Here is a 46,857-nt window from a genome sequence, read left to right on the forward strand (position 1 = left end):
CAACTACTTTCTGTGCCATGTATTCGCACCTCCATAAATGTGGTAAATGGCGAGGCAAGAATTATTTTACCTCTCCCACTGAATCCATACTGCGGATTCTTTTTGACCTGAATTAGTCCTCCACCTTGATTACCTGACTTACAGGCAATGTAGTGGGGGTTTCACGACCAAACATTGAGACAAGAAGGTCTACAGTGCGGTCGTCGAGATTGATATTCTGAACGACGCCGATAAATCCGTCCATAGCAGTACCTGATATACGAACGCTGTCGCCGACCTTGAAGTTGACGGAAACTGTATCTGTTTCAACTCCGAAGAGCTTCTGCACCTCTTCTTCCGAAAGGGGGGTAGGCTCTGAAGCCGGACCGACGAAGCCCGTGCAGCCTCTGGTATTTCTCACGACGTACCATGAATCGTCATTCATTATCATTTTAACGAGAACGTAACCCGGATAGGTTTTGCGTTCTACTTCCTTTGTTTTGCCGTCTGTGATCTCAGTAGCTTTTTCGGTAGGAACTCTGACCTCTTGGATAAGTTCATGAAGCTTGCGGTTTTCTACGACCTTTTCAATATTCTGAGCTACCTTGTTTTCATAGCCGGAATATGTGTGGATAACATACCACTTAGCTGCTTCTGACATAATAATCCTCCTGATCTCCTGTTAATTAGCCTGCACTGTAGATTGAACGCAGTGCTGCGAGGAAGCCCTGATCTATCAAACCGACGAGTATTGCTGAAGCGACTATAACGCTGACAACAACAGAAGTGTTGTTAATAACGGTCTTCTTTGTCGGCCAGACCACCTTTTTGAATTCGACCTTGAGATCCTTGAACCACTTGACAATCTTGTTGTCCTGTTTTTTCTCGGACTTCTTTTCCGAAGTTGTATTCTTAGCCATAAAAAATACTCCTTCCGATCACTTTGTTTCCTTATGAAGAGTATGCTTTCTGCAGAACTTGCAATGCTTCATCATTTCGATTCTGTCAGGGTCATTCTTCTTGTTTTTCTTGGAAACATAGTTGCGCTGCTTGCACTCTGTACAAGCTAAAGTAACCTTTACTCTCATATCGGCACCTCCTGAATTATTACTTCCTTTGTTACCAAAGGTAGGTTGTTTGCCTCCCTCGCACGGGGACAAAAAAATAAACCCCCAACGAGGTACTGATATTATAACACATATAAATATAAAAGTCAAGCCCTTTTTGCAAGAAAGTTTTTAGTTTGTAGTTTTTAATGGTTAACAGGGGGTGATATTATCCGCCCCGTACCTTACGCAGCACATAAATGAACCCGATTGCTATAATATTGTTATTTCACAGGAGGGCGAGGACGCCCGTCCATGCAAGGTTGCAATGATATTTTCAATTCGTCCGCGTGAGCGGACACCATAATTACACATTGCGAATTATGCATTACGCATTGGCGGGACGCAGTCCGCACAGTGCTATTGACTTTCATTCAGCTAAGGTATATAATAAATATGTATATGCTTTCGGAAGCTGCACAGAATAGCTTCGGAGGTGTATACATTGTCAGATGAACGCAAAGGCGGTGCAGCCGCCGATGATATGCTCGACGAAGCTGAGCTTATCCGTGAGAGCGGACAAGCTGTAACAAGGAACTCAAAGCACCTGATACACTGTCTCTCAGTGATAGGGCAGATAGAGGGGCACTATGTTCTCGCCGAGCAGAACAAGACCACAAAATACGAGCATATAATCCCGGCTCTCGTCGCTATCGAACAGGACAGGAGCGTTGAGGGACTGCTCATCATACTCAATACCGCCGGCGGCGACGTGGAAGCCGGTCTTGCCCTTGCAGAGCTTATCGCAGGCATGAAAACTCCCACGGTATCGCTGGTAGTCGGCGGCGGACATTCCATAGGCGTTCCCCTTGCGGTAAGCGCTAAACGCTCGTTTATAGTACCCACGGCTTCCATGACCATCCACCCTGTCCGCATGAACGGAACAGTCCTCGGAGTACCGCAGACTCTCTCCTACTTTGACAAAATGCAGGACAGGATAGTCCGGTTCGTCACGAAAAACAGCAATATCACCGAGAAGGACTTCCGCACTCTCCTTATGAACACGGAAGAGCTGGTCCTTGACGTGGGGAGCGTTGTGGAGGGTGAAAAAGCCGTAAATCTGGGACTTATCGACAGCATCGGAAGTCTCGGAGACGCTATGGACTGTCTGTACTATATGATAGAAAATACAGAAAAAAGATATGCGGACTGACCGCAGCTGTGCCGTTACGCGCTTTTTTGCGCAAAAAATATGTTATCATTACGGCACGGCTACATAGAACAAAACGGAGGCATATATGGCAGATACTAAGAAAAAAACAGCGGCTTCAAAGTCAAAGAAGCCGGAAGCTCCCAAAAGGGAGCCTATAAAAAGCCCTGCAAAGGCCGCACCGCAGAACGAGAGCAATCAGCTCTGGTCGATACTTCTATTTGCGCTGGGCGTACTCACAGCACTCATAACATTCATACGGGGCGACAGAGGCTGGCTGGCGCTGCATAAATTCATGCGCGGCAGCTTCGGCATAGCTGCATTCCTTATCCCCGTGATACTCATATACACCGCAGTAAAGCTGGGCAGTGAGCAGACCAAGAAGGACCTCAGCGGCAGAGTCGTGTGGTGTATCGCCATGATATTCCTTGCCAGCGCCGCATTCCAGATATTTGCCGTTGGGCGCATTCCCGGAAGCCGTATCGGCGGTCACATAAAATGCCTCTACAGCGAGGGCGCAGAGCTGAAAAGCGGCGGCGTAGCCAGTATGGTGATAGCAGGTCCTCTGCTGAAATACTTCGGCAAGCTTGGCGCAAGGCTCATTTCCCTCATACTATTCTTCGTGTTCGGTATGCTTCTTTCCGGCAGAGGTCTGCTGGAATTCCTGAAGCTCCTTGCCGCTCCATTCGTTTTCATAGGCAGATGCTTCAACGGACTTCAGAATATGCTGGTTGGCGGAGAATTTGTAGACGCCTTTGACGACGACCTTGACGACGACAAGGAGAAAAAGGACTTTGACGCAGACCTTGAAGCGATAAATATAGCAAATACCCGTAAATCAAGACAGAAGCCCTCGGAAAAGGCTGCTCAGAACAAAAAGGACGTTGAGGCTCTCCCCGACGGTTTTTTCCTTGACATTCCCCTGCCTACCGACCACCTGATAGTTCATGACGGCTATGGAGACGATGATGACGGTCATTCCATAGACATAGATATAGAGCCGCAATCTGTACCGGATACGGCAGCAGAGAAAAAATCCGCTCCTGTCATCGAGGAAAACGAATCAGATGACACGGAAGAGATGACTGATGAGGCACTTGAACAGCTTATCAGCAAGGCTGCCGACGGCAAGCCCGATACTCCGGAGGAGGAATACATCGAAGAAGAAGAGCCTGAGGAGGAAAAGCCCATATACATACTGCCTCCTATAGATATCCTCACCCGCCCCGAAATACGCTCGAACCGCGCCGAAGCCGTTGAGGAAATGCGTGAAAAGGCAGAGGTCATCAAAAACACCCTTTCAAGCTTCGGAGTCGAGGTAAGGATAAAGGACATTTTCCGCGGTCCTTCAATAACACGTTACGAGATACAGCCGGGACCCGGTATAAAGGTATCGAAGATAAAAGGTCTTGAGGACGATATCGCTCTCAGTCTTGCGGCGCAGGGCGTCCGTATCGAAGCTCCCGTTCCCGGCAAGGCTGCTGTAGGAATAGAGATACCGAACTCCACCAAGGACACCGTAACTCTCCGTGAGATCATCGCCTCTCCCGAATTCAGGGACTCAAAAAGCAAGCTGACATTTGCAGTCGGCAAGGACATAACCGGCAATATCATACTCGGCGATATCTCCAAAATGCCCCATGTTATAATCGCAGGTACAACGGGCTCAGGCAAGTCGGTCTGCACCCGCTCCATCATAATGAGCATACTCTACAACGCTACTCCTGACGAGGTAAAGCTCATACTCATAGACCCGAAGATAGTTGAATTCAAGATATTCGAGAATATCCCGCATCTGCTCATACCTATCGTCACCGACTGCAAACGCGCGGCAGGTGCGCTGTGCTGGGCAGTAAACGAAATGATGCGCCGATACAATCTATTCGCGGAGGCAGGCGCAAACGATCTGCGCTCCTACAACGAGCTGGCAGCTGTTGACGGAGACCTTGCTCCCATGCCGCAGATAGTCGTATTCATCGACGAGCTGGCTGATATGATGCTCGTTGCGGGAAAAGATGTGGAGGACTACATCTGCCGCCTCGCCCAGATGGGACGTGCCGCAGGTATGCACCTTGTAGTAGCGACCCAGCGTCCTACCACCGACGTTATCACAGGTCTTATAAAGGCTAATATACCGAGCCGTATCGCACTTTCCGTAAAGTCGCAGATAGACTCGCGCACGATAATAGATATGGCAGGTGCAGACAAGCTCCTCGGAAACGGCGATATGCTGTATATGCCTATCGGCGCAGGCAAGCCCGTCCGCGTACAGGGCTGCTTCTCCTCAAATGAGGATATCGCTGAGACTGTACGTTATATCAAGGCACAGACAGAAGCAAGATACGATCCGAATATCGCCAAGGACGTGGAAATGTATTCAACTCAGTCACAGAACGGCTCCTCAGGAGCTGACAGCGGAGCTGTCACAGGCGGCGGAAGTGACGAGGATATAGTGGAAGCCGCAATAAAGGTAGCTGTCGATGCAGGTCAGCTCTCTACATCGATGCTTCAGAGAAAGCTGAAGCTCGGCTACGCAAGAGCGGCAAGAATAATGGACGAACTTGAAGAACGCGGAGTTATCGGGCAGAGCGAGGGCGCTAAGCCGAGAAAGGTGCTCATGTCGAAAATGCAGTATGACGAGTGGAGACTCCGCAGAATGGATGAATAGATCATAATTTTGCTTCGCAAAATTATGATCTAGTTTAGAGTTGAGAATTTAGAGTTGACAGTTGTGGTGTATCGCCTGCGGCGATATAATTTAAATAATATGAGCACAGCGAACTCATTAACTCTTAACTCTCCACTCTCAATTCTCAACTAAATCAAAATTTAGCAAAGCTAAATTTTGATTTACAGGAGGTGATACCATGTATGAAGGCTTTCTGCCTACCACAAAAAAGGAAATGGACGAGCTCGGAATAGAACAGTTCGATTTCATATACATAACAGGCGACGCCTATGTTGACCACCCAAGCTTCGGCGCGGCTATCGTCACAAGGCTCATCGAAAGCATGGGCTTCACCGTTGGTATCATCTCTCAGCCTGACTGGCATACCGACCGCGACTTCCGGCGCTTCGGCGCTCCTAAATACGCGTTCTTTGTGACCGCAGGAAACATCGACTCAATGGTGGCACACTATACCGCCGCAAAACGCAAGCGCTCCGACGACGCCTATACCGCAGGGGGAGTCGCGGGCAAGCGCCCTGACCGCGCAGTTATAGTGTACTGTCAGAAGCTCCGTGAATACTTCGGTGACATACCAATAGCAATAGGCGGTCTCGAAGCCTCACTGCGCCGTTTTGCGCATTACGACTACTGGGACGACGCTGTGCGTCCCTCGGTCCTTCTTGACAGCGGTGCCGACCTGCTTATGTACGGAATGGGCGAGCATCAGGTGCAGGAGCTCTGCACAAGACTGGCCAACGGCGAAAATATACGGGATATCCATGATATCCGGGGTACCTGTTATCTGACGGAGCCTGTGAATACGCCTATCGGAGCGGCTCAGTGCCCCTCCTTTGAACAGGTGCGCGACAACAAGCTTGAATACGCAAAGGCAGTAAAGATACAGTACGACTGGCAGGACGAGGTCTACGGCAAGACCGTAATACAGCGCCACGGCAAACTCATGCTGGTGCAGCTGCCCCCTGCCTACAGCCTCACTACCGAGGAGCTGGACCATATATACTCTTTTCCCTATACCCGTGCCATACACCCCTCCTATGAGGCTCTGGGCGGTGTTCCTGGTATCGAGGAAGTACGCTTTTCCATAACTCACAACCGCGGCTGCTTCGGCTACTGCAATTTCTGCTCGATAGCTCTTCATCAGGGCAGGCGTATAACCGTCCGCAGCGTTGAATCTGTTCTCGCGGAAGCGGAGAGGATAACCAAAATGCCCGATTTCAAGGGCTACATACACGACGTAGGCGGTCCTACGGCGGACTTCAGACGTCCCTCCTGCGACAAGCAGCTTTCAAAGGGACTATGCATGGGCAAAAAGTGCCTTGCGCCAACTCCGTGTCCGGCGCTGAAGGTCGACCATACGGAATATCTTTCCATGCTGAGGAAGATACGGAAGGTCAAGGGCGTGAAGAAGGTATTTATCCGCTCTGGCATACGCTACGACTATCTCATAGAGGACAAGGACGACGAGTTCATGAAAGAACTCATAATGCACCACATAAGCGGTCAGCTGAAGGTCGCTCCGGAACACTGCTCGGCGGTAGTCCTTGACAAAATGGGAAAGCCCCATATTGAAGCCTACAAGCGCTTTCAGAAGCGCTTTTACGAAATAACCAAGGGCATGGGAAAGGAGCAGTATCTCGTTCCCTATCTTATGTCCTCCCATCCGGGAAGCACCCTGAACTCGGCGATAGACCTTGCCATTTTCCTCAAGGAAAACAAGATACGCCCCGAACAGGTACAGGACTTCTACCCTACTCCGGGCACTATATCCACAGCTATGTTCTATACGGAGCTCGACCCCTATACACTTGAAAAGGTCTATGTTCCGAAGTCTCCTAAGGAAAAGGCTATGCAGAGGGCTCTGCTGCAATATTTCCGTCCGCAGAACAGAGAGATAGTCCTTGAAGCTCTCAAAGCGGCAGGCAGGCGCGACCTCATAGGTTCGTCGCCGAAATGCCTCATAGAAGGCGACTCACGCGGACAGGGCAATACTCCCCGGAAGGGCGGTGAAAAGTCTTGGCAAAATACTTCAAAGACACAGAAAGCTTCGTTCAGGCAGCCGGAGAAAAATACCGGCTCACCCCGTACCAGAAACAGCTTCTCCGGGAACTCGCCGAAAAACGGGAAGAAGAACAGAAACAGCGGAAAAAGAAAGCACTGAAAAATACAGTCTGCCTGCTTATCGCTGCAGTATTGTTCCTCGCAGGCTGGTGGTTCTTCCATAAGCCGCCCAAGCCTTTTCCAAATGAGGACAAGCTTGTAATGCACTTCATTGACGTGGGACAGGGAGACTGCACATTTATCGCCGCTAACGGCATGACTATGCTGGTGGACTGCGGCGAATACGAAGTATCATCTGTTGTTACAGATTACCTCCGAAGCATGGGCGTTACCAAGCTCGATTACCTCATAGCGACTCACCCGCATTCCGACCACATGGGCGGTATGGCTCGTATCATCAACGTCTTTGATATAGGCGAGGTGATAATCCCACATATCCCGGACGAACAGCTCCCGACAGCGGTATTCTTCGACAAATTCCTTGAAAGCTGCGAAAAAAGAGGTCTTGCCATTACAGAGGCAAAGACCGGAATGGTGCTCGAACTGGGCAGGGCGAGCGCGGAGATAGTTTCACCTGACGATATCATATTTGAGGACCTTAACAATTACTCAGTCAGTCTGCTCATAAAACACGGCAGCAACAGCTTTCTGCTCACAGGCGACTGCGAAGCGGAAGCCGAATACGCAATGCTTGAAAGCGACAGGCTGCAGAAGGTCACTCTTTACAAGGCAGGTCATCACGGAAGCTCACGTTCCTCAACAGAGGAGCTTCTCGATATGATACGCCCACAGTCAGCCGTTATATCATGCGGTGCGGAAAATCCCTACGGTCACCCATCTGACGTGACTCTGAAAAGGCTGGAGAAGTATACCGACAAGATCTACCGCACCGATATCTGCGGAAATATAGTTTTTGAATCCGACGGCACAAAGCTCTCGGTACACACGGAAAGGGACGCTCAATGACAGTCATAGACAGATTTGAAGGCGGATATGCCGTTCTCGTAAGCGAAAGCGGCAGTATAACTATCCCGAAGGAACAGCTCCCGCCGGAAGCCGCTGAGGGAGATGTGCTGATATATCAAAACGATTCCTACCTGATAAACAAAGAAGCGACCGCAAAAAAGCGCCGTCAGACACGGTCAAGACTGCGGAAGCTCATAAAGGGAGACAAGCAATGACCGATATCATTATAATAGGCGGAGGCGCGGCAGGCTGCTTCGCGGCAGTAACCGCTGCAAGATACGGAAAAACGGTGCTGCTCTTCGAGAAAAACGAGAAGCTGGGCAGAAAGCTCCGTATTACCGGCAAGGGACGCTGCAACGTCACCAATAACAGCCCCGCAGAGGAACACATGAAGAATATCCCGGTAAATCCGCAGTTCATGTACAGCTCCTTCTCCTGTTTTGACGCTGAGAGTACAATGAGCTTCTTTGAGGAGCTGGGCGTGCCGCTGAAAACAGAACGCGGAAACAGAGTGTTCCCGGTCAGCGATAACGCCAATGATATTGCTGACGCTCTTGCGAGGGAAATGAAAAAGCTGGGCGTGAAGGTCATAAACAAGCGGGTATCAGGGGTACTCACGGATAACGGCGCTGTCTGCGGAGTTACCGCAGGAGGCGAGGAATACCGCTCACAGTCAGTGCTCATAGCCTGCGGTGGCAAGTCCTATCCGGCAACCGGCTCAACTGGCGACGGCTATACTCTTGCAGAGGCACTCGGACACACTGTAACTGAGCTCAAGCCAAGCCTTGTTCCCCTCGTTTCACCGGATAAGTTCTGTGCGGAGATGATGGGGCTTTCCCTCCGCAACGTCACTATAGACCTTATGGACGGAAACAAGTCCATATACAGCGAAATGGGCGAAATGCTCTTCACACACTTCGGAGTTTCGGGACCTCTCGTGCTCAGCGCAAGCTCACATATACGTGATATGCAGCCCAACAGGTACAGGCTTATGATCGACCTGAAACCGGCTCTGTCTGTCGAGCAGCTCGACGCAAGGATACAGCGCGATTTCGCTGAGAACCTCAACCGTGACTTTCAGAACGGCATCAGGAAGCTGCTTCCCGCGAAGCTGATACCGGTAGCGGTAAGGCTGTCGGGGATAGCTCCCGAACGAAAGATAAACGGCATAACCAAAGAGGAAAGGCGCAGATTCGGGGAGCTGATAAAGCATTTCCCCGTAAGGATATCCGGCTTCCGTCCCATAGACGAAGCCATAATCACAAGCGGCGGCATCTCGGTAAAGGAGATAAATCCGAAAACTATGGAGTCAAAGCTGGTCAGCGGTCTGTACTTCGCAGGAGAAGTCATAGACGTTGACGCCTATACCGGCGGATTCAACCTGCAGATAGCTTTTTCCACCGCTTATACGGCGGCTGTTAATATGTAATTATACTATCATGACAAAGAGGGATTAAAATGGGATGTTTAGGTAATTTATTATGGCTGATATTCGGCGGATTATTCGCCGGTCTCAGCTGGTTCTTCATAGGACTGCTCTGGTGTCTGACCATAGTCGGCATACCAATAGGCAGGCAGTGCTTCAAAATGGCAAAGCTTTCATTTGCGCCATTCGGCAAGGAAGTGGAATACGGCGGCGGTCCGGTAAGTCTCATAGTCAACATACTATGGCTGATATTCGGAGGACTTGAAATGGCAGCAGGGTTCGCCGCGATAGGAGCTGTGCTGTGTATCACAATAATCGGAATGCCCTTCGGCGTACAGATGTTCAAGCTGGCAAAGCTGGCTCTAATGCCCTTCGGCGCAAAGGTGAAATGACTTATATGAAAAAGGACTTTTCGCGGACATTTTTTCGCTATGTGTTTGAATTCACAGCCGCAGGCTTCGCAGGCTGGATATATGAAGTGGCTACGGTATGGATAATGTACCGTTATTTCGACAACAGAGGTATGCTGCATCTGCCGGTGATACCAATATATTCCTTCGGAGCCTTTATACTGCTGGCTCTGCTGCGCAGAAAGAGAAATCCCCTCTTTATATTCATTATTGCCACTGTTGTCACAACAGTATTCGAGCTTGCAGCCTCATATCTTCTGGAATTCATATTCCATGAGCAGTTCTGGACATACAATAACTGGTACTTTTCCATACTCGACAGGTCGAGCCTGATATCAAGCTCTATCTTCGGAATAATGGCTGTGGGATACTTTTACCTGCTTCACCCCCTTTCAAAGAAGCTGAGCGAAAATCTGCCCGAAACGGTGTGTTTCGGCACAGGGCTTTTCCTGTCCGCAGCTCTGCTCACAGACGCAGTGATATCTATTGCGGAACATCTGAAAAAGTAATGGAAGTATAACTTTTTGGGTGGTCGAAGACAGGCTGACGTTCGCAATACCGGACAAAATGTTATTTATACAAGCAAATCAGGGCAAGCGCCCTTAAATAAAGGAGTTAAAAACAATGAAAACTGTAAACATCGCAATCGACGGACCTGCAGGCGCAGGAAAAAGCACTATAGCGAAAATGGTATCAAAGCAGCTTGGCTATATCTATGTTGACACAGGCGCTCTGTACCGCACTATCGCTCTATATATAACCGAGAACAAAATTCCCGACAAGGATATCGAGAAGTCTCTCGGCAAAGCTGAGGTTTCACTGAAGTTCATCGATGGAGCACAGAGAGTATTTCTCGGCAAAAGGGACGTTTCCGACCTTATAAGGACTCCGGAGATATCCATGGCGGCTTCACGCACATCTGCCATACCTGCCGTAAGAGCATACCTCTTTGACACTCAGCAGAAAATAGCCCGTGAAAACAACGTAATAATGGACGGAAGAGATATCGGCACGGTAGTTCTCCCCAACGCAGATGTAAAGATATTCCTTACCGCTTCCGCAGAGGAAAGAGCCAACCGCCGCTACAAGGAGCTCCTTGAAAAGCCGGACTGCCCCACATATCAGGAGATACTTGACGATATCATCAAGCGTGACTATCAGGATATGCACCGCAAGACAGCTCCGCTGAAACAGGCTGAGGACGCCGTGCTCGTTGATACCACAAAGCTGAACTTAGAGGAATCCGCAGAGGCTATCGTGAAGATAATCAGCGAAAAGATAGAGAAATAAGCACCGGCACTTAAAGAACCCTGCATCATAAGGAGAAGATAATGTATTACTTAGTAAAATTCGTCGTGCGGCTTTATTTCAGACTTATGTACAAGCTGCGCATTGAGGGAAAAGACAACATTCCCGATGATTCGACCGTAATTTATGCCTGCAATCACCGCAGCAACGCTGATCCGCCGCTTCTCGGCTGCGCGGCGAAGGGAAAATTCGCATTCATGGCAAAGGAGGAGCTCTTCAGGAACAAGCTCTTCGCATGGCTGATTCGCTCCCTCGGAGCTTTCCCCGTTGCACGCGGCAAGGGCGATACCGCAGTTATCGACACTGCTGTTGAAAGGCTCGGTTCAAACCGCAGCCTCATGATATTCCCTGAGGGTACACGTTCAAAGGACGGCAAGGTGGGCAGGGGTCATACAGGAGCCGCTCTCATCGCCGCAAGGGCAGGCAAGCCTGTGATACCCGTGGGCATATGCTACGGTGAAAAGCTGAGGTTCCGTACTCCCCTTACCGTAAAATTCGGCAAGCCCATTGATCCTGCGGAATACTGCGAGACAGGCGATAATCCCAATCCTCGTCAGCTCGTCAAGCTCAAAAACCGCTATATGGCGGACATAAAGCTGCTTGTTGAGGGAGAGCCGGAGACTTCTGCGGATACAAAGGAGGAGAGCGCTGATGAGTAAGGTCACTGTCGCAAAATCCGCAGGCTTCTGCTTCGGAGTTGACAGAGCTGTGAAAATGGTCTACGGAGAGCTGGAAAAGAATACAAATGTCGCTACTCTCGGTCCTATTATCCACAATCAGGACGTTGTGAACGATATGAAGGCAAAGGGCGCAAGGATAATAGAATCCGTTGATGAGCTGAGCCCCGACGAGACCGTGGTTATCCGCTCCCACGGCGTAGGCAGGGAGATATACGACCAGATACAGGCAAAAGGCAACCGTATGCTGGACGCGACCTGTCCATTTGTGTCCCGTATACATAAAATAGTGGCGGAAAAGTCCGCGGAAGGCTACTTTATTCTTATCGCAGGCGACAGAGATCACCCTGAAGTCCAGGGCATAGTTGGTCATTGTGACGAAAATTGCATGGTTTTCAAGGACAACTTTGAGCTAAAAGACTTTTTTGAAAAAAATTATAAAAATTTGCAAAAAAAGCTTGCAATTGTGGCGCAAACGACGTATAATATAGTAGTATGGGGTGAGTGTTTAAACGTGATCCCGAAGGACGATCCGAATATTGTTATATACGATACGATATGCAACGCTACAGACACACGTCAGTCAGACGCTGCCAAGCTTGCCAGGGAATCCGACATTATGCTTGTAGTCGGCGGCAGGCACAGTTCCAATACCGTTAAACTCTACGAGGTATGCAGCAGGTACTGTAAAACCTATCATATCGAAAATTCGGACGAGCTTCGGTCATTAAAGCTTCCAAATGCCAAAAATATCGGCATTACTGCCGGGGCATCAACCCCCGCCTATATAATCAAGGAGGTACAAACCAAAATGGCAGAAAATGAAATTCTTGCAGCTAATCAGGATGAGGATATCGATTTTGCTCAGGCTATCGATGAGTCATTCAAAAAAATACATACAGGAGAGAAAGTTAAAGGCATTGTTATCGCCGTAAACAACACAGAGGCTATCGTAGACCTCGGCACAAAGCATACCGGCTATGTTGCTCTTGACGACCTTACAGACGATCCATCAAAGAAGCCTTCTGACATCGTCAGCGTAGGCGACGAGATCGATCTTGTTGTAATCAAGGTAAACGACGCTGAGGGTACAGCTGCTCTCTCAAAGAAGAAGGTCGACGAACAGGCCGGCTATGAGAAGATAGTACAGGCTAAGGAAGAAGGCACTGTTCTTGAAGGCGTTGTTCAGAGCGTTGTAAACAAGGGTATCACACTCACAGTTATGGGTGTAAGAGTATTTATCCCCGCTTCACTCACAGGTCTTCCGAGAGGCGCTGAGCTTGAGCAGCTTCTCAAGAAGAAGGTAGAGTTCATCGTTATTGAGGTATCAGAGGGCGGCAGAAAGAGAGCTGTTGGTTCGATCAAGGCTGTACAGAGCGCTAAGAAGGAAGAAGCTAAGGCAAGATTCTGGGAAACAGCTGAGGTCGGCAAGACATATACTGGCAAGGTAAAGTCACTTACAAGCTTCGGTGCATTCGTTGATCTCGGCGGCATCGACGGTATGGTACACATCTCAGAGCTCTCATGGAAGAGGATCAAGCACCCGAGCGAAGTCGTAAATGTTGGTGATACTCTTGAAGTATACATCAAGGATCTCGACAGAGAGGCTAACAGGATATCACTCGGCTTCAAGAAGGCTGAGGACAATCCGTGGGAGATCTTCAAGTCACAGTATCAGGTAGGCGACGTAGTTAAGGCTACTATCGTTTCTATCACAAGCTTCGGTGCTTTTGCACAGATCATCGACGGAGTTGACGGTCTTATCCACATCTCACAGATCGCTGACCAGAAGGTGGAGAATGTCAAGGACGTTCTTACTGTAGGCGATGTTGTTGACGTTAAGATCATTGACATCGACGAAGAGTCAAAGAGAATCAGCATCTCAATGCGTGCTCTCCTTGAGAATGAAAACGAGGACGAGGCTGAGGCTGACGAAGAGGAAGCTGAAACAGAAGCAGCTCCTGCTGAGGACGCTGAATAATCATTAAATACCGGGGCTGCACCAGGGTGCAGCCCTTTTTATATTTTTTATGAGGTGATAAGATATGAGAAAAAATTACATTGTCCCGCTTGTTATGAGTACACTTCTTTTCTCGTCATGTACCAAGGGAATAACTGACGACCGCACCAACGATACAACTGTGACGACAACAGATGTGACCACAACAGCAGAAGCTGAAACAACGACCAGTACAACGGAAACATCAGCGACAACAAACACAAGATCCACCACCACCGCAAAAACAACTTCCACAACAACTACAACTGCAGCTTCTACTTCTGCCACAACAACAACTGAAAAAACGACCGAGGCGCCGACTGAACCCGCAACCGAGCCCGATCCCGACGCAGAAGACAAAAAGCTACTCAAAGCTATCAATGAGCTGAAAGATAATTATAAATATTTCTATCTCAATCACCAGCCGGACGGCACATTAACACATTATACCCCCGACGGTGAATTGGTTGACTATAAGAACCTTGAAAACTATATGGTCTATGAAGCCGGGACTATCCCGATCGACAGAGTTCTCGGCAGCATCACCGACGAGCAGGACGTTATAGCCAAGGCAAGAGAGGTACTTCTCAAAGGTAACGGTCAGGAGTATATGGACTGGCTCGAAAAAGAGCCCGCAAGTTCTGACGGTACAAGATACATAAGGGAAAATCCACCCATCGTTGCCACTTATTACGAAGACTATGACACATGGTATATCTACCCCACCTCGCCGAGCTGGAAGAGAGAGGACGGAAAAGGCGGCGTTGTCGCATGGAGCGAAGGACCTTCCTTTATGTGTATCCGCGGCAGCGACGGCAAGCTCCTGGGCACCTGTATCAAATACTAAGATTCGTTTGTATATCAAAAAAGCCGAGTGCGTATGCACCCGGCTTTTTATCATTCTATCGGAAGTGATGTTACAAGATGGAGCAGATAACGCTGTATAGCAAGTGCGTCATTGGAGGTGATACCGTTTCCGCCTTCAACATCTCCGTTTGCAGCGCCCTGCTCTGTGATGTGATGTGAGTCGCTGCCGTTCACACCGTACTTATTCGGATTAGCCAGAGCCTGCATAATAAGTACCGCATCTGACAGGTCTACTATACTGTCACAGTTAGCGTCGCCTGCCATTCCCTGTACAGGAGGCTGAGTCGTTGTAGTTGTTGTTGTGGTGGTAGTTGGTGTGGTGGTGGTTGTAGTGGTTGTTTCTTTTACCTTTTCCTTTACGAATACCGTATAGTTCATGCAGGCACCGCTCATGCCGTTTGTACCGAGAGTAAGCGAACCGCCTGCGTTTACATCAATAGCATAAACATCAAAGGCTCTTACCGCCTCGCTGTCGTTTATCTCCACCACATCTCCCAGCTTCGTGAAGCTGCTCAGCCACGACGGCGGAGTTGTTACACGCTGGTCAAGTGCCACATATACTGTGATATCCTTTGCAGCTGTGAGCACCGCAAGGTCTGAATCTGTATTCTTTGAGTTGCAGGCTGTGATTATATGCTCACCGCCGCTTATAACTGACGGAACAGAAGCGATAACGTGCTCACGGTCGCCGAAAGCCTTGTCTCCGACAGAAAAGCTCTCTGCAATGGACCACTGTGAGCCGTAGCTCGCGTCAAGAACACCAAGTCTTGCTATAAGTGTGCTTCTGATGTACTCGTCATATCTCGGAGGAACATCGCCGCCCTCGGAAACTGTTCCGGCATTGTAAGTCTTGTTCTGCATTCTTCCGGCATAAGCGGTAACATCTGACTTGGCAGCGTCTGCTGAGGTCACGCTGTAGCTGCTGTATATCTTCGAGGAATCTGTATCGAAGTTGTCGTAGCCGTCGCCGCCGCCCTGAAGATTGTTTATGTATGCCTTGTCATTGCGTGAGTTAACTGTCTGATAGGCAAGTGAATTTCCCATATTGCAGCTAACGAACTTGTCTCCGTAGGACTTGATAGTACCGGAATACTGGTCGTTGCCCATATTCACAGCGTCAAGGGGCAGATTTGTATTTTCATAGTAGTTGGCTTCGGAGAATACCTTTGAATTGTAGGAAGCTCCGATACCGTACTGCTTGTTGTTGTAGAAGTAGTTGTTATAGCTGTGAACGTGCGCGTTCCTTGCACGTGGATTACGGGACTCGGTGTTATTGAACCAGTTGTGGTGATAGGTTATCCAGTCCTGCTGATGACTTGTAGAACCGCCTACAAGAGAGGTCTTGTGAGCGTCCTTGAAGATATTGTAGGATACTGTTACATACTCAGACCACTTGATATCGAGCGAGCCGTCGCCGTCTGACTTGTCGTCGTCAACTATACCGTTGCCGGCAAAAGCATTGTAGCCCTTTTCGATAGTATTGTTGTGTATCCACATATTCGTGGACTTGTGGTCTGACGAGCCCGACACGGATACTCCGTCATCGGGATACTTGCCCAGCCAGAGATTGCGCACCTCGCAGCTTGCCGAGCGCTTCATCTCGAAGCCCCACTGATTGAGCGAGGTATCATAGCCGATGCCCTCGACAGTTACGTTCTCGCCGTTCTGGAGATAGAGCATATTTGAGCCGTCATTCTGCTGACCGTCATTTGCCTTTGCTCCGGAGGGAACATCAATGCTGCCTATAAGACGGAAGTCCACATTCTTGGGCTTGCCGTTATAGAAAATATTGTAAAGGCCTGTCTGACCGTTATAGGTGATAGTGTCCTTGTTGGAGTTGGTAACGTATATTACCGTAACTCCCGATTTGAGAGTACCGTCGTTGTTGTAGGCGCCTACTCCGCTGTTGTTGTTCCAGTGGGCATAGCCGCTCCTGTCGAAAGCCATAGTCTTTACGTCACAGCCGGCAGAACCGTTCGAGCCCTGAATACTTATGCTGTAAGTGGTATTCCCCTTCAGTCCGGGGATATCCACTCTTGAACCGCGGATAAGCTCGGAGTCAACAGCTGTATAATCCGATGTACCTGCTAAAGCATAGCTTACCTTTACGTTATTGCCCAGCTTTGAGCTGTCCCACTCAACAAAGGCTTCCTCGAACCAGCCGCCGCAGGTCTTTATTGCGCCCTCGATATTTGAAGAGCCCTGACTGCTGTCTCCGCTGCCGGAGCTGCTGCTCACGCCGTTGATATAGGAGGGCGTCCAGTTGTTCATATAGCTCTGTATGCTGATATTCGCAGCGTCGCTGTCGGAGACAGTATGTCCCCTGCGCTGTGAAAGGTCAACACGCTGACCGTTTGAGAGCTTGGTGCCGTTCTCCTTGAAGCCGTCAACGCTTTCCGGCTCAACACCACTCATTGACGTCCAGCCTGCTGCTGTTATCATATTGCTGTTCTGGAGAGTGGTATTCACGAAGAGCACCTTGGCTGTCTGTCCCCACGGTCTGCCAAGATATCCCGCGCTTACGGTAAGGTCGGGATTCGCTGTTACTCTGCAGTCCTTGAAGAGATATCCTGTATATGGGCTTCCCTGCTCTCTTGCGGCTGTGATGTAGCCGCCTACGGAACCGCTGCTGTAGCCCTTCCAGCGAAGCTCACAGCTGTCAAACACAGCGTTGCTTCCGCCGAAGATATAGTCAGTCTGTCCTTCGATAAGGCAGTTCTTGTAATACTGAGGCGAACCGCCGGTATAAAGGGTATCCTGACTTGACAGGAACTTGCAGTTCAGGAACTCGGCATAGCCCGTATCCACGGAAAGCGCCGCTGCACGCTCTGTGGCAGCCTTTGCCTTTACGTCCGTCCAGCTGTTTCTCACCTGAGTTATCTTTGTGACGGAGGTGTCGCCTGTGAGTTCAACTCCGTCATTGAGCTCCTCCTGAGTTATATAGCGGTTGAAGGAATTCTCGAAAACGATATTCTCAGCCTTGAAGTTGGTAGCCTTCGGCCAGAGCTGTACAGTTGCGCCCCAGCGGTAGTTGGCTACGTTCTTGCCGCTCTTTGAAGCTGCAAGGCTGGAATCGTAATAGCCCTTGGAGTTTGCGCTGTAGTACTTATAGCCTATTCCGTAATACCATGTAAGCACTGCGTCGCCCTTGTCAGGCTCGTCGTTTTTGAAGGTGATGTAGGGAGTCTGAACGATGACCTGCTGACGGTATGTACCGGGAGCAATGTGTATCGTTACTCGTGTGGATTCCGATGACGGATTGAGACTTGCTGCCTTGTCAACAGCCGCCTGCACTGTTGAGAAGTTGTTGCTTCTGCCGGAGTAGCCTACATACAGATCCGTACCTGCTGCGTCTGCCTTTATCGGCACTATGGCCGACATATACGCAAGCAGTACGAAAAAGGCGGCTGCAAAGGCAAAAAGCTGCAAAGCAAGCTTGCTTTTTTTACTAACCATGTCTTTTTCTCCTTTTCATTTTAAAGCTCTGCTGCCTAAAGCAAAGCTTATTTCAGCCCTATGGCGATATCCCGTTTCCCACAGCGAAAAGAAACTTCAGAATATACACCTATACACCATAATTATAGCATGATTAGTGATAGTTGTAAATAATTGTTAAAATATGGTCATACGATTCAGCATTGTATACAACAAGAAAGTCTGTCGTTTGGTCATTTTCCCATTTTAAGCCTGTTTTTTAAGCCGGCAGACTTGTTTTAACCCGGCATCTGCCATTTGCTCTCAGACACACTCCGCTATGTGAAATGTATTGACAATTGGTATCAGCATGATATAATTAATGTATAATTATTTCTGACAAAAAACACAGCACAGGAGGAGTTATATGAAATTTGACAGCACTGAAGACTGGAAAAGCAAGATCAAACGAATTATTATCACCGAGGAAGAAATAAAGGAAGAAATAAAAAAAGCGGGAGATTATATCAATTCGCTTTACGACGGCTCTCCCATACTGCTCGTCAGCATACTCAAGGGAGCTTTCATATTTATGGCAGACCTTTGCCGTGAAGTCAAGGTCCCCTGCGAGATAGCATTCATGGCTGCAAAGAGCTATTTTGAGGGCACACAGTCCTCTGGTCACGTTGAGATAACCATGGACCTAAAACATGATATCAGCAGCTATCACGTCGTTATCATTGAGGACATCATCGATACCGGACGTACTCTCAACGAAATAAAAAAGATACTCAATGTAAGAGAGCCTCTGTCTCTCCATATCATAACGCTGCTTGACAAGCCCGAACGCCGTGTGGTAGAGCTGAAAGCGGACTACTCACTCTTCACTATCCCCGATTACTTTGTTATAGGCTACGGTCTCGACTACGGCGAGTTCTATCGCAATCTCCCGTACATAGCAGAATTTGCGGAATGAGGTGTAATATATGCTTGAAAAGATATTCAAACTGAAAGAACGCGGCACGAACGTAAAGACAGAAATAGCCGCAGGTATAACCACATTTATGACAATGGCGTACATACTCGCCGTAAATCCGAATATTCTCTCAGCAACAGGCATGGACAGCACAGCCGTTCTCCTTGCCACCTGTCTTGCTTCATTTATAGGCACGGTTTGCATGGCATTCATGGCTGATCTGCCATTCGCTCTTTCAGCAGGCATGGGACTGAACGCTTACATGGCTTACACAGTATGCGGAAACCTCGGCTATCCGTGGCAGGTCGCACTCCTTGCGGTATTCATAGAGGGTATAATATTCATCGTTCTCTCACTTACCAAGGTCAGGGAAGCTATTTTCGACGCTATTCCCCTTTCGCTGAAACGCGCGGTCTCCGTGGGAATAGGTCTTTTCATCGCCTTTATAGGACTTCAGAACGCAGGTCTCGCAGTAGACTCCTCTACTCTCGTACAGCTTGTGAACTTCCGCGAAAACTTCAATACAACAGGTATATGCGCACTCCTTGCAATCATAGGACTGCTTGTCATGTCCATACTTTACATAAAAAGGGTAAAGGGAGCGATACTCATCGGTATCGTCGCAACGTGGATACTGGGTATCATATGCGAACTCACGGGACTTTACGTACCTGACGCTGCCGCAGAAGCCTACTCCCTTATTCCCTCTTTCAGCATGACTGACTTCTCAAAGCTGGGCGATACCTTTGGTCAGTGTTTCAAGGTAGACTTTGACGCTGTAGGCATATTCAACTTCATCGTTGTAATATTCTCCTTCCTCTTCGTTGACCTGTTCGACACTCTCGGCACTCTTATCGGTGTCAGCACAAAGGCTGGACTTCTCGACAAGGAGGGAAAGCTCCCGGCTATTCGTCCCGCCCTCATGGCGGACGCTGTTGCGACTACCGCAGGCGCTGTGCTCGGTACTTCCACTACGACCACATTTGTGGAGTCCTCCGCAGGCGTAGCGGCAGGCGGAAGAACAGGTCTCACAGCTCTTACAACAGCAGTGCTTTTCCTGCTGTCAATGTTCCTCGCACCGATATTCATTGCGATACCGGCGTTTGCGACAGCTCCCGCGCTGATACTTGTTGGCTTCCTTATGTTCTGCACGGTATCGGAGATAAAGGTGGACGAAAAGAGTTATACATCGGCTATCCCGGCATATCTCTGCGTAATAGCCATGCCGCTGTTCTACAGCATATCCGAAGGTATATCCATAGGCGTTATATCTTATGTGGTAATTAATATTGTGTGCGGAAAGCGCAAGGAGATAAACCCAATAATGTACATACTCGCGGTACTTTTTTTGCTCAAATACATATTCCTGTAAATCAAAATTTAGCAAAGCTAAATTTTGATTTATAAAAGAAAGGGACAGCATAAGCTGTCCTTTTTTAATGGTTATTTCCACCCTTGAATTCTTTTTCAACTATGAGTATCTCCTCTTTTTCAACGCAGTCCGAGCCATCAAAGCCAAGCCTTATGATATAGGGCATGAAGTCTATGATACGAAGGAAATCATCAGCTCCGAAGCTGTTGTCATAATAGTGGAGTATCGTGCTGAGAGCTGTTCCGTGAGTTCCCAACATGATATTTTCGTCCCTGTGTGCGGTTAAGATATCGTTTACGGCAGCGATATTCCTTTCCATTACCGAATTTAGGCACTCGCCGCCGGGCTCGCAGAAGCTGAGATCAGTCCAGCGCTTCCGGAACATCTCCGTATTGTTGCTGTTTTTTCCGCTGATACGCTCATGGAGCCTCTCGTCGATATCAATATCCAGCCCGTGTTCATCAGCAGTCTGCTTTATGGTATCATAGCTGCGCTTATAGGGACTTGATACCGCGCAGTCAAGGTGTATATCCCTCATGGCTTCAACTACCCTGAGGGTGTCCCTCATGCCCTCATCAGTCAGAGGACGGAGCGCCGCGTCAGCACAGCTGTGGTCAGGCTGTGCATGGCGTACAAAGTAGATGTTGGTCATTACAGTCTCTTCTTGAAGTCTTCATAGCCGAAGCCGCGAAGAATCTCAAAGCTCCCGTCCTTTTTCAGAAGAAGTATGGAAGGCAGAGGCATACCGTTGAAGGTGTTGTTCTTTACCATTGAATATATCGCCATATCGCCGAAAATCAGCCTGTCACCGATATGAAGCGGCTCGTCAAAGGAATACTCCCCTATAATGTCCCCTGCAAGACAGGTCTGTGAGCCGAGGCGGTAGCTGTACTTCTTCTCCCCCTTTTCGCCCGAACCCATAAGAGGCGGACGGTAAGGCATTTCCAGCACGTCGGGCATATGGCAGGCTGCCGAGGTATCAAGGATAGCAATAGGCATATCGTTTTCGGTGATGTCGAGGACCTCCGTAACGAGCCAGCCCGCATTCAGAGCTATGGCTTCACCGGGTTCGAGGAAGACCTCCAGCCCGTACTTCTCCTGTATACGGCTTATACACCTTTCAAGCCGCGGAATATCGTAGTCCTCACGGGTTATATGGTGTCCGCCGCCGAAATTTATCCATTCCATCTGCGGCAGCACATCACCGAACTTCTCCTCCACAGCGTCAAGGGTAGTTTCAAGATCGTCGGAATTCTGCTCGCAGAGAGTATGGAAATGAAGTCCCGTTACTCCTGAAAGGTCGTCTGTACGGAAGTTCCTGCGTGTGATACCGAGCCTTGACTTTGGCGAACACGGATCGTATATCTCATGTCCCTCCTGTGTGGAGCATTCGGGATTTATACGCAGACCTATCTTCTTTCCGGCTGCAAGGACCCGGTCGCGGTACCTGTCAAGCTGCGAAAACGAATTGAATATTATATGTCCGCAGCAGGATATTATCTCGTCTATCTCGTTTTCGCGGTAAGCCGCCGAGAAAACGTGATTTTCCTTTCCCATTTCATCATGTCCCAGCTTTGCCTCAAAAAGTCCGCTGCAGGCAGTACCTGCAAGGTACTCACCGATAAGCGGGTACATATGATAGCATGAGAAAGCCTTCTGTGCAAGGAGTATCTTTGCGCCTGTGCGCTTTGAAACGCCGCGCAGTATCTCCAGATTGTGAACAAGTGCCGGCTCGTCCACTATGTAGCAGGGAGTCGGCAGCTTTGAAGTATCAAACATATTACTTACTCTCGGTTATGAAATTGTTCATGGTGATCTTTACACGCGGTTCGCCGCTGGCATCAGGCTCTATCATTTCCACCTTCTCCATGATGATAGGATTTTTCGGTATAGCAAATTCGCCCAAGCTGTTAGTATCACGGTCTACCTTCATAAAGTCGTCAACTACTTCCATACCCTCTGTAACATTTGCGAATGCAGCGTAGTTTCCGTCAAGAGTCTCAGCGTACTGACCGTTGTAGCAGATGAAGAACTGGCATGAAGCACTGTCGTAATCCATAGCACGCGCCATAGAAACTACTCCGCGCTGATGTGAAAGCTCATTGTTCACGCCGTTAGCCGTGAACTCGCCCTTGATGCTCTCTATCTCGTCTCCTCCTGTGCCGTCACCCTTGGGGTCTCCGCCCTGAGCCATAAAGTTGTCAACAACACGGTGGAAGGTAAGTCCGTTATAGAAGCCCTCATTCACAAGCTTCTCGAAGTTCGCACAGGTTATCGGAGCCTGATCCGGGTGAAGCGTAAAAACTATGGTATTGCCTGACTGAACAGCCTTTTCCTTCTGGTCAGGAAGGTTCAGTTCCTTTCCGCAGCCGGTGATCATGAGCATCGTAGTTGCGGCAGCAACAGCTGCTCCTCTCTTTAATCCATTGATAAAATTCATTTTTATTCCTCCAGTTTTCTATTCTTTGCTGACGAACATCAGCTTTCTTACTATTTTAAGCCTTGAAAGTGTATATCCTATGACAGCACCGAAAAAGTTTAGTATATAATCGTCAATATCACAGGCACCGCGCATTGTGATGAACTGTATCATCTCCACGCCGATGATAACTGCCGAAGCCGTAAGGAAAAAAACTGCAGACCGCCGCTGCCTTTTCCACACAGCAGGCAGAAATACTCCCAAAGGCATAAATATCAGAATATTGCCCACAAGGTTATCTTTGGACATTTCAAGATAATAGATGTCCCTGTCGCGGATATATCCAATGAATTCTATGACCGTGCGGAACGGCACAAAATTGGTGTTCTCACGGAAGTACTCGCCGTAGGTATAAAATCCGCGCATACTGCTCCTGATAAAGAACAGCAGATTCAGCGCGAGCAGGATATAGACCGCAAACAGCGTAAAGACGATCGTTTTTTTCAGTCTCAAATCAGTCAACGAGTACCGGATCAAAGTCCTCTTCCCATGGGAGTCCCCACTTGTTCAGAGCCTCCATGAACGGATCGGGATCAAATTCCTCAATGTTGTATACTCCCGCCTTTTTCCATGTGCCTGTCATTATCATCATAGCGCCTATCATCGCCGGAACACCTGTGGTATAGGAAATAGCCTGTGAGCCGACCTCCCTGTAGCACTCCTGATGATCGCATATATTGTAAAGGTAGTAGTTCTTGTCCTTGCCGTCCTTCTTTCCGCGGAAGATACAGCCGATATTGGTCTTTCCAACTGTTCTCGGACCCAGCGAAGCAGGATCGGGAAGCACAGCCTTCAGGAACTGAAGAGGTACTATCTCCTTTCCTTCATACATTATAGGCTCTATAGATGTCATACCCACATTTTCAAGACACTTGAGATGTGTGAGATAGCTCTGACCGAATGTCATGAAGAAGCGGATGCGCTTTATGCCCTTTATATTGAGAGCAAGTGACTCCAGCTCCTCGTGGTGAAGAAGGTACATATCCTTTTCGCCCACGCCCTTGAAGTTGTAAACTCTCTTTATCTCCATAGGCTCTGTCTCTACCCACTTGCCGTCCTCGATGTAGCTGCCCTTTGCCGAAACCTCGCGGATATTAATCTCAGGGTTGAAGTTCGTAGCAAACGGGTAGCCGTGGTCGCCGCCGTTGCAGTCGAGAATGTCAATGTAGTTTATCTCGTCAAACTCATGCTTCATGGCGTAAGCGGAGAATACTCCCGTAACGCCGGGGTCGAAGCCGCTTCCGAGAAGAGCAGTGATACCAGCCTTTTCAAATCTGTCACGGTAAGCCCACTGCCACTTGTACTCGAACTTGGCAGTATCGAGAGGCTCATAGTTGGCAGTATCAACATAGTGTGTCTTTGTAGCGAGACAAGCGTCCATTATGGTAAGGTCCTGATATGGGAGCGCAAGATTCAGGACTACGTCCGGCTTGTAGCTGTTGATAAGAGCAACCAGCTCGTCAACATTATCAGCGTTCACCTGTGCGGTCTCGATGACAGTCTTTGTTGTGGGCTGGAGCTTCTCCTTCAGCGCGTCGCACTTTGACTTGGTACGGCTCGCTATCATTATGCCCTCAAATACCTCGCTGTTCTGACAGCACTTGTGGATAGCTACGGACGCAACACCGCCGCAGCCGATTATCATACATTTTCCCATTTTTGATTCCTCCGTATCTTTTAATATTATATTTTAGTATTATTTTGGTACTCATTTCTAATACAACCTATTCCCGCCGCCCAAGAAGCCACCCCCGCGAAAACAATAACTATAAAAACAAAATTATCAGCTTTTTCTTCCTTGGGGCAATAATAATCTGACGGTTCATTAGGATCTATAAAAAACTTTACTGTCTCGCCTTCTGTCATGTTAGGCACTCTTGAAGAGTTCGGACCACATACTGTTAAAGATTCACCATTATAGAAATAAGAATATACAACCGTATAGATCCTTTCATTATCGTTGTCGCGGATTTCAACTATTCGATCGACCACAGCCTCGGTCTCAAAGGTGCATTTTTCAGCCTTATTAGCATATATATTTTTTAAACAAAAAGGACAAAAAAATAATAAGCAGCCAACAAGTATAAACAATATCCCACCTGGACTGAACCATGCGAATATTTTTTCATCCGATAGTATCCTTTCTGTCTTTTAGTATAAAAATATCACCTTATTTTCAACTTCATATTTGTAAAGCCTGTGTTCTGCACCTCAAAGCCCATCTGCCTGCAGAGCGGATAACCGTCCGCAGAAGCTTCCGGAAAAAACTGCCATTTTCTCCGGTTTAACTCAGGTAAGACGGACCGAATTCGTTTAATGCCTGATTCGCATACCAAATAGGGATCTGTATTGCCAGGAATAAAATAAGCAAACATCCAATGACCACACACAAGATCTTTATATTGCGTCTCCTGACAAAACGTGTTTCCTCAGGACAGAAAAATGACTTAGGATTATCCGGATCCACACGGATCTCGAACTGCGAACCGATCTCTGCCTTCTTGAGCCACTTGCTGTCGGTGCTGCCTGCAAGCTGGAATACTTCACCATTGTAGGAATACTCATAAAGAGGTGCCTTTTTAGTGTAATATGAATGGTCATCACTGTCATAATACCTGACACTGGTATAACTTACTACTTCCGCCAGAACACTTTCCGTACAGCGGCTTTTTCTCTTTTTCTCCCTGACGATCACATATATTACAACTATAAAAGGCATAAGAACCAGGACTTTTATTAAGAATATCATGATATGATCCATAATTTTCTCCTTTCAAGGTACAGCCTCCACCGGGACGGAAGCAAAAAGATCATGCTATCAATAATAGTCCGAGCCGGATCTTTTTTCTCTTATAACATCTTTGATATACACTACCATAATAGCAATACAGATACCGCTGACTATAAGCAGTATTACACCAAAGAACCTGCCCGAAGTCTCCTTGGGACAGTAATAGGTCTGAGGATCGTTAGGATCCAGATAGAATTCCACCCTATCACCCTTACGTACCTTCAGGCTCGATGAATATACCCGGCTCTGGGCAGTGTACTCCTCGCCGTTATATTCGTAGGAATACACAGGGGCATAGGTAGTACCGTCGGAATCCGAATCCTCAACAATGCGCGATACTATGGCGGTCGTTTTATAAGTACATTGCTTTTTCAGCTTGGAATCATACTTAAAAAACATTATTCCGCCAATCATTGTAGCAATGATAACAAGAGAAAGAACAACAGCACTTGTTTTTGTCATTTTTGGAGTAACTATGCCTTTTCCTCCTGAATATCCCGCAGATTCATAATTTGGAGTATATTTGCCGCTTCCTTCTAAATATCCCGCAGATTTATAATCCGAAGCCTGATATATGAAATTTCTTGTAGTATTTCTTACCTTTTTTATAATAATTACAACTACCGCAACGATAATTATGCCTATTATGATAAACGCTACTGAACTGTGGTCTTTTTTCATGTAATCAGGCACATAAATTTTTTCGGGATCACTCGGATCCACATATATTTCCACCTGTTTGCCTGCCCATAATCCATTAAACTGTGCATATGAATTCCCACTTTTTGTATACTCAACACCATTGTATGTATACTTGAAAACAGGGGCATATGTTTCCGTTCTGTCAGGATCGTCTCTGTCACGGGGATGACTTTCGCTCCATGACACCATAGCTGTTATCTCACCCGAAACCAATTCGGTACAGTTCTTTTTAGCCGATATGTTGTTAAAGCCAAAATATACTCCGACTGAAAATAAAATAATACCTCCGATCAGCAGCGGCAGTAAAACCAATAAGCCTATGAAGCCAGCAGTATTGGATATAGCTTTCTGATGTCTGTCCGCAAAGTCTATAACCTCCGCAGTCTTTCTGGCTGCTCCACTGTAATTTTCATAATTGTTATAATCATTATATTTCATTTTTTCCACCCAATAATCCTTTTAGTGTTAATATCCGCAGGAACGACCGTCGTTATCCCGCTTTTTTGCAGCCTGGCACCTATATCACGAAAGCGCCAGAAGCATTTCCCTTATTATCTTGCAGGCAACTGCCGTTGAAACTCCGCTCTGATCGTAGACCGGACTGAGCTCGTTCACATCGCAGCCAACTATGTCAAGCCTGCTGCAAACGAGGGTCACAGCATTTCTCAGTTCCTCAAATGTCACTCCTCCGGCTTCGGGAGTACCCGTACCGGGGAATACGGACGGGTCAAGCACATCAAGGTCGAGAGTGAAGTAGACTTTCTTGCCCCTGAGCTTCTCCACTGTCTCCTCAAGCCCGTCAAAGCTGAATTTATGCATTTCCGTATGCTCGTCAGCGAAATAAAACTCCTCGCGGTCGCCGCTGCGGATACCGAACTGAAAGATATGACCGTCTCCCACAAGCTCGTGACAGCGCCTTAATACACAGGCGTGGGACAGCTTCTGACCGAGATAGTCGTCACGCAGGTCCGCATGAGCGTCAAAGTGTACTATATAAAGGTCGCTGTACCTTTCCTTCACAGCCCTTACCGAGCCGAGAGTGACAAGGTGCTCGCCGCCTATCATAAAGGGCAGCTTTCCGTCTTCAAGTATAATGCCTGCCCTTGAAGCTATATCGTCAACAGCACGGTTTGTGCTGCCGAAGGGCAGCTCAATGTCTCCGCTGTCGAAGTAGCTGTAATCTGTCATGTCCTTGTTCTGGTAAGGACTGTAGGTCTCTATGCCGAAGCTCTCGTTCCTTATGGCAGAGGGAGCAAACCTAGTTCCCGGACGAAAGCTGGTGGTACCGTCAAAGCCAGCTCCGAAAAGGACTACCTTAGCGTCCTCATACTCGCTGTCGCAGGCAATGAAGGTCTGTATATTCTTATTCAACATCTCTTAGAAGCTCCTCTACATAGCACGGAAGGGCAAATGCTCCCGTATGAAGTCTTGGATTGTAATAGCGCGTCTTGATACCGTGCATACTCCATTTTGTACCGTTATAATCATTGGTCGGGTGGTATTTCTTTGAAGCAAAGCCGAAGAGCCAGTGTCCCGAAGGATAGGTAGGGATATGAGCCTGATACACCTTGCTTATGGGGAAGCTCTCAACTATGCGCTTGTGTGAGCGCTGCATAGCCGCGGCGTCCTCGTCATAGAAGGGGCTCTCATGCTGATTCACCATGATACCGTCGTCGCGGAGCGCCTTGAAGCAGCTTCCGTAGAACTCCTTCGTGAAAAGCCCCTCTCCGGGACCAAAGGGGTCTGTAGAATCTACTATTATAACGTCGTACTGGTCTGTACAGCGGCGTATGAACTTAACGCCGTCCTCATAGAACACATTTACTCTCGGATCATCAAAACGGCAGGCAGTAGTGGGGAGATACTTCTTGCAGACCTCCACAACCAGCTCGTCTATCTCCACAAGGTCTATGCTCTCTACCGATGCATAGCGTGTGAGTTCACGCACAACGCCGCCGTCACCGGCGCCTATAACGAGTATATTCTTTGGATTAGGATGTACTGCCATAGGAACGTGGGTTATCATTTCATGGTAAATGAACTCGTCCTTCTCTGTCAGCATCATATATCCGTCAAGCGTAAGGAAGCGTCCGAACTCCTTTGAGTCAAAAACATCGATGCGCTGAAACTCGCTGTTTCCGCTGTAAAGCTGATGATCGACCTTTATTGAAAATTTAACATTCGGAGTATGTCTCTCCGTGAACCATAATTCCATACTATACCTCCTTTTAAATCCAAATTTAGCTTTGCTAAATTTGGATTTAGTTGAGAGTGGAAAGTTAAGAGTTAATTAGTTCGCTGCGCTCATATTTTTTAAATTATATCGCCGCAGGCGATACACCTCAACTGTCAACTCTCAATTCTCAACTCTAAACTAAATCATAATTTTGCTCCGCAAAATTATGATTTATCTGCCGGAGCTCCCGACATTCCATTCTGCTTCATAATAAATTTAAGGAATAAAGGCTTTACAATAAAAATAATGATATATGCAACTATAAGACTTAATATCAGTGATTTGATGAACGACGGCAGAAAAGGCATCTTTGAACCGTGTGCCGTTGCCTGCCTGTATGCCATGAACACCATTGAAAATGTAAGTATGGGTGTATAAATCAAATCAGACACAAGCGACGAAAGAAGTCTTGCAGGGAGACTGTGCTCCTCAATACCGCATTTGCGTACAAGTCCGTCCTCTAACTTTTTCATTGGTACTAAAAAACCGATGATAAGGCTTATCACAGTGCTTATCCCGAAGCTCATAAGAAATCCGGGAACTGTGAAGTGACCTGAAGAAAGCGTGCCCAAAAGTGAAAGGCAGAAACTGAGCGTGACTGCCATAAGTATATTCATCTGTAATCCAACTTTTTTCATATCCGTTTCCTCCCTAAAAACAACAAATACTATATTCAGATATCAAGAACATTGAGTCTTTCGATATTTATGTCCTCGGTGCCCGTCATCTGACATCCCTTTTCCTTGGCGTACTTTATATATTCAATTATTTCATGGGTTATCAGTTCTCCCGGAGCAAGTATCGGTATCCCCGGCGGATAGCACATAACGAATTCGCTGCACACCTGTCCTGCCGCTTCATCGAGAGGAAGCGACCTCTTTGCGGCATAGAAAGCCTTTCTCGGAGTTTCCGATACTACAGGACTGATATATTCCTGTGTGAGCATATCCGTACCGTCCTTTCCGAAGCGCCGCTTTATCTCCGCAAGAGCGCTGATAAGGCGTTCGATGTCTCGTTTTCTGTCGCCTACGGATATGTAGGCGAGGACATTTCCGATGTCTCCGAATTCTATCTGTATATCGTACTCGTCACGGAGAAGGTCATAGACCTCGATACCTGCAAGTCCGATAGGCAGGGTGTATATACTCAGCTTCGACACATCAAAGTCGAAGATACTGTCACCGTTGATAAGCTCCTTGGAGTAGGCGTAGTAGCCGCCTATCTCGTTTATCTCGGAACGAGCGTACTCAGCCATTTCCACTGTCTGCGCGAATATCTCCCTGCCTCCGAGAGCAAGTCTCTTCCTTGAGATATCAAGGCTTGAAAGCAGCAGATATGAAGCGCTTGTGGTCTGGGTAAGGTTTATGACCTGACGCATATAGTCGGCGTTGACATTCTTTCCGAGGAGCAGGAAGGAGCTCTGTGTAAGACTTCCACCTGACTTGTGCATACTTACGGAAGCACAGTCCGCCCCTGCCGCCATAGCGGTCAGCGGGAAATTCTCACCGAAATAGAAATGAGTGCCGTGAGCCTCGTCAACAAGCACTAACATACCATGAGCATGAGCCAGCTCCGTTATTTTCTTCAGGTCGGAGCATATACCGTAGTATGTGGGATTGTTGACCATTATAGCCTTTGCGTCGGGATTATCGCGGATAGCCTGTTCCACCTGAGCCACCGACATACCGAGGGCTATGCCCAGCTTGGTATTCACGTCCGGATTTACATAAACAGGAACGGCGCCCGTCATGATAAGGGCATTGATAGCGCTCCTGTGTACATTTCTCGGCATGATTATCTTGTCGCCCTCCTTGCAGGCGTACATTATCATGCTCTGAACAGCGGAGGTAGTGCCTCCCACCATGAAGAATGCGTTTGCCGCACCGAAAGCCTCGGCAGCGAGAGCCTCCGCGTCCTTTATGACAGAAACGGGGTGGCAGAGATTGTCGAGGGGCTTCATGGAATTCACGTCAACGCTCATGCAGTCCTCGCCGAGAAACTCGGTGAGCTCCATATTTCCCCTGCCCCTTTTGTGTCCGGGCACGTCAAAGGGTACTATCCTCATGCGCCTGAATCTTCGCAGCGCCTCATATATAGGCGCGTTTGTCTGGGAAAGCTCAGCCATTTCCGAACACGTTCCTTCCGCTGAAAATTTCTATCATCTCCCGCTGGAGCGCATTTGTTATCTCAAGTCTGCGCCTTGGCGGAAGCTCGTTAACATCTGTATTGAAGAGGTAATTCTGCAGGTCAAGCTCCTTGATGAGCATTTTCGTGTGGAACATATTAGCCTGATATACGTTTATATCCACAACGTCGTACTTGTCAAGTATCTTCTCGTCGATATAGTTCTGTATGGAAGTTATATCATGGTCGATAAAGAGCTTTTCGCCGTCAAGGTTACGGGTAAAGCCCCTTACCCTGTAATCCATTGTGATGATATCCGAATCAAAGCTGCCTATGAGATAGTCAAGAGCCGTGAGAGGCGTTATCTTTCCGCAGGTAGCAACGTCTATATCCACACGGAAGGTGGCTATGCTCGTATCCGGGTGGAACTCCGGGTAGGTATGGACAGTTACATGGCTCTTGTCGAGGTGAGCAACGGTCTCGCTGCCTCCTGCCGGTATCATTGTATCGTCGGCGATAAGGAAAGTGGCGGAAGCGCCCTGAGGGTCGTAGTCCTGACGGGACACGCTCAGCACCTGCGCACCTATCATCTCCGTTACATGAGTCATTATATCTGTTATACGCTCGGAGTTGTACTGCTCGTCAACATAGGCGATGTACTCCTGCTGCGAACGTGCCGTCTTGGCATAACAGACATCATATATATTGAAGCTCAGCGACTTCGTAAGATTATTGAACCCGTAAAGTTTCAGTTTATTCTCCATAAAAAACACCTTCACAACAAAAATGCACACAAAGACCTTATCAGCCATTGTGTGCATGAAATACATATGCCTTTAGCACAGAAACTTCATTGACGGTACAGAGTCTATATAAGCAAGTACTACCTTTTACTACTCTTATTGACCTTTCACAAGCTGATGAGAACTTATAAAAACTTTATCGACATACAGTCGAATCAATAAGGCAACAGAAGTTGCCAGCCGATATATCGGCATTCGGCATTTGACCCGGCTGTCCGTATGGCCTCAACTCCCTGCGGAGTGGTCAATAGTCTTGCTCCGAAACCGTAGCTTCTTTTGCAATGTAATATATTTTATCACATTTTGCTATTTTTGTCAATAGTACAGCACTATATTATTTGAGCTGTAAAATAAAAGGAAGGACGTCCCTGCCGTACATGACAGTGACGTCCTGCAAATTTCATAGTATCACTTTATTCTCAGAGTGTATAATCCGGATTGCTCGCATTGCAGTGAGGACAGCGTTTCAGTTTTGCAGAATACTTATTTCCGCAGTACTCACACATTACCTCCTTTGCCTGACCGCTGTTTACTGTACTTGAAATAAGGTCCGGCATTTCGGACTGGCTGCCGCCGTATGTATTATTGCCTGTAGTGTCCGGTCTTGTACCCGTCTGCGAATAAGGCGATGTACCGCCGTAGCCTGTATTCGCTCCCGTATACGAGCCGTTTCCTGTGGTCGGGAGTCCGAAGGTATCTTCCTCAGGCGCAGGCTTTGCGCCTCTGTACTTGAAAGTTCCCCAGAAGACCATAAAGAACATATGGAACAGTACAAATGCCAGCGGACACATCATACCGCCCAGCTCACTCCAGTTTATCCCATTCTTATAGCTTTCTGTAAACTTGTCGAATGAAGCTATAAGCTGACCTCCCACATCCTTGTCATTGCTTTCCAGCCTGCTGTGCAGATCGCTGGTGAACCTGGCTACCGCATCAGAGGTGAGGATATTGTCAGTATCGTCGCCCTGCATACCTTCCCAGTACCAGTCGATATACGAACCTGACGGATAGCTTTCCTGAGAATATACTATAAGCCAGTGCATCTCATCGTCGAATTCACTGAGATATCTGTCGTAAGCATATTCTTCAAGATTCTTCCTTTTTGACCATACATCATTGTAGACCGTGACTACTGACGGAGTAACGCCCGTTTTTTTCATAAAGCGCTCCAGCGAATCGTAAAGAGCCTGCTCGTCACTGATAACGTCAGCCTCGTCACTGATAACAATATTATGGTTATAATTCTTTTTAGCTATCGGAATATTTTTTATGACCGCCGGCACCAGAACAAACAGGAAAGGCAGATAGAAAAGTATCAGAAGCAGCCTTGGCCACTGAATGCCGGGCTTGAAGCTCCTGTCAGCATAAAAATACTTAGGCTCCCCACGCCTGTAGTAAACATACCGTGTTGAACCCGGAAAGCGTCCGCGGCTTATTGTCGGACCTCTTCCGCCTCCGCGGGAGCCTCCTCCGTGTGAACCGCCGTGTGAACCTCCGTGTGAGCCGCCCCCGTGAGAGCCGCCTCCTGATGAATGTGGCATATTCATTCCCCCTATATCAATATATTATCATTATTTTATATTATTTGTATCACTTTGTCAAGACTCCCGTAAAAAAATCTTTTGCTTTATGTTATACGTCAAAAACCGTATCCGGTGTTATTTTACACAAAAATATATTGACAAATCAGATCTTTCAAGTTAAAATAGTAATATCGGAGTTGCTTTCTGCACAATGCTTCCCTGCATGAGAACAGCAGCTTCTGTACATACGTTCGTTTCTATCGTCCGGGTACGCAGATTTTCAACATCCTCGCGTATTTGTTAACGGATCTGAAAAAAACGAGGAATAATTATGTAATAATGTGTTCATAAATCTGACTGATAAATGAAAATCAGATGAAATCGGCAGCTTTTTCCTTGACAAGAAATATACAATGTCATATAATATTCTTGTGGCACAAGGGGTGTGCCTTATGAAACACTTTTTTACATGAAACAGGAGGATTATAAAAATGGGTGTATTTCAGAGATTATCAGACCTTCTCAAAGCAAACGTAAACGATCTTATCGACAGAGCTGAAGATCCGGAGAAGATGGTCAAGCAGATCATCATCGATATGCAGACAGAGCTCACAAAGGCTACTCAGAACTACGGCAAGGCTAAGGCAAGCGAACGCCTCGCTGAAAAGAAGTACCTCGACGCTCAGAAGGTATCGGCTGACTGGGAATCAAAGGCTAAGGCTGCTCTCGCAAAGGGAGATCAGGACCTCGCTAAGCAGGCTCTCGCAAGAAAGGTCAAGGCTGACGAAGATCTTGCAAACTATAAGGAAATGTATGAGTCCATCTCCGCACAGACAGACGCTATCGGCGATCAGGTAGAGGTGCTCAAGTCAAAGCTTGAAGAGGCCAAGAGCCGTCAGGCAATGCTCATCGCACGTTCACAGATGGCTGACACACAGAAGAGCCTTGCAAAAGCTGCCGGAAGCTTCGATCCCAACTCGTCTTTTGACAAGTTCCAGAGAATGGAAGACAAGGTAATGCGCAAGGAAGCTGAGGCAGCTGCATTCACAGAGATCGCAGGCGACGCTCTTACAGGCGGCACAGGCGACGAGCTGAAGAATACATTCAAGGATCTTGAGTCCGAAGCAAAGGTAGACGCAGAGCTCCAGAGACTTCTTGCCGAGATGAACGGCGGTTCTTCAAACAGTTCAAACTGATGCTGTCAGATTAAAAGCAAAGGAATTTTATTATGAGCCGCAAGAAAAAAAATATTTATCCCGCCAAAAAAATGTTCAGGGATTCGCTGCCGGTACTCGGCGCGATATTCCTCGTAATAGTATCCGTAGCATATATCCTCTTCCGCAGCTGGAGCAACAAGCTCTACTATGAAAAGTGGAAGGAATACGAAGATTGCGGTATCTGAATAAAAACATCAAAGCTCCGAAGCATTACGCTTCGGAGCTTTTTGTTATTCTTTGTATTTATCCCTGAGCTTACGGAATCCCCTTATGCAGTAAATGAACATCGCAACATAGATAATAAAAAGGAATAAATACACGAGCAGCCCTACCAGACCTGACGTTCCGAATCTGGGTGAATTGATCGCAAATAAATAGAGATTAGGTATTATCGTCAGGAAGAATATAATGAGCAGCGGAGTCATTCTCGTAGTTATCACTCTTTTCATCATGTTGAGCTTTGACTGCGGATCGCTGAATATATCCATTTCTTTCTCGGAAAGTCCCTCCGCGCTTCTGCGGAAATAGTCAAATCCTGCAACTCTGCCGCAGTGCTCCCAACCGTAATCCGCAAACATTTTTATATACTCCGGATAATCGGCTTTATTTGCAACATAATCCAGCTTGTAAATGACGTTTTCCGGCTCGCATTTTACAAAGTGCTGGGAAAAAGCACAGACTTTTTCCAGCTTCCAGCCCACACTGTGCATTTTCGTAAGGTACTCACCCTCTTTTTCGTAATCGGGAAGAAGAAATAATTTATGTGTAGTTAATCTTGCCTTGTCACTCATATCAGTTACCTCCTATATTTCTGTACAAGCGCTTGATACGCGCTATTTCTATTCCGAGAATCTCCTCACCTGTTTCGGTGATCACATAGAGCTTTCTCTTTTCTTCTTCGCGGACAAATCTTATCAGACCGTCCTTTTCCATTTTTGATAAGCTTCCGTACATAGTTCCCGGAGTTATCACCACTTCCCCGTCGGTCATAGCCTTTACCTTCTGCGTGATACTGTACCCGTGCATTTCCTCACGCAGACAGAAGAGTATGTAAAAGGCAGTTTCCGACATGGGGATATAGACTCGTTTTAATCTGTCATTCATCCTCAACACTCCTTATATCATGGTATGATGTATCAGGATTTGATACATCGTAGCTCGATATATCTCACTGTGATATAAGTATATCACACCTCGATATACTTGTCAATACCTTTTCTGCAATTTGTCATAATGCACAAAAAAAGCTCCCCGGATTATCCGGGGAGCTTACAGTTATTTTATTGCTTTGTCGGGTCAAGGCTCTTTATCTTGTGAAGCAGATACAGCTGTATCTGGAGCGCGTCATTTGATGTAAGACCCTTGCTCGATGTATCAACGTCAGCGTTTGCGGCACCCTGTTCTGTGATGTGCTTGCTGTCTGTACCGCCAACACCGTACTTGTTTGGATTTGCGAGAGCCTGCATGATAAGCACAGCGTCTGCCATATCTATAGTACCGTCGCAGTTAGCGTCGCCGTAGTCAGCTTCAGTTACCTTGTTGGGTTCATCAACGTCAGGACCGCTTGAAGCACCTGCATACTGAGGAAGATTGCTTACAGAACCTTCAATAAATAATGTCAGTATCCTTACGTCAGCTTCATCAAGAGTTTCATCGCCCATAGTTGAAACATTTGCGTTCTTTGCACCCTGCTCGGTAAGAGGATACTTTGCACTGTCCTTGATGTGATTTTCAAGGAGTTCAACGTCTGTCTGATTTACAACACCATCTTCGTTTACGTCACCGTAAGCAGTACCGTTGACTCTAACAGGCTGCTTGTCATTATTTACGGGAGCAGTCGTAGTAGTTGTTGTAGTTGTTTCCGTAGTAGTCGTTTCTGTAGTAGTTGTTGTAGTTGTTTCAGTAGTTGTAGTTTCGGAAGTAGTTGTGGTAGTTGTTGTATCCTTGGGCTTTGAAGAAGTTGTTGTTCTTGGTGTCTCGCTGCCTGTGCCGCCGAGTCCGTCAGCCTTTGTGCCGTCGGGCTCTTCGCCGTAGTAAAGCTTTCCGTTAACATAAACAGGTACATAAGGTGTTACAACACCGGAAGCTGTACCGTCTGTTGACGAACCCTTGCCTACGCCCTTTGCGGAGAAGTCGTTTGATGAATCCCAGCCGCTGCCGTAGTCAGGCATTACGATAGCAAGGAGTATCTCGCACTGCTGCTGTCCCTCAGATATAGGAAGAACAACACGTCCGTCGGGGAGATTTACCTCGATATAGTAGATATTGCCGCTGTACTGTATAGGCTTGGAGATCTCAGCGGTCTTGTAGCCCTTTGCGGAATACATTGCGGACTGGTCACGGTCGCAGCGGATAACGAGGTCCTCAGGATTCTTGCCTGCGGAAATTACCTCGCTGAGATCCATGAAGTATCTGAATGAGATATTGTCCTGAACTCTTGCCGGCCATGCGGAGTGGTTAGTCACCTTGAAGCTGATAGTCTGTCCGCTGGAATCGCCGCCCTTTGAGAGCACCTCAACGTAGAATTCGGGTCCGTCGTGCTCTTCCTTTGCAGGGAAGCTCGGATCCTTTGTTCCGCCGTACTTGTCTACCATCTTGCAGAGCATAGCTGTGAAGCCTGCGTTATAGTCTGTAGCGACCTCGTTGTTGATGAAGTCCTGACGGTCGTCGTTGTAAGAGCCGTCCTGGTTGGGACCTCCTACGAGAGCGCCGTAGAGGATATGTCTTGTTCTGTCCGGTATTTTAAGGTCGTTCTTCCATGAGCCGTGAGCTGTACGGTGGTGAGGATTCTGGGGATACTTGTCACCGAAGCCTACTACATAGCTCTGCTTGTTGGGGTTGTCGCCGAGAGCGTAGTTTACCTGAGTCTCAGCAAATTCCATATACTTTGAAGCCTCTGAAGTAAGGATAGTATCGCTTGCAACAGTTGCGATGAAAGCAGCTGTATTTGCGTATCTCAGACAGCCCCAGTTGCTCAGCCAGCGGAGTCCGCCTGATATTGTCTTAGCCTCTTCGCCGTTTACCCAGCGGTCAACGTGCTTCTTAACGTGAGCTATAGCGCTGGAATCGTTTGTGTTTATAGCATAGAGCAGCATAGCTCCCTGCATATTGTCGTCCCAGCAGTGTGACCAGCCGTAAGCGAGGGTATCGCCTTCGCCCAGCATCTTGCCGAGGTTGGGGATATAGCCCTTTGCGTCTTCAAGGTAGCCGTTGTCGCCAGTTGCGATATAGAGCCAGTTCGCAGCATAGAAGAGCTCATCATAGAAGTGGCTGGACTGATAGAAGCCCTGTGCGTCACTCTTGTTATATACATCATCGCTTGGTGATGTCTTTGCTATCTTGTAGATATTCTCAGCGTGTTTAAGGTAGTCAGCCTTCTTGGAAGCGTCGATGCTTCCGTCAAGAGCTGCAGAACCGGCTGCAAGAGCTGCTGCCATTTCGCCGAATACTGCTGAACAGCCCTTTGAGGATTTGAGAGCCGCACGGCACTCTGCGATAGAATGTGAGTTGTCCTCCATACCGTATTCAAGAAGCTCAACAGGACCCCACCATGTGTGGTCGTCCTTACCGATGCCTACCTGATAGATCACCTCGGAGCCCTTGTCGCACTCTGCAAGATAATCAAGCACGAAGGTAAGATTGTTTACATAAGTTTCCTTGAGGCCTGCCTTTTCAAGTCCGTCCGGATACTGATAAAGTCCCCACGCCAGCATTGAAGCCGAATATGACATAGGAAGATTGAACTTTACGTGATCTCCGGCGTCGTACCAGCCTCCGAGAACAGGGTCCTGCATAGCGGAATCCGCCTTCCACTCTACTCTGTTCCAGTCCGGGAGCGGACCTGCCTGCTGCGCCTCATAGAAGAACAGCGACTTGTCCAGTGCGTCAACGTAATTGAACTTGCCGTCAGCGGCATTAGCCGTTGTCAACATAACACCTGCCGGCATTGCCGAAACAGTTGATGTGGCAAGCAGGACGGCGGAAAGGAAACCGCCTGTCAGTTTTTTAAGCATAGTAAAACTCTCCTCTCATTTTAAATTGCTCCGTATGCGCGGAGCTTCCTCACGAGTATACCATAGCTATACACCATAATTATGCCACAAATCTCCGCCGATGTCAAGCAAATAATGAGCAGCAGGCTGAAGAGCCCTTAGCCCTTGGCTGTCAGTTCTCAGAAAATTAACGGGGCGATGTAAACATCGCCCCTTGATAATTATATCTGAGAATATAGTTTTTTCTGCGGTCGAAGTGAGGCGGACGTTTGCGTAATTGCCCTGAACCACACAAAAAGCTATTTAAGCTCCGCAACAGTAACGCCGTCCTCGCCCTCGCCGAAAAGACCGAGTCTGAACGCCTTTACAGACGGATGTGATTTCAGCCGCTTGTGTACAGCCTGTCTCAGCAGTCCCGTACCCTTGCCGTGGATTATAGTAATAGTCGATATATTTGACATTACCGCCTGATCTATGAAGGCGTCAAGCTGATATACTCCGTCGTCGCAGGCGCAGCCGCGGATATCAAGCTCCATTTTTCCTCTGCGCTCAGCCTTTACGCCCACCTTGTTCATCTTGCGGTTCGGACGTATGGACTTGTTGCCGACCGTCACCTTCTCCGGCTCTTCAAGGCGCAGACGTGATATATTCATCTTGGTCTTCATAACGCCCATCTGAACGTAAACGAAATCACTGCCGTCGGGCTCTCCTGAGATTATACCCTTGCGCTGCAGGTCAACTACGTATACAGTATCTCCCCGGCGAAGCTTTCTCGGCAGTACGTAGCCCTCGTTGGGATCGCGCTTCTCTACGGGATTTGCCGTGTCGTACATCTTGTTGAAGCTCTGCTTGGTCTTTGACTTCATACCCGATACATTGGCACTGAAATCCTTCTTTTCCTTTTCCTTGCGGAGCCTTTCAAGCTCGTCAAGGAGCTCGTTGGACTCCGCCTTTGTCTGCTCTATTATGGTCATAGCCCGGAGCCTTGCCTTTTCCAGCTCCTCAGCCTTTGAAGCCTCAAGCTTTTCGCGCTCTGTTCTGATAGCTTCCTCGTGCTCGGCAGTCTCCATACGCAGACGGGTTATCTCCTCTTTCTGCTTTTCCAGTTCAAGACGCGCAGCCTCAAGCTTGCCGATGACCTCTTCAAGACGGGTATTCGCCTCGCTGACGCGCATTTTAGCGTCATCTATGATATCTGCCGGCATACCGAGACTTTCGGATATAGCAAAAGCGTTTGACTTACCCGGCGAACCCACGATAAGCCTGTAGGTGGGACGAAGTGTCTCGATATCGAACTCACAGGAAGCGTTTTCAACACCCTCGCTGTCGATAGCGAATACTTTAAGCTCCTGATAATGGGTCGTCACCATTACCTTTGCGCCGCTCTGCATAAGGCGGCGGATAATGGATATTGCGAGAGCCGCGCCCTCTACCGGGTCCGTGCCCGAACCAAGCTCGTCAAGGAGGACGAGGGACTGCTCGTCGGCAGTTTTAAGTATCTCAATGACCTTGTTCGTATGCGAGGAAAATGTAGACAGGTTCTGCTCTATGCTCTGGCTGTCACCGATATCCGCGAGGATATGGTCGTAGACTGATATCCTGCTGCCGTCGGCAACTGGTATGAGAAGTCCGCACATGGTCATAGCCGCAAGAAGTCCGGCAGTTTTGAGAGTTACCGTCTTACCGCCGGTATTCGGACCGGTGATGATGAGTGCCTGATAATCCTCGCCGAGACTTATCTCCACGGGAACAGCCTTGTTCTTGTCGATAAGGGGGTGACGGGCTTTTTTAAGGTGCATTTTTCCGTCGTCAGTTATCTCCGGCAGGGAGCAGTTCAGCTTTGCCGCAAGATTTGACTTTGCAAAGTAGAGGTTCAGCTCTGTGCAGACCTTATAGTTCTCCGCAAGTATATCGGCATACTCCCCGCAGTCACGGCACAGCTGACGGATTATGCGCTCTATCTCCTCCTGCTCCTTCGCTTCAAGGAGACGTATATCGTTATTTGCCTCAACTATCGCCATAGGCTCTATGAATATAGTCTGACCTGTGGCGGAGGTATCGTGTATAAGTCCGCTGACCTGTCCGCGGTACTCCGATTTTACGGGCAGAACGAAACGTCCGTCACGGATAGTGACATTAGCCTCCTGAAGATACTGCTGAGTGGTCTTGTTCTTTATCATCTTGTCAAGGGTCTCGCGGAGCTGCATACCTGCACGGTTTATCTTACGGCGTATAGCCGCAAGCTCCGCACTTGCCGCGTCGGATATCTCATTCTCGGAGATTATGGAGCGCTCCAGCTTCTCCAGCAGCCAGTCATTGGGCTGTAGCCGTGAGAACAGATAGCTCAGCTCTGTTTCCATATTCTCACAGTGAGCGTACCAGTCGGCGAGAGCCTTTATCTGTTTGAGCATTGCGGCAATATCAAGAAGGTCGCTGAGAGAGATGACAGCTCCCGACTTGGCTCTTGCGGCAACAGTGCTTATGTCCTTGAAATTGCCGAAAGGCGGAGTCCCGAACTGCACCGAAAGAGACAGTGCCTGAGATGTTTTGAGACATTCATAGCGAACTCTTTCAAGGTCGTTGTCGGGACGTACCGCCAGCGCCATGCGGCGTGTCTCCTCATTGGATGTGAGCTCCGCAAGCATTTCCAGTATCTTGTCCAGTTCAAGTGTTTTCAAATATTTATCCATAATTATCCTTTACTGTTGCAAATCATAATTTTGCGGAGCAAAATTATGATTTAGTTTAGAGTTGAGAATTGAGAGTTGACAGTTGTGGTGTATCGCCTGCGGCGATACAATTTAATTAATATGAGCGCAGCGAACTCATTAACTCTTAACTCTCCACTCTCAATTCTCAACTAAATCCAAATTTAGCAAAGCTAAATTTGGATTTAAACGATAGTCTTGTAAAAATCCAGTGTACCGAAGCTGCGCTCCAGATGTGTGAGCAGATATGACTCCGCCAGTGCGGAAAGCCTCTGCTGAGTTTCCTCAGATACGCGGAAATTGAACAGCCTGTCAAAGTCGCTGAGAACGATATGCCGCACTGCACTGAGCACAGGCAGCTTGACCTTCATATAGTCCGCACCGCTTTCATTCTCAAAGCAGTCGGCGCAGTAAAAGCCACCGTCGCCGATGCAGAAAAAGAGCTCCTCAGGCTCGTACACGCCGCAGCCCCGGCAAGCGACAACATCGGGCATATAGCCTATCTCCGACATCAGTCTGAACTCAAATAACGCTTTCAGCTGACGCTCGTCACGCTCCCCTTTTTCGAGAAAGTGGAGACAGTTCAGCAGAAGCCTCATGATATCGCCGTTCTGAGCCTCAGGCTTTATACAGAAACGCATGACCTCAGCGAAATAGCTCGCAAGTGATATCTTCGTCAGCGAATCACGAAGTCCGTAAAAAATATGTATCGGCTCCGCACTGTTCAGGTAAAGGTAGTTTCCTCTCCTGTCCACGCAGAACCGCGAATATGCCAGAAGCTGAGTGGAGCTGCCCGATTTCCCGTTAATTTTCTTTGCGCCTTTTACGGAAACCTCGATAACTCCGTTCTCTCTGGTCAGTATATCAATAAATTTGTCCTGTTCTCCGACAGAACGCTCTTTCAGGACGATGCCTTCAACAGTTGTCATGGTTATCTTCCTTACTTGCCGAATACCGCAGATAGTCCTCTATTCTGCCGCTCTCGGCGAATATGCTCCAAAATATATCCTCGTTCACTGAACCCTCCGCAGAAAAAAGTGAGCTCATGCTCCCTCAATATTTTCTGCGGAGGATATGTAAATATTAACGGTAATTATTTCTCTGAAAGTCCGAAGCTGCGTATCAGGTTCTCCCTGTTGCGCCAGTCCTCCTTGACCTTGACCCAGCATTTTAGATTGACCTTTATCTGGAAGAAGTCCTCCAGCTCTATCCTTGCGGCTGTGGAAGCCTTTTTCAGCATAGCGCCGCCCTTGCCTATGATTATCCCTTTGTGGGACTCCTTTTCACAGTAGATAACGGCAGATATATCAAGTATATCCTTGTCGTCGCGCTCGCTCATCTGCTCTACTCCGACGGCTATACCATGCGGCACCTCATCACTCAGAAGAGTGAGCAGCTTTTCACGTATCATCTCAGCCGCCAGCACCTTTTCCGGCTGGTCGGTTATCATGTCCTCCGGGAAGAAGTGTACCGACTCCTCCGCAAGTGCGATTATCTCGTCGATGACTATATCAACGCCGCTGTTTTCGGTGACGCTTACCGGAACTACTGCCTGAAACTGTATCTTTGAGGTCAGCTCCGCTATGACCGGAGCCAGTTCGTCCTTGTTCCTGAGCAGGTCTATCTTGTTGAGCACCAGTATCACCGGCATTTTCGAGCTGTTCATAGATTTCAGCAGGTCAAGCTCCTGCTGGTTTATTTTTTTTGTGCAGTCCATTACGAAAACTACCGCGTCAATGTCGCTGACCGACTCCTTAACGGTATTCAGCATATGCTCACTGAGCTTGTTCACGGGCTTGTGAAGTCCGGGGGTATCGAAGAATACCAGCTGAACGTCGTCGATATTGCGGATACCCGTGATACGGGTACGTGTGGTCTGCGGCTTGCTGCTGACCGAAGCTATCTTCTCGCCGACGATAGCGTTGAGGAGAGAGGATTTGCCAGCATTGGTGCGTCCTGCGATAGTAACGAAAGCTGTTCTCGGCATCAGGCTTTTTCTCCGTTCACAACGAAAGTAACGTCTCTTGAGATACCGAGCTTCTCAAGGACGGATTCTTCCTTTTCACGCATGATGCGCTGTTCGAGCTGACCTGTCTCGTGGTCGTATCCCAGCAGATGGAGCATTGAATGTACTGTGAGGAAGCCTACTTCTCTTTCAAGTGAGTGTCCGTAATTCTGAGCCTGCTTTACAGCTGTTTCCAGTGAGATGACAACATCTCCCAGCTGTACCGCGCCTGTTTCGGGATTTACCTCTACAGCTCCGTCCTCGCCTGTGAGCGGAAATGAGAGTACATCTGTGACTGCGTCTTTATTTCTGTATATCTTATTGAGATTCTTTATTTCATTATTGCTTACGAACGAAACGCTTACCTCAGCGTCCTTGCCGAAATTCTCAGTTGTGAGAACTGCCTGACAGCATCTTCTGATAAGGAGCCTTATACCTACGGGGACCTTCACCTCTGTCTGATTATTCTTGACATAAACCTTTAACTTAGCCATGATTATTTTTTCTCCCTTCATTGTATTTTTCATAAGCCTTGATAATATCCTGTACAAGTCTGTGTCTTACTACATCCTTCTCCGTGAAGCGATGTATCTCGATATCGTCTATCCCCCTCAGGACCTTGACAGCCTCCACAAGTCCGGATCTCTTTGTATCGGGGAGGTCTATCTGGGTGATATCGCCTGTTATTACCATTCTGCTCTCGTTTCCGAGGCGGGTGAGAAACATTTTGATCTGTTCCGAAGTAGTGTTCTGGGCTTCATCGAGTATGATGAACGCCTCATCGAGAGTACGTCCGCGCATATAAGCGAGAGGAGCCACTTCGATTATCCCTTTTTCCATATAGCGTGCGAAGCTCTCCGCACCGAACATATCGAACAGGGCGTCATAGAGAGGGCGCAGATAAGGATCCACCTTATCCTGAAGGTCGCCGGGAAGGAAGCCCAGCTTCTCTCCTGCTTCAACAGCAGGACGGGTAAGGATGATCTTTTTGATCTTATGCTCGCGGAACGCCTTTACAGCCATAGCCACGGCGAGGTATGTCTTTCCTGTGCCTGCAGGACCTATGCCGAGAACTATGGTATTGTTCTTTATCGCGTCTGTGTAGCGTTTCTGTCCCACTGTACGGGGGCGCAGTATCTTACCTGAGGCGGTCACGCATATACCGTCTCCGCCGAGCTCATGGAGCTCCTCCTCTATGCCGTCAGCGACCATAGAGGCAACGTAGCGGACCGTCTGCTCATTGACGGCATTTCCCTTATCTGCAAACTCCATAAGGGCGCGGAGGGCCTTTTCGGCACCTGCGGTATCGCCGTCGCCGATTATTTTGATACCGCCGTCCCTGCTGACAACGGTGACATTGAAATCCTTCTGTATTCTGCTGACATTTCCGTCAAGCTGTCCGAAGAGGGCTGAAAGCTGCTCCGGACTGTCAGCGGGTACGAATATTTCCGACATTAATTATTTTCTCCAATCTTCTGTTCGGGGAAAGCTCCTGCTGCCGCAAGAGCCGCATTGGAATAGCGCCTGTCCGCAGAAACGTCTCTGAGGACCTTAACATTATCAGGGAAATCTATAGTCTGCTCCGGCGAAGAAAGCTCAAGCTCCATGATGGCGAGCTTATCCGAAAAAGGGTAAGTATCCAGTTCAAAAAGCTGATCGTGGTAATCAAAGCAGTAACGCACCTTTATGACCTGAGGGCAGTCGGTGCGGTGCTCTCCGAGGAGCCTGCGGTACTCATCGCCGCTTATCTCGTATTCGTTTTCCTCTCTTGTGACAGGACTGAGGAACACCTTTTCAGTATAGGTATACTTTACGCATCCGTTTTCATCAACAGATCTCACTCTGCGCTGGGACCCGTTCACTCCGCTTCTGAGGTAGGTCTGAACGATACCTATCCTGCGTTTCACATCAAGTTCTGATACATCGGGGAATTCAACGAGAAATTTACGTTCTATCTCATAATTCTTTCCCATAAGCACACTCCGAAAACGATGATTTTGCGTTGATCTCTTTCAACATTTTTATTATACAACTTTTTTTGAATAATGTCAACAAAATAATCAGGATATTCTGTTTAATATGCTAAATTTAACCACATTGTCACCATTTTGTCACATACTGGCTCATATATCCCTCAGCATCAGGTTGAAGGGATTGAAAAAGCTCTCCTGAAGTTCTGCCGGAGGGGCTTCAACAATGGCAGTACCACTGCTGCCCGTCAGCGGTATTTCGACTGTCAGCGAATCTCTTCCGGACACGGCCGAAGCTGATATCCGCTCTGCAAGTCCGCTGATTATCTCATCAGGATATTCACTGAAAACATCGGGTACGCTGAACGCTCCTTCGTCCACAAATGTCCTCAAACTGCGCACTGAAATGTTTAAAGTTTTCAACGCTGCCTCACACTCTATCTCAAGCTCTGCTTTTTCGCCGTCAGCAAGAATTATCTGCTTTCTTACGAATCCGAGTATCAGAAACTGAAGCGTCCCGCGATCTGTCCTTATGTATACCTCCGGAACGCTTTTTACGGTTATACTGCACTTGCCGTCAGCAGCTGCCTCACATTTTGCCGCAAGCTCCTTTATAAAAGCGTCCGCTCTGACAGAAGTGAGCTCCTCCGCGGCAAGCCTTTCGGATGCGAGAGCTCTGCTCAGCTCGGTATTCCTCATAAGGTCGCAGCACATCGTCAGTATACTGTCTATCAGCTCTCCGCTTTCCCTGCTGCCGCACTTTTCCAGCGTCTCACGCAGGAGCTCGCAGGACGCCGATATGCCGGTCACCGAACGCCTGACGAGATAATCCGAACATTTCAGGTATTCCTTTGCGAAGCTGCTCCCGAAGAAAGCTGTTATTTCGTTTTTTCTGTCCATGACTCCTCCTCTTTCCTATATATTACCTATATATTAATACGACGCGCAGATTCCGGTCATTACAAACGGACTGCGTTCCCTGAACATAATTCAAGGGGGTATTGATCAAATAATATTTTATCAGTGATAAACATACTGCTGTTTCACAAAATATATTATACTACACAAGTTAAAAAAATGGAATAGATATAAGCCGTTTTTACGCCAAAGAAACTGCAACAAAAATTTTGATATCAACAATTATATGTTTGTACAATATGCACTTTTCACGAAATTTCTGTTATTTTTTTGTCGAACCTCTTGAAAAATTATCCGAGTTGAGTTATAATAAAACCATACAAATTTTTAGGAGGTATATCCCATGTCAGTTAAAGTTGCTATTAATGGTTTCGGCCGTATCGGTCGTCTTGCATTCAGACAGATGTTTGATGCTCCCGGTTATGAGGTAGTTGCAATCAACGACCTTACAAAGCCTTCAATGCTCGCTCAGCTCCTCAAGTATGATACAGCTCAGGGCGGTTACTGCGGAAAGATCGGTGAGAATCTCCACACTGTATCAGCAGACGACGAGAAGGGCACAATCACTGTTGACGGCAAGACTCTTACAATCTATGCTATGGCTAACGCTGCAGAGCTTCCTTGGGGCAAGATCGGCGTTGACGTAGTTCTTGAGTGTACAGGTTTCTACTGCTCAAAGGACAAGTCACAGGCTCATATCGATGCCGGTGCTAAGAAGGTCGTTATCTCAGCTCCTGCAGGAAATGATCTTCCTACAATCGTTTACAGCGTAAACGAGAAGACTCTCACAAAGGATGACAAGATCATCTCAGCTGCATCATGCACAACAAACTGCCTCGCTCCTATGGCTAAGGCACTCAACGACTATGCTCCTATCCAGAGCGGTATCATGAGCACAATCCACGCTTACACAGGCGATCAGATGATCCTTGACGGTCCTCACAGAAAGGGCGACTTCAGAAGAGCAAGAGCTGGTGCTGCAAACATCGTTC

The 46,857-nt window shown here is 47.9% G+C and carries 45 protein-coding genes; 17 read left to right on the forward strand and 28 right to left on the reverse strand.

The genetic code is table 11. The features are described 5' to 3' along the window. Positions 1 to 112 precede the first annotated feature (112 nt). From nusG to rpmG, 3 genes are read right to left on the reverse strand one after another with little or no spacing between them, the layout of a single operon-like run. On the reverse strand, positions 113 to 640 hold the full coding sequence (nusG, locus tag QZZ36_RS09545) for a transcription termination/antitermination protein NusG (RefSeq protein WP_295080627.1): 528 nt from the start codon (positions 638 to 640) through the stop codon (positions 113 to 115). Between the two features lie 25 nt (positions 641 to 665). Beyond that, entirely contained in the window at positions 666 to 899 is a 234-nt protein-coding gene (secE, locus tag QZZ36_RS09550) for a preprotein translocase subunit SecE (protein ID WP_295080630.1), read from the reverse strand. A gap of 18 nt (positions 900 to 917) precedes the next feature. Further along, the gene (gene rpmG / locus QZZ36_RS09555) at positions 918 to 1,067 is read right to left on the reverse strand and encodes a 50S ribosomal protein L33 (protein WP_009984160.1); all 150 of its coding nucleotides are present in this window, start codon (positions 1,065 to 1,067) and stop codon (positions 918 to 920) included. A gap of 502 nt (positions 1,068 to 1,569) precedes the next feature. Here rpmG and QZZ36_RS09560 point away from each other — a divergent pair. The 12 genes from QZZ36_RS09560 (at position 1,570) to QZZ36_RS09615 (ending at position 14,615) form a co-directional block, all read left to right on the forward strand. After that, the gene (locus QZZ36_RS09560; RefSeq protein WP_295080760.1) at positions 1,570 to 2,238 is read left to right on the forward strand and encodes an ATP-dependent Clp protease proteolytic subunit; all 669 of its coding nucleotides are present in this window, start codon (positions 1,570 to 1,572) and stop codon (positions 2,236 to 2,238) included. An 85-nt stretch (positions 2,239 to 2,323) separates the two neighbouring features. After that, positions 2,324 to 4,903, forward strand: coding sequence for a DNA translocase FtsK (locus tag QZZ36_RS09565; protein ID WP_295080634.1), 2,580 nt, complete (start codon positions 2,324 to 2,326; stop codon positions 4,901 to 4,903). Between the two features lie 199 nt (positions 4,904 to 5,102). After that, on the forward strand, positions 5,103 to 7,082 hold the full coding sequence (locus QZZ36_RS09570; protein ID WP_295080637.1) for a YgiQ family radical SAM protein: 1,980 nt from the start codon (positions 5,103 to 5,105) through the stop codon (positions 7,080 to 7,082). 101 nt (positions 7,083 to 7,183) lie between these two features. After that, positions 7,184 to 7,948 (forward strand): ComEC/Rec2 family competence protein, encoded by a 765-nt coding sequence (locus QZZ36_RS09575; protein ID WP_295080764.1) that lies wholly within the window; start codon positions 7,184 to 7,186, stop codon positions 7,946 to 7,948. Next, positions 7,945 to 8,163 carry a DUF3006 domain-containing protein gene (locus QZZ36_RS09580; RefSeq protein ID WP_295080640.1) on the forward strand — a complete coding sequence of 73 codons (219 nt, stop codon included), beginning with the start codon at positions 7,945 to 7,947 and terminating at the stop codon, positions 8,161 to 8,163. Before QZZ36_RS09575 ends, QZZ36_RS09580 begins: the two co-directional genes overlap by 4 nt. Next, a complete protein-coding gene (locus QZZ36_RS09585; protein WP_295080643.1) occupies positions 8,160 to 9,377 on the forward strand; it encodes an NAD(P)/FAD-dependent oxidoreductase in 1,218 nt (405 codons plus the stop codon). Before QZZ36_RS09580 ends, QZZ36_RS09585 begins: the two co-directional genes overlap by 4 nt. A 29-nt stretch (positions 9,378 to 9,406) precedes the next feature. Further along, positions 9,407 to 9,766: a YccF domain-containing protein gene (locus QZZ36_RS09590; RefSeq protein WP_295080646.1), complete on the forward strand. Its 360-nt coding sequence runs from the start codon at positions 9,407 to 9,409 to the stop codon at positions 9,764 to 9,766. A 5-nt stretch (positions 9,767 to 9,771) separates the two neighbouring features. After that, entirely contained in the window at positions 9,772 to 10,293 is a 522-nt protein-coding gene (locus QZZ36_RS09595) for a putative ABC transporter permease (protein WP_295080650.1), read from the forward strand. Positions 10,294 to 10,408: 115 nt separating this feature from the next. Beyond that, entirely contained in the window at positions 10,409 to 11,074 is a 666-nt protein-coding gene (cmk, locus tag QZZ36_RS09600) for a (d)CMP kinase (RefSeq protein WP_295080654.1), read from the forward strand. Between the two features lie 41 nt (positions 11,075 to 11,115). After that, the gene (locus QZZ36_RS09605) at positions 11,116 to 11,751 is read left to right on the forward strand and encodes a lysophospholipid acyltransferase family protein (protein WP_295080657.1); all 636 of its coding nucleotides are present in this window, start codon (positions 11,116 to 11,118) and stop codon (positions 11,749 to 11,751) included. Then, entirely contained in the window at positions 11,744 to 13,750 is a 2,007-nt protein-coding gene (locus QZZ36_RS09610) for a bifunctional 4-hydroxy-3-methylbut-2-enyl diphosphate reductase/30S ribosomal protein S1 (RefSeq protein WP_295080660.1), read from the forward strand. The genes QZZ36_RS09605 and QZZ36_RS09610 overlap by 8 nt, the downstream gene beginning before the upstream one ends. A 64-nt stretch (positions 13,751 to 13,814) precedes the next feature. Then, positions 13,815 to 14,615, forward strand: a complete 801-nt coding sequence (locus QZZ36_RS09615; protein WP_295080663.1) for a hypothetical protein — start codon at positions 13,815 to 13,817, stop codon at positions 14,613 to 14,615. 50 nt (positions 14,616 to 14,665) lie between these two features. On the opposite strand, the gene QZZ36_RS09620 is transcribed toward QZZ36_RS09615, so the two are convergent. Then, the gene (locus QZZ36_RS09620) at positions 14,666 to 18,091 is read right to left on the reverse strand and encodes a pectinesterase family protein (protein WP_295080666.1); all 3,426 of its coding nucleotides are present in this window, start codon (positions 18,089 to 18,091) and stop codon (positions 14,666 to 14,668) included. Between the two features lie 385 nt (positions 18,092 to 18,476). Here QZZ36_RS09620 and hpt point away from each other — a divergent pair, with 385 nt between their 5' ends. Further along, positions 18,477 to 19,025: a hypoxanthine phosphoribosyltransferase gene (hpt, locus tag QZZ36_RS09625; RefSeq protein ID WP_295080669.1), complete on the forward strand. Its 549-nt coding sequence runs from the start codon at positions 18,477 to 18,479 to the stop codon at positions 19,023 to 19,025. Positions 19,026 to 19,035: 10 nt separating this feature from the next. Continuing rightward, entirely contained in the window at positions 19,036 to 20,397 is a 1,362-nt protein-coding gene (locus tag QZZ36_RS09630; RefSeq protein WP_295080672.1) for an NCS2 family permease, read from the forward strand. 64 nt (positions 20,398 to 20,461) lie between these two features. Here the strand turns inward: QZZ36_RS09630 and QZZ36_RS09635 are convergent, their stop codons facing one another. The 14 genes from QZZ36_RS09635 to QZZ36_RS09700 all read right to left on the reverse strand — a co-directional run bounded on the left by QZZ36_RS09635 (position 20,462) and on the right by QZZ36_RS09700 (position 33,073). Further along, the gene (locus QZZ36_RS09635) at positions 20,462 to 21,049 is read right to left on the reverse strand and encodes a histidine phosphatase family protein (protein WP_295080675.1); all 588 of its coding nucleotides are present in this window, start codon (positions 21,047 to 21,049) and stop codon (positions 20,462 to 20,464) included. Next, on the reverse strand, positions 21,049 to 22,176 hold the full coding sequence (gene nspC, locus QZZ36_RS09640; RefSeq protein ID WP_295080679.1) for a carboxynorspermidine decarboxylase: 1,128 nt from the start codon (positions 22,174 to 22,176) through the stop codon (positions 21,049 to 21,051). The genes QZZ36_RS09635 and nspC overlap by 1 nt, the downstream gene beginning before the upstream one ends. Before the next feature lies 1 nt (position 22,177). Beyond that, positions 22,178 to 22,837, reverse strand: a complete 660-nt coding sequence (locus QZZ36_RS09645; RefSeq protein WP_295080682.1) for a peptidylprolyl isomerase — start codon at positions 22,835 to 22,837, stop codon at positions 22,178 to 22,180. Positions 22,838 to 22,855: 18 nt separating this feature from the next. Next, on the reverse strand, positions 22,856 to 23,329 hold the full coding sequence (locus QZZ36_RS09650) for a VanZ family protein (protein ID WP_295080686.1): 474 nt from the start codon (positions 23,327 to 23,329) through the stop codon (positions 22,856 to 22,858). A 1-nt stretch (position 23,330) separates the two neighbouring features. After that, positions 23,331 to 24,533, reverse strand: coding sequence for a saccharopine dehydrogenase family protein (locus tag QZZ36_RS09655; protein ID WP_295080689.1), 1,203 nt, complete (start codon positions 24,531 to 24,533; stop codon positions 23,331 to 23,333). 26 nt (positions 24,534 to 24,559) lie between these two features. Further along, positions 24,560 to 24,967 carry a DUF3592 domain-containing protein gene (locus tag QZZ36_RS12965; protein ID WP_365686188.1) on the reverse strand — a complete coding sequence of 136 codons (408 nt, stop codon included), beginning with the start codon at positions 24,965 to 24,967 and terminating at the stop codon, positions 24,560 to 24,562. A 193-nt stretch (positions 24,968 to 25,160) separates the two neighbouring features. After that, the gene (locus QZZ36_RS09665) at positions 25,161 to 25,637 is read right to left on the reverse strand and encodes a DUF3592 domain-containing protein (RefSeq protein WP_295080695.1); all 477 of its coding nucleotides are present in this window, start codon (positions 25,635 to 25,637) and stop codon (positions 25,161 to 25,163) included. A gap of 57 nt (positions 25,638 to 25,694) precedes the next feature. Further along, positions 25,695 to 26,807, reverse strand: coding sequence for a DUF3592 domain-containing protein (locus QZZ36_RS09670; RefSeq protein WP_295080698.1), 1,113 nt, complete (start codon positions 26,805 to 26,807; stop codon positions 25,695 to 25,697). An 84-nt stretch (positions 26,808 to 26,891) separates the two neighbouring features. Continuing rightward, positions 26,892 to 27,743: an agmatinase gene (gene speB, locus QZZ36_RS09675; protein ID WP_295080701.1), complete on the reverse strand. Its 852-nt coding sequence runs from the start codon at positions 27,741 to 27,743 to the stop codon at positions 26,892 to 26,894. Next, on the reverse strand, positions 27,733 to 28,584 hold the full coding sequence (gene speE, locus QZZ36_RS09680) for a polyamine aminopropyltransferase (RefSeq protein ID WP_295080704.1): 852 nt from the start codon (positions 28,582 to 28,584) through the stop codon (positions 27,733 to 27,735). Before speE ends, speB begins: the two co-directional genes overlap by 11 nt. A gap of 185 nt (positions 28,585 to 28,769) precedes the next feature. Further along, a complete protein-coding gene (locus tag QZZ36_RS09685; protein WP_295080707.1) occupies positions 28,770 to 29,243 on the reverse strand; it encodes a hypothetical protein in 474 nt (157 codons plus the stop codon). 35 nt (positions 29,244 to 29,278) lie between these two features. Beyond that, positions 29,279 to 30,730 (reverse strand): aminotransferase class I/II-fold pyridoxal phosphate-dependent enzyme, encoded by a 1,452-nt coding sequence (locus QZZ36_RS09690; RefSeq protein WP_295080710.1) that lies wholly within the window; start codon positions 30,728 to 30,730, stop codon positions 29,279 to 29,281. Further along, entirely contained in the window at positions 30,723 to 31,493 is a 771-nt protein-coding gene (gene speD, locus QZZ36_RS09695; RefSeq protein ID WP_294754286.1) for an adenosylmethionine decarboxylase, read from the reverse strand. The genes QZZ36_RS09690 and speD overlap by 8 nt, the downstream gene beginning before the upstream one ends. 458 nt (positions 31,494 to 31,951) lie before the next feature. Next, positions 31,952 to 33,073 carry a hypothetical protein gene (locus QZZ36_RS09700; RefSeq protein ID WP_295080715.1) on the reverse strand — a complete coding sequence of 374 codons (1,122 nt, stop codon included), beginning with the start codon at positions 33,071 to 33,073 and terminating at the stop codon, positions 31,952 to 31,954. Between the two features lie 473 nt (positions 33,074 to 33,546). Between QZZ36_RS09700 and QZZ36_RS09705 the strand changes: the two genes are divergently transcribed. Both QZZ36_RS09705 and QZZ36_RS09710 read left to right on the forward strand, forming a co-directional pair. Beyond that, entirely contained in the window at positions 33,547 to 34,251 is a 705-nt protein-coding gene (locus tag QZZ36_RS09705) for a PspA/IM30 family protein (protein WP_295080718.1), read from the forward strand. 32 nt (positions 34,252 to 34,283) lie between these two features. Then, on the forward strand, positions 34,284 to 34,457 hold the full coding sequence (locus tag QZZ36_RS09710; RefSeq protein WP_295080722.1) for a hypothetical protein: 174 nt from the start codon (positions 34,284 to 34,286) through the stop codon (positions 34,455 to 34,457). A 45-nt stretch (positions 34,458 to 34,502) separates the two neighbouring features. On the opposite strand, the gene QZZ36_RS09715 is transcribed toward QZZ36_RS09710, so the two are convergent. The 10 genes from QZZ36_RS09715 to QZZ36_RS09760 all read right to left on the reverse strand — a co-directional run bounded on the left by QZZ36_RS09715 (position 34,503) and on the right by QZZ36_RS09760 (position 45,847). Next, complete coding sequence (locus QZZ36_RS09715) at positions 34,503 to 35,063, reverse strand: DUF2812 domain-containing protein (RefSeq protein ID WP_295080725.1); 561 nt, start codon at positions 35,061 to 35,063, stop codon at positions 34,503 to 34,505. 1 nt (position 35,064) lies between these two features. Beyond that, entirely contained in the window at positions 35,065 to 35,376 is a 312-nt protein-coding gene (locus QZZ36_RS09720; protein ID WP_295080728.1) for a PadR family transcriptional regulator, read from the reverse strand. Positions 35,377 to 35,552: 176 nt separating this feature from the next. Then, positions 35,553 to 38,285: a glycoside hydrolase family 9 protein gene (locus tag QZZ36_RS09725; RefSeq protein ID WP_295080731.1), complete on the reverse strand. Its 2,733-nt coding sequence runs from the start codon at positions 38,283 to 38,285 to the stop codon at positions 35,553 to 35,555. Between the two features lie 278 nt (positions 38,286 to 38,563). Next, entirely contained in the window at positions 38,564 to 40,954 is a 2,391-nt protein-coding gene (locus QZZ36_RS09730) for an endonuclease MutS2 (protein WP_295080734.1), read from the reverse strand. Positions 40,955 to 41,157: 203 nt separating this feature from the next. Beyond that, on the reverse strand, positions 41,158 to 41,901 hold the full coding sequence (gene recO, locus QZZ36_RS09735) for a DNA repair protein RecO (RefSeq protein WP_295080737.1): 744 nt from the start codon (positions 41,899 to 41,901) through the stop codon (positions 41,158 to 41,160). Between the two features lie 164 nt (positions 41,902 to 42,065). Continuing rightward, positions 42,066 to 42,959, reverse strand: coding sequence for a GTPase Era (gene era, locus QZZ36_RS09740; RefSeq protein WP_295080740.1), 894 nt, complete (start codon positions 42,957 to 42,959; stop codon positions 42,066 to 42,068). Beyond that, positions 42,959 to 43,471, reverse strand: a complete 513-nt coding sequence (gene ybeY, locus QZZ36_RS09745) for an rRNA maturation RNase YbeY (RefSeq protein ID WP_295080743.1) — start codon at positions 43,469 to 43,471, stop codon at positions 42,959 to 42,961. Before ybeY ends, era begins: the two co-directional genes overlap by 1 nt. Then, positions 43,464 to 44,432 carry a PhoH family protein gene (locus tag QZZ36_RS09750; RefSeq protein WP_295080747.1) on the reverse strand — a complete coding sequence of 323 codons (969 nt, stop codon included), beginning with the start codon at positions 44,430 to 44,432 and terminating at the stop codon, positions 43,464 to 43,466. Before QZZ36_RS09750 ends, ybeY begins: the two co-directional genes overlap by 8 nt. After that, the gene (locus tag QZZ36_RS09755; protein WP_295080751.1) at positions 44,432 to 44,950 is read right to left on the reverse strand and encodes a CYTH domain-containing protein; all 519 of its coding nucleotides are present in this window, start codon (positions 44,948 to 44,950) and stop codon (positions 44,432 to 44,434) included. Before QZZ36_RS09755 ends, QZZ36_RS09750 begins: the two co-directional genes overlap by 1 nt. Before the next feature lie 150 nt (positions 44,951 to 45,100). Next, positions 45,101 to 45,847, reverse strand: coding sequence for a hypothetical protein (locus QZZ36_RS09760; RefSeq protein WP_295080754.1), 747 nt, complete (start codon positions 45,845 to 45,847; stop codon positions 45,101 to 45,103). Between the two features lie 361 nt (positions 45,848 to 46,208). On the opposite strand from QZZ36_RS09760, the gene QZZ36_RS09765 reads away from it, so the two are divergent. Beyond that, a partial coding sequence (locus tag QZZ36_RS09765) for a glyceraldehyde 3-phosphate dehydrogenase NAD-binding domain-containing protein (RefSeq protein WP_295080757.1) occupies positions 46,209 to 46,857 on the forward strand: 649 nt, incomplete at its 3' end.

This window comes from Ruminococcus sp., assembly GCF_016287535.1.
GTDB lineage: Bacteria > Bacillota > Clostridia > Oscillospirales > Ruminococcaceae > Ruminococcus.

Bases quoted from the DNA above. Each gene is read 5' to 3' on its own strand.
- nusG (WP_295080627.1), bottom strand. From the start codon at position 640: ATGTCAGAAGCAGCTAAGTGGTATGTTATCCACACATATTCCGGCTAT.
- secE (WP_295080630.1), bottom strand. From the start codon at position 899: ATGGCTAAGAATACAACTTCGGAAAAGAAGTCCGAGAAAAAACAGGAC.
- rpmG (WP_009984160.1), bottom strand. From the start codon at position 1,067: ATGAGAGTAAAGGTTACTTTAGCTTGTACAGAGTGCAAGCAGCGCAAC.
- QZZ36_RS09560 (WP_295080760.1), top strand. From the start codon at position 1,570: ATGCTCGACGAAGCTGAGCTTATCCGTGAGAGCGGACAAGCTGTAACA.
- QZZ36_RS09565 (WP_295080634.1), top strand. From the start codon at position 2,324: ATGGCAGATACTAAGAAAAAAACAGCGGCTTCAAAGTCAAAGAAGCCG.
- QZZ36_RS09570 (WP_295080637.1), top strand. From the start codon at position 5,103: ATGTATGAAGGCTTTCTGCCTACCACAAAAAAGGAAATGGACGAGCTC.
- QZZ36_RS09575 (WP_295080764.1), top strand. From the start codon at position 7,184: ATGCACTTCATTGACGTGGGACAGGGAGACTGCACATTTATCGCCGCT.
- QZZ36_RS09580 (WP_295080640.1), top strand. From the start codon at position 7,945: ATGACAGTCATAGACAGATTTGAAGGCGGATATGCCGTTCTCGTAAGC.
- QZZ36_RS09585 (WP_295080643.1), top strand. From the start codon at position 8,160: ATGACCGATATCATTATAATAGGCGGAGGCGCGGCAGGCTGCTTCGCG.
- QZZ36_RS09590 (WP_295080646.1), top strand. From the start codon at position 9,407: ATGGGATGTTTAGGTAATTTATTATGGCTGATATTCGGCGGATTATTC.
- QZZ36_RS09595 (WP_295080650.1), top strand. From the start codon at position 9,772: ATGAAAAAGGACTTTTCGCGGACATTTTTTCGCTATGTGTTTGAATTC.
- cmk (WP_295080654.1), top strand. From the start codon at position 10,409: ATGAAAACTGTAAACATCGCAATCGACGGACCTGCAGGCGCAGGAAAA.
- QZZ36_RS09605 (WP_295080657.1), top strand. From the start codon at position 11,116: ATGTATTACTTAGTAAAATTCGTCGTGCGGCTTTATTTCAGACTTATG.
- QZZ36_RS09610 (WP_295080660.1), top strand. From the start codon at position 11,744: ATGAGTAAGGTCACTGTCGCAAAATCCGCAGGCTTCTGCTTCGGAGTT.
- QZZ36_RS09615 (WP_295080663.1), top strand. From the start codon at position 13,815: ATGAGAAAAAATTACATTGTCCCGCTTGTTATGAGTACACTTCTTTTC.
- QZZ36_RS09620 (WP_295080666.1), bottom strand. From the start codon at position 18,091: ATGGTTAGTAAAAAAAGCAAGCTTGCTTTGCAGCTTTTTGCCTTTGCA.
- hpt (WP_295080669.1), top strand. From the start codon at position 18,477: ATGAAATTTGACAGCACTGAAGACTGGAAAAGCAAGATCAAACGAATT.
- QZZ36_RS09630 (WP_295080672.1), top strand. From the start codon at position 19,036: ATGCTTGAAAAGATATTCAAACTGAAAGAACGCGGCACGAACGTAAAG.
- QZZ36_RS09635 (WP_295080675.1), bottom strand. From the start codon at position 21,049: ATGACCAACATCTACTTTGTACGCCATGCACAGCCTGACCACAGCTGT.
- nspC (WP_295080679.1), bottom strand. From the start codon at position 22,176: ATGTTTGATACTTCAAAGCTGCCGACTCCCTGCTACATAGTGGACGAG.
- QZZ36_RS09645 (WP_295080682.1), bottom strand. From the start codon at position 22,837: ATGAATTTTATCAATGGATTAAAGAGAGGAGCAGCTGTTGCTGCCGCA.
- QZZ36_RS09655 (WP_295080689.1), bottom strand. From the start codon at position 24,533: ATGGGAAAATGTATGATAATCGGCTGCGGCGGTGTTGCGTCCGTAGCT.
- QZZ36_RS09665 (WP_295080695.1), bottom strand. From the start codon at position 25,637: ATGGATCATATCATGATATTCTTAATAAAAGTCCTGGTTCTTATGCCT.
- QZZ36_RS09670 (WP_295080698.1), bottom strand. From the start codon at position 26,807: ATGAAATATAATGATTATAACAATTATGAAAATTACAGTGGAGCAGCC.
- speB (WP_295080701.1), bottom strand. From the start codon at position 27,743: ATGTTGAATAAGAATATACAGACCTTCATTGCCTGCGACAGCGAGTAT.
- speE (WP_295080704.1), bottom strand. From the start codon at position 28,584: ATGGAATTATGGTTCACGGAGAGACATACTCCGAATGTTAAATTTTCA.
- QZZ36_RS09685 (WP_295080707.1), bottom strand. From the start codon at position 29,243: ATGAAAAAAGTTGGATTACAGATGAATATACTTATGGCAGTCACGCTC.
- QZZ36_RS09690 (WP_295080710.1), bottom strand. From the start codon at position 30,730: ATGGCTGAGCTTTCCCAGACAAACGCGCCTATATATGAGGCGCTGCGA.
- speD (WP_294754286.1), bottom strand. From the start codon at position 31,493: ATGGAGAATAAACTGAAACTTTACGGGTTCAATAATCTTACGAAGTCG.
- QZZ36_RS09700 (WP_295080715.1), bottom strand. From the start codon at position 33,073: ATGCCACATTCATCAGGAGGCGGCTCTCACGGGGGCGGCTCACACGGA.
- QZZ36_RS09705 (WP_295080718.1), top strand. From the start codon at position 33,547: ATGGGTGTATTTCAGAGATTATCAGACCTTCTCAAAGCAAACGTAAAC.
- QZZ36_RS09710 (WP_295080722.1), top strand. From the start codon at position 34,284: ATGAGCCGCAAGAAAAAAAATATTTATCCCGCCAAAAAAATGTTCAGG.
- QZZ36_RS09715 (WP_295080725.1), bottom strand. From the start codon at position 35,063: ATGAGTGACAAGGCAAGATTAACTACACATAAATTATTTCTTCTTCCC.
- QZZ36_RS09720 (WP_295080728.1), bottom strand. From the start codon at position 35,376: ATGAATGACAGATTAAAACGAGTCTATATCCCCATGTCGGAAACTGCC.
- QZZ36_RS09725 (WP_295080731.1), bottom strand. From the start codon at position 38,285: ATGCTTAAAAAACTGACAGGCGGTTTCCTTTCCGCCGTCCTGCTTGCC.
- QZZ36_RS09730 (WP_295080734.1), bottom strand. From the start codon at position 40,954: ATGGATAAATATTTGAAAACACTTGAACTGGACAAGATACTGGAAATG.
- recO (WP_295080737.1), bottom strand. From the start codon at position 41,901: ATGACAACTGTTGAAGGCATCGTCCTGAAAGAGCGTTCTGTCGGAGAA.
- era (WP_295080740.1), bottom strand. From the start codon at position 42,959: ATGCCGAGAACAGCTTTCGTTACTATCGCAGGACGCACCAATGCTGGC.
- ybeY (WP_295080743.1), bottom strand. From the start codon at position 43,471: ATGGCTAAGTTAAAGGTTTATGTCAAGAATAATCAGACAGAGGTGAAG.
- QZZ36_RS09750 (WP_295080747.1), bottom strand. From the start codon at position 44,432: ATGTCGGAAATATTCGTACCCGCTGACAGTCCGGAGCAGCTTTCAGCC.
- QZZ36_RS09755 (WP_295080751.1), bottom strand. From the start codon at position 44,950: ATGGGAAAGAATTATGAGATAGAACGTAAATTTCTCGTTGAATTCCCC.
- QZZ36_RS09760 (WP_295080754.1), bottom strand. From the start codon at position 45,847: ATGGACAGAAAAAACGAAATAACAGCTTTCTTCGGGAGCAGCTTCGCA.